A 56766-nucleotide genomic window follows, 5' to 3' on the forward strand; every position below is an offset into this window, starting at 1 on the left:
CCGGCGCTGCGCGAGAATTTTCCGCCGGCACAGCGCATCCGCCTGCCGATGCGTCCGGACAACCGCAGCCTGAACCTGTCGAACACGGTGGCGGTGGTGGTGTTCGAGGCCTGGCGCCAGAACGGTTACGCCGGCGGCGCATAGCGGCGCATGAGATACCCTGTAAACACGTAGGGCGGATTAGCGTAGCGTAATCCGCCAATGCGTGAGCCGCCGAGGGCGCATGCATGGCGGATTACGGCGTTCCGCCTAATCCGCCCTACGTGGTTTAGATTGTTCATCCGCCGCGAGTCGGCGGTTCAGCGTCGGCGCCGTCTGGCGATGTAACGGCCCAGCGCCAGCGCGCCCGTGCCGACCGCGCTGACGATCACCGTCGAGGCGGCAAACAGCGCCGGCGGGTTGCGCATGCCCAGCACGTCGGCCGTGAACGCCAGCGCCACCGCCGCCATCAGCTGCGCCGGCAGCATGAAGCGCAACTGCCGGAACGCGGCCGCGTCGCCGCGCTGCCACAGCCGCCACGCCACGTACGTCACCGGTCCCCACAGCACGCCGATGAACGCCAGCACCGCCACGGCGATCAGCAGCAGCCTCATGCCGGACGCTGCGCGCGCACCTTGGTCAGCAACTTGGTCGTCGAGCGGTCATGCTCGAAGTCGATGGCGACCGCCCGCCCGCCGTACGCCAGCACCGCCTGGCCCTCCGGAATCGCGTCCATTTGATAGTCGCCGCCCTTGGCGTAGATTTCCGGCCGCGCCTGCTTTACCACTTCCAGCGCCGTGTCCTCGTCGAAATCGACCACCAGGCTGACCGATTCCAGCGCCGCCAGCACCGCCATACGGTCGGCGCAGGTGTTGAGCGGGCGGTCGTCGCCCTTGCCCAGCCGCTTGACCGACGCGTCCGTGTTGGCGGCCACCACCAGCGACGCCCCCAGCGCGCGCGCCTGCGCCAGGTACGTGACGTGGCCGCGGTGCAGGATGTCGAACACGCCGTTGGTCAGCACCACCGGCTTGGGCAGCGCGGCCACGCGCGCGGCCAGTTGTTCACGGGTGCAAATCTTGTCTTCAAATTGGGGCATGTGGGTCTTTTCGATGTGGTTCATTTGGGTTCGTCGTCCGGCGCTTCCGCTTCGATCTGCATGCTCAGCGTGTCGGCGCCGCCGCGGGCGCCGTCGCCCGGCTCCTTGCGCTCGCCGCGCAGCTTGATCTGCAGCCGCAGGCCGTTGGCCGAGTCGGCGTTGCGGATCGCTTCGTCATAGCCGATGTAGCCCTTATTATAAAGTTCGTACAGCGCCTGGTCGAACGTGCACATGCCCAGCTCGCGCGACTTGTGCATGATTTCCTTGATCGACTGGAAATTGCCCTTGAAGATCATCTCGGCGATCGTCGGCGTGTTCAGCAAAATCTCGATGGCCGCCTTGCGTCCCTGCCCGTCCTCGGTGCGCACCAGCCGCTGCGAGACGATGGCCCGCAGGTTCGACGACAAGTCCATCAACAGCTGGTTGCGCCGCTCCTCCGGGAAGAAGTTGATGATGCGGTCCATGGTCTGGTTGGAGTTGTTCGCGTGCAAGGTGCCCAGGCACAGGTGGCCGGTCTCGGCGAACGCGATCGCGTGCTCCATGGTCTCGGTGTCGCGGATCTCGCCGATCAGGATCACGTCCGGCGCCTGGCGCAAGGTGTTCTTCAGCGCGTTGTGCCACGACAAGGTATCGACGCCGACCTCGCGGTGCGTGATCAGGCAGCCCTTGTTCTTGTGCACGTACTCGACCGGGTCCTCGACCGTGATGATGTGGCCGGCCGAATTGGCGTTGCGGTAGTCGATCATCGCCGCCAGGGTGGTCGACTTGCCGGAACCGGTGCCACCGACCACCAGCACCAGCCCGCGCTTGGTCATGATGACGTCCTTGAGCACCTCGGGCAGGTCGAGCTTTTCAAACGTCGGGATCTCCGAGGCGATGGTGCGGATCACCATCGCCACGTTCTGCTGCTGCACGAAGACGTTGACGCGGAAACGGCACACCTCCGGCAGCGCGATGGCGAAGTTGCATTCGAGCTCGGCCTCGAACTCGCGCTTTTGCTTCTCGTTCATGATCGACAAGGCCAGCGCGCGCGTGACGGCGCCGGTCAGCTTCTGCTGGCTCAGCGGCTTCATCGCGCCCTGCGATTTGATGCTCGGCGGGAAATCGGCGGAAATGAACAAGTCCGATCCGCCCGTGTGGTGCATCACTTTCAACAGCTTATGCAGGTAGGCTTGCGCCTCCTCCGGTCCGAATGTGGTGGACATACACGCCTTCTTTCTCAGGTTTTGCGCCGCCAAGGTGCATTATATCGACACCATTCCGCTACAATGGGCTTTGTAGGTGCACAATTATTGCATCTGTACATTGCCTGTGTTCAAATAGATTCATGACTCTGACCGAACTGAAATACATAGTTGCCGTTGCGCGAGCGAAACACTTCGGCCACGCCGCCGAGGCTTGCTACGTCGCGCAGCCGACGCTGTCGGTCGCCATCAAGAAACTCGAGGACGAGCTCGGCGTGGTGCTGTTCGAACGGGGCGGCGCCGAGATCTCGGTCACCCCGCTGGGCGCGCAGATCGTCGCCCAGGCCGAGCGCGTGCTGGAACAGACCGCCGCGATCAAGGAATTGGCCAAACAGAACAAGGACCCGCTGGCCGGCCCGCTGCGCCTGGGCGTGATCTACACCATCGGCCCGTATCTGCTGCCGCCGCTGGTCAAGGGCATGATAGCCAAGGTGCCGCAGATGCCGCTGATCCTGCAGGAGAACTTCACCGTGCGCCTGCTCGAGATGCTGCGCCAGGGCGAACTCGACGCGGCCATCATGGCGCTGCCGCTGCCGGACCACGGCATGGCGATGCAGGCCTTGTACGACGAACCGTTCGTGGTCGCCATGCCGGCCCAGCACCCGTGGACCAAGCGCAAGACCATCCCCGCCGACGACCTCAAAACCGAAAACATGCTGTTGCTCGGTAACGGACACTGTTTCCGCGACCAGGTACTGGAAGTATGTCCCGAGATGGCGCGCTTCTCGGCGCCGGGCAACGGCATGCAGCGCACCTTCGAAGGCTCGTCGCTCGAAACCATCCGCCACATGGTCGCCAGCGGCATCGGCCTGACCGTGTTGCCGCGCGCCTCGGTGCCGGACATGAACACCACCGAGGGCATGCTGCAGTTCCGCAACTTCGACGCGCCGCAGCCGTCGCGCCGCGTGGTCATTGTCTGGCGCAAGAGTTTCACCCGCAAGGCCGCCATCGACGCCGTCTGCGAGGTCGTCGCCGCCTGCGACCTGCCCGGCATCACCACCCTCTGCGCCGACGCATAAACCGGCCGCCGCCGCGCCATCCCGGCCGGCGTGGAAAAGATTTGCGATAATGCCGGTCTTTCCCCTCACACGACGCGATCGATGAACAAGCTGCAGCTGTACTTCCGCCTGGTCAGACTGGACAAACCCATCGGCACCCTGCTGCTGCTGTGGCCGACTTTATGCGCGCTGTGGCTGGCCTCGGGCGGCAAGCCGGACTGGAAAGTGGTGCTGATCTTCGCGCTCGGCACCCTGCTGATGCGCTCGGCCGGTTGCGCGATCAACGACTACGCCGACCAGGACATCGACAAGCACGTCAAGCGCACCGCGCAGCGCCCCATCACCAGCGGGCGCATCAGCGGCAAGGAGGCGCTGGCCATCGCCGCCCTGCTGGCGCTCGTCTCGTTCTGCCTGATCCTGCCGCTCAACGCGCTCACCAAGCAGCTGTCGGTGGCGGCCGTCGTCATCGCCGGCACCTACCCGTACTTCAAGCGCTTCTTCGCCATCCCGCAGGCGTATCTGGGCATCGCCTTCGGCTTCGGCATCCCGATGGCGTTCGCGGCGCTCCAGAACACGGTGCCGCCGGTGGCCTGGGTGCTACTGCTGGGCAACGTCTTCTGGGCGGTCGCCTACGACACCGAGTATGCGATGGTCGACCGCGACGACGACTTGAAAATCGGCATCCAGACCTCGGCCATCACCTTCGGCCGCTACGACGTCGCCGCCGTCATGCTGTGCTACGGCGCGCACCTGGCGCTGCTGCTGGCGTGCGGCCTGCAACTGGGCCTGGGCGCGTGGTTCGTCGCCGGCCTGGCGGTGGCGGCCGGCATCGCCGCGTATCACTACACGCTGATCCGCGCACGCGAGCGCGACGCGTGTTTTTACGCTTTCCGCCATAATAACTGGCTCGGTGCGGCGGTGTTCGCCGGTATCGCGGTCGACTACGCGCTGCGCTGACACGATTGAGCCAACGCAAAGGCGCCCCATACTTGGCGCCTACACTGGCTATCCCCTTTCACCACGCGACAGACAGGAGGGCATCACCATGGATCAAACTCATCAGAACGGCAATGGCGTCTCCAACGGCCAGGCGGCCAGCGGCGCGGCGCGCGAAAAGCTGATGGACGGCTTGAAGACCGCCATCGGCGAAGCGGAACACTACCTCAGCGACGCCGGCGAGCAAGTCAGCGGCACCGCCTCCGAGGTCCGCGCCCGCTTCGAAGACACGCTGCGCACCGCCAAGAGCGACCTGCGCAAGCTCGAGGACAGCGTCATCGCCCGCAGCCACGAAATCGCCCAAAGCGCCGACGTCTACGTGCGCGACAACCCGTGGAAGGCGGTCGGCCTGGGCGCGGCCGTCGGCGTCCTGGTCGGCATACTGGCCTCGCGCAGATAAGCCGCCGCGGCGGCATCCCGCTTTTTCTCCCGTTTTTTCTCTCCTTCGGCACGCCGCGCAGGCGTGCCGAACTACCAAGTCTCACCAACCTCCCCACACAACGGTAACAGCGCCCGCCGGCGCTTCGCCTGCCGCGCCGCCGATTCGCTTGCGCGCACGGCCCGCTCGCGGCCATGCCCTATTGTTGACACGCGCAAGCTAAGTCCGGCACATCAATGCCGAAAACCACCCCGACAGGAAGCACGCACCTTGCAGATGCATGACGCGGAGCATGCCTCCCGTCGCCGAGGTGCGTCTCCCCGAATGGCCCATCCATCTCTCAACCACTTGAGGCATTTATGAGTTCAACCAGCATCACCTCGTCGCCGCCCCTTTCCCGCCCCAACCATCCGGACAGCCCCCGCTGACCATCACTTCAGAAGAGAGGAAATATCATGAGTTTCTGGCACAAACTGAAGCACGCGTTCCATAACATCGGACATGCGGTCGAGCACGCCGCCAAGGATATCGTGCACGGCGTCGAAAATGTCGCCAAGGATATCGGCCATGCCGCCGAGGAGGCGGCGCACGCGGTCAACGACATCGCCCATGGCCGGCTGCGCGCGGCGTTGAACGACGTCGCCAACGTCGGCACCAGCCTGACCAAGGGCCTGACGGACATGGAGAAGGCCGCCGTCGACGCGGCGGCCGACGCCACCGTCGACCTGCACCTGTCCAAGGCGATGGACAAAATGGCGGCCAACGCCAAGCAGATGGCCAAAAAAATGGCCGACAACACGGTCAACGCGGTCGACAAAGTCGGCCACAGCCTGGCCAACAACACCGCCACCCTGGCCAGCGACGCCGGCCACCTGACCAAGGACGTGTTCACCGGGCACTTCGACGCGGCCAAGCACGACCTGTCCAAAGGCGCCAGCGACTGGGGCCACGCGGTCGGCGACCTGGGCAAGGACGCCGCCACGCTGGCCAAGACCGCCGTTGCCAATGCCGGCGAGGTCGGCAAATGCGCGACCGATTGCGCCGCCGCCGGGCTCGAGGGCATGCACATCTCCAAGTCGGTCGACCGCTTTGCCGAGAAGGCCAGCCACACGATCGACAAGGGCATCGACACCACGGTCAAGATCACCGACCAGGTGGCCGACGGCGTCGCCAAGGACCTGGCCGGCACGGTGGACGGCGCGGTCGCCATGACCAAGGACGTCGTCAGCGGCCACGGCGGCCAGGCGCTGCGGGACGGGCTGAACACCGCCGTGAGCGCCGTCTCGCTGGCGTGCGACTTGACGCCGGAAGGCCTGGCGGCCAACGCCGCCATCGCCACCATGCAGACCGCCCACATCGGCAACGCCATGGTGCAGGACGTGGTGGGCGGCTTGATCGGCGGGCCCAAGGGCCTGTTGAAACGCGCGGCGGAAACCGGCGTCGGCGTCGGCGTCAACGAGGCGCTGCAGAAGGCGACCAACGGCCATGGCGGCGAAGCGCTGATGCTGGGCGGCGCGGCGCTGGGCATGATGGGGTCGCGTCACGGCGGCCACGGCGAGACGCCGCATACCGGCGCGCCGTCGCCGGCGGGCATGCATCACCCGGACGCGGGCGCGCCGCCGCCTGGTTACGCGCATGGCCCGGAGGCCAAACCGGAGGCCAAACCCGAAGCCAAATCCGAAGCCAAACCGGAGAAGCCGGCGTCCAACTGGCATGAAGTCCTCGGTGTCGGCCCGAACGCCACCCGTGGCGAGATCAACCAGGCCTACCGCAAGCTGTCGCTGCAACACCATCCGGACAAGGGTGGCGACGTCGAGAAGCAGAAGGAAATCAACAACGCGCGCGACGCCGCCCTGGCCGATCTGGAGAAGCGCACCAAGGCAGGCAACGGTCCCGAGGTGAAACCGGAAGCGAAGCCGGAGACCAAGTCCGAAACCAAGCCGGAAGCGAAGCCGGAGACCAAGTCCGAGGCTAAGCCTGAAACGAAGCCGGAGACGAAGTCCGAAGCCAAGCCGGAGACGAAACCCGAAGCCAAGCCCGAAGCGAAGACGGTGACCAGGTTGCTAATCGAGCCTGAAGCGAAGCCAGAAGCGAAGACTGAAGCGAAGCCCGAGGCCAAGCCGGAGACCAAATCCGAGAGCAAATCCGAGACCAAGCCGGACACCGCGTCCGCGCCCCGGCCGTGGAACGAGGTACTCGGTGTCGGTCCCGACGCGACCCGCGACGAGATCAACCAGGCCTACCGCAAGCTGTCGCTGCAACACCATCCGGACAAAGGCGGCGATCCCGAGAAGCAGAAGGAGATCAACAACGCGCGCGACGCCGCCCTGGCCGACCTGGACAAGCGCGAATCGGTCAAGGATAAAGACAAGGACTCGGTGGCTGACTCGGTCGGCAACGTGGCTGGCACGGCCGGGACCCTGGCCGGCTCGGCCGAAGCCGCCGCCACGATCGCGGCGGCCCAGGCCTCGGCCGCCATCACCATGGCGGCCCAGACCGCGATGGCGGCGATCCAGAACCAGATCGCGCTGAACGAGGCCCTGTGCCACGTGCAAGAGGAGCTGGGCAAAGGCGTCAAGTCGCTGGCGCAATAACGTCGTTCCCCGCAACGCCAACGGGCCGGTTCCAGCTACATCGCTGGAACCGGCCCGTTTTTTTGCGCGCGCCGTGCGGCGGCGGGTTATCAGTTGGCCGCGCCCAGCTCGTCGCCCATCTCCTTGCCTCGCGCAGCGGCCGCCTTGACGGCCGTGACGATGGCCGCCTTGACGCCGCTTTGCTCCATGCTGGTGAGCGCCGCATACGTGGTGCCGCCCTTGGACGTGACGCGCTCGCGCAACAGCGAGACCGGCTCGCTGGAACGGGTGGCCAGCTGCGCCGCGCCGGCGAACGTCGCCAGCGCCAGCTGAGTGCCCTGCTCCGCGCTCAGGCCCAATTCGGCGGCCGCCTGCTGCATCGCCTCGATAAAGTAGAACACGTAGGCCGGACCGCTGCCCGACACCGCCGTCACCGCGTCGATCTTGGCCTCGTCGTCGAGCCACACGGTGGGGCCGACCGCGCGCAGGATATCGTCGGCGGCCTGCTTCTGCTCGGCGCTGACGCCGGCGGCGGCGACCATGCCGGTGATGCCCATGCCGATCAAGGCCGGCGTGTTCGGCATGCAGCGCACGATGGCGCCGTAGCCGCCCAGCCAGCGCGACAGGTCGGCGCTGCGGATGCCGGCCGCGACCGACACGATCAGCGTCCGCTTGGCCTGGTCCAGCAGCGGCAGCAGCTGGGCGGCAACCTCGCGCATGCTCTGCGGCTTGATCGCCAACACGATCACATCGGCCGCGCCGAGGGCGGCGTCGGCGGCGGCGGCGGTAGTCACGCCGTATTGCTGCCGCAGTTTTTCCAGCGACGCCGGATTGGGGTCGACCACGTGGATGTTGGCGCCGTCGGTCAGCTTGCCGGCCAGGCCGGCGATCAACGCGGAGGCCATGTTGCCGCCGCCAATAAATGCAATCTTCATATCAAGCCTTGTAAGTTCGTGATCCAAAAATGGCGCTGCCGACGCGCACGATGGTGGCGCCCTCGAAGATCGCCGCGCGCAGGTCGGCCGACATGCCCATCGACAGCGTATCGAGCGCCAGGCCGTCGGCGCGCAATTGTTCGTACAACAGACGCAGGCGCGCGAACGCGGCGCGCTGCTGGTCGAATTCCACGGCCGGCTCGGGGATCGCCATCAGGCCGCGCAACGTCAGATTGGGCAGCGCCGCGACCTTGTGGGCCAGCGCCGCCACCTCGTCCGGGGCGACGCCGCTCTTGCTGGCCTCGCCGCTGATATTGACTTGCAAACAGATTTGCAGCGGCGCCATGCCGGCCGGCCGCTGCTCGGACAGGCGCTGCGCGACCTTCTCGCGCTCGACGGTGTGGACCCAGTCGAAGTGCTCGGCGATGGGCCGCGTCTTGTTGCTCTGGATGGGGCCGATGAAATGCCACTCCAACGGCGCCGGCTGGTCGCGCAGCGCGGCGATCTTGTCGAGCGCCTCCTGCAAATAGTTCTCGCCGAACGCCCGCTGGCCGGCCGCGACCGCCTCGAGCACGGCTTGCGGACCGAAAGTCTTGGATACGGCCAGCAAGCGCACGGCCTGCGGCGCACGGCCGGATTCTTGAGCGGCGGCAACGATAGTCGCGGTGATTGCTTGCAAGTTTTGGGGGATCGGGGACATAATCATCGAGTAAAAGACAGCGGTAAGCGTCATCACACCAACGCCAGGCAGGGATTATAAATGGACATATCCGAACTTCTCGCATTCTCCGTCAAGAACAAGGCTTCGGATCTGCACCTGTCGGCGGGGCTGCCGCCGATGATACGGGTGCACGGCGACGTGCGGCGCATCAATCTGCCGCCGCTCGAGCACAAGGACGTGCACGGCATGATCTATGACATCATGAACGACGGCCAGCGCAAGGCGTACGAGGAGATGCTGGAGGTCGACTTCTCGTTCGCGATCCCGGGGCTGGCGCGGTTCCGCGTCAACGCCTACAACCAGGAGCGCGGCGCCTCGGCGGTGCTGCGCACGATCCCGTCGAAGATCCTCAGCCTCGAGGAGCTCAACGCGCCGAAGATCTTCGCCGAGTTCGCGCTCAAGCCGCGCGGGCTGGTGCTGGTGACGGGGCCGACGGGCTCGGGCAAATCGACGACGTTGGCGGCGATGGTCAACCACCTCAACGAAAACAAGTACGGCCACATCCTGACGATCGAGGACCCGATCGAGTTCGTGCACGAATCGAAGAAATGCCTGATCAACCAGCGCGAGGTGGGGCCGCACACGCTGTCGTTCAACAACGCGCTGCGCTCGGCGCTGCGGGAGGACCCGGACGCGATCCTGGTGGGCGAGCTGCGCGACCTGGAAACGATCCGGCTGGCGTTGTCGGCGGCCGAGACGGGCCACCTGGTGTTCGGCACCTTGCACACGTCGTCGGCGGCCAAGACGATCGACCGCATCGTCGACGTCTTCCCGGCCGACGAAAAGGAGATGGTGCGGGCGATGCTGTCGGAATCGCTGCAGGCGGTGATCTCGCAGACGCTGCTCAAGACCAAGGACGGCGCCGGGCGGGTGGCGGCGCACGAGATCATGGTGGCGACGCCGGCGATCCGCAACCTGATCCGCGAATCGAAGATCGCGCAGATGTACTCGGCGATCCAGACCGGCAGCAACGTCGGCATGCAAACCCTGGACCAGAACCTCACGGACCTGGTGCGGCGCAACGTCATCTCCGCCGCCGCCGCCCGCAGCGCCGCCAAAACCCCCGACAACTTCCCCGGCTAAAACGCCAAACTCCGGGGTCAGGTCCACCATTTCTACACGGGCTGTGCCGTAGTGGCCACTACGGCACAGCCCGTGTAGAAATGGTGGACCTGACCCCGGATTGAAAGGAATACCATGGAACGCGACCAGGCCTCCAAATTCATGTTCGATCTGCTGCGCTTGATGACCAGCAAAAAAGGCTCGGACCTGTTCATCACCGCCGGCTTTCCACCGGCGATCAAGATCGACGGCAAGATGACGCCCGTGTCGTCCCAGGTGCTGACCGCCGCCCATACCGTCGACCTGGCACGCTCCATCATGAACGATAAGCAGACCGCGTCGTTCGAGCTGACCAAGGAGGCCAACTTCGCCATCAGCCCCGGCGACCTGGGCCGCTTCCGGGTGTCGGCGTTTGTGCAGATGAGCTCGGTCGGCATGGTGCTGCGGACCATCACCAGCGACATCCCCAAACTCGACGACCTCGGCCTGCCCGAGGTGCTCAAGGACGTCGTCATGGCCAAGCGCGGCCTGGTGATCATGGTCGGCGCCACCGGTTCCGGCAAGTCCACCACCCTGGCGGCCATGGTCAACCACCGCAACGAGCACAGCTACGGCCACATCATCACCATCGAGGACCCGGTCGAGTACGTCCACCCGCACAAGAACTGCATCATGACCCAGCGCGAAGTCGGCGTCGACACCGACGATTGGGCAGTGGCGCTGAAAAACACGCTGCGCCAGGCCCCCGACGTGATCCAGATCGGCGAGATCCGCGACCGCGAGACCATGGACCACGCGATCGCCTTTGCCGAGACCGGCCACCTGTGCCTGGCCACCCTGCACGCCAACAGCGCCAACCAGGCGCTCGACCGCATCATCAATTTCTTCCCCGAGGAGCGCCGCCAGCAGTTGCTGATGGACCTGTCGCTGAACCTGAAGGGCATGATTTCCCAGCGCCTGATCCCGCGCAAGGAGGCCAAGGGCCGCGCGGTGGCGATCGAGATCATGCTCAATTCGCCGCTGATCTCGGACCTGATCTTCAAAGGCCAGGTCCACGAGATCAAGGAGCTGATGAAGAAGTCGCGCGAGCTGGGCATGCAGACCTTCGACCAGTCGCTGTTCGATCTGCACGAAGCCGATATCATCACGTACGAGGACGCGCTGCGCAACGCCGATTCCGTCAACGACCTGCGACTGGCTATCAAGCTGGAAGGCAAGGCCGCCAAGAACCGCGACCTGTCGGCCGGCACCGAACATCTCGGCATCATCTGAAAAGGACACACCCATGAGCACCATCTTCGACCTCTCCGCCGACAGCCTGGCGGGTGCCCCCGTCGACCTGCGCCAATACCAGGGCCGGGTCCTGTTGATCGTCAACACCGCCAGCAAGTGCGGCTTCACGCCCCAGTACCAGGGCCTCGAGCAGGTCTACCAACAATTCAAGGACCGGGGCGTGACCGTGCTCGGCTTCCCGTGCAACCAGTTCGGCGGGCAGGAGCCGGGACAGGCCGACGAGATCGGCGCCTTCTGCGAGAAGAACTACGGCGTCACCTTCCCGCTGTTCGCCAAGATCGACGTCAACGGCGAGCACGCCCACCCGCTGTTCGCCAAGCTGAAGAAGGACGCGCCCGGCATCCTCGGCACCGAGGCGATCAAGTGGAATTTCACCAAGTTCCTGGTCCGCAAGGACGGCACCGTCTTCAACCGCTACGCGCCGGCCACCAAGCCGGAGGAACTGGTGGCCGACATCGAAAAGCTGCTGGCCGAATAAAATCCACCAAAACTGTCCAGTACATCCCGTCAATTCCGCCTGCGTTTTCTGAAAAACGTGCCTTAGGTTAACTTTTCGGTAATAATGGCCCTTGGTCCTTTCCAATCGAATCAGTTACCTATGTCCGTGTTTGGAAAACTACTGTCACCGTGGCTGCGGATGGGAATGTATTCCCGTCTGTTCGTGCCCATTTTCATCATCATCGCGATGGTGGTGGGCGTGCGCTACACGCTGCTGTTCCAGGGCGAGACCGCCACCGCCGACGCCCGCTATCAACAGGATGCCAGCGACATCGGCATCTACCTGCACAAGGCGCTGCTGCCGGCGCTGGCCGTCCCCGACCGCGCCGCGCTCGACGGCACGCTGGCCGACGCCCTGCTGCTCAGTCCCGATCTGGTCGCCGCCCGCCTGGACTACGCCGGCGGCCATCTGGAGGCGCTGCGCCAGCCGCCGCCACGGGCGGACTTCCCGGCGTGGTTCGGCAAGCTGCACCCGCTGGTGCCGATCCGCCGCCACATCTACATCGGCACCGCCAGCCTGGTGCTGGAGTTCGATCCGGCGCTGCCGGTGGCCGCCGTCTGGGCCTCGGTCTGGAAGCAGATGGTCATCACCGCCATCAACGTCGCCGTCATCTACACGCTGCTGGGGATTATCATCTACGCCAACAAGCGCATGCTCAAGCGCCTCAACGACGCCACCCGGCGCTTCCAGGGCGGCGAGCACGATGTGCGGCTGCCGGTCGGCGGCACGCTGGAGGCGCGCATGCTGGCGGTCACCTTCAACAACATGGCGCAGCGCGTGCAGGCGCTGGTCGACAAGCTGCAACTGAGCGAGAAAGAGCTCAGCGAGCAGCTCAAACGCACGCTGGCCGCGCAAGACCAGCTGCAGGCGCAAAAGGAGCGCATCGAGGTGACGCTGGCGTCCATCGGCGACGCCGTCATCACCACCGACCTGACGGGGAAAATCGAATCGATCAACCAGGTCGCCCAGCAGCTCACCGGCTGGCCGGAGGCGCACGCGCGCGGCATGGAGCTGCACCAGGTGTTTGTGTTGGCGAATAACTTCGGCCAGCACTCGCTGCTCAAGGCGATGTCGGCGATTTACGGCGGCGGCGAGGTGGTCAAGGTCGGCAACCAGAGCCTGCGCAACCGGCACGGCCAAACCATGACCGTGGAGTACACGGCCAACGGCATCCGCGCCGCCCACGGCGAGGTGCAAGGCTCGGTGCTGGTGTTCCGCGACGTCACCGAACGCCGCCAGTTGATGCAGCAGATCTCCTGGCAAAGCAACCACGACATCCTGACCGGCCTGCCCAACCGCGCGGCGCTGGCGGCGCGCTTCGAAAACGAGGTCGCGCACGCGCGCGAGCGTGACTATCTGCTGGCCGTGTGCCTGTTCGACCTGGACCACTTCCAGCAGGTCAACGACGCGCTGGGCCACGCCATCGGCGACGAGGTGCTCAAACAGGTGGCCAGCCGCCTGCACGACTTCGCCGGCCAGCGCCACTACGTCGCGCGCCTGGGCGGCGACGAATTCGTCCTGCTGCTGCCGGAGATGCACTCGCGCGTGGCCGTCGAGGTGGCGATGGAACGGCTGATGACGGCGCTGTCGCGCGACTACCTGTGCGAGGGCAAGACGGTGGCGATGTCCGCCAGCGCCGGCATCGCCGTCTTCACCGGCAACGAGGTCAGCGCCGACAGCCTGCTGCGCCAGGCCGACCAGGCGCTGTACCAGGCCAAGATGATGGGCCGCAAACGCTTCCACTTCTTCGACGCCGACCTCGACGAGCAGGTGCGCACCCATCACAACCGCCGCACCGAGGTGCGCACGGCCTTGCGCGCCGGCGAGCTGCGGCTGTACTACCAGCCCAAGCTGGACATGCGCAAGGGCCGCATCATCGGCATGGAAGCGCTGCTGCGCTGGCAGCATCCGGTGCGCGGCGTCGTCGGGCCGGCGGAGTTCCTGCCCATCGTCGAACACAGCGACGTGATCGTCGACATCGGCGAATGGGTGCTGCGCGAAGCCCTGCGCCAGCTGCAGCAATGGCGCGTCTTCGATCCGACGTGGGTCATCAGCGTCAACATCGCCGCCCGCCATTTCCAGCGCAGCGATTTCGTCGACCGCCTCACCACGATCCTGTCGGAGTTCCCGGACGTGCCGCCGCACATGCTGGAGCTGGAGATCCTGGAGTCGTCGGCGCTCAGCGACATCAATCACGTGCGCAGCATCATGCTCGATTGCCAGGCGCTGGGCATCAGTTTCGCGCTCGACGATTTCGGCACCGGCTACTCGTCGATGTCCTACCTCAAGCGGCTGCCGGCGGACGTGTTAAAGATCGATCAAAGCTTCGTGCGCAACATGCTGGTCGACCGCGACGACCTGCATCTGGTCAGCGCGGTCATCGGCCTGGCCAGGTCGTTCGGGCTGGGCGTGATCGCCGAGGGCGTCGAGACGGTCGAACACGGCGCCATGCTGATGCGGCTGGGCTGCGATCTGGTGCAGGGCTACGGCATCGCGCGGCCGATGCCGGCGGACGAGGTGCTGGAGTGGGTGGCCGGCTTCGACATGGCGCCGACGTGGCAGGCCGCCGCCGGCTTGCCGCCGATCGTCAACCTGCACGGCCAGGAACCGGCCGGCGGCACCGCGCAAATCCCGTTGTTCGCACCGACGTAACGCGGGCGGCTCAACGGCGCTTGCGCCCCGCCAGCGCGCGATCAATCAACTCGATCCAATGCAACACCGGCGTCAGCGTCCCCGACTGCAAATGCGCCGTGCAACCGACATTGGCCGAGACGATGGTCGCCGCCCCCGTATCGGCCAGGTTGGCCAGCTTGCGGTCGCGCAGCTGCAGCGACAACTCCGGCTGCAGCAGCGAATACGTACCCGCCGAGCCACAGCACAAATGACTGTCCGCGCACAACACCACATCGACACCGACGGCGCGCAGCACCCCCTCCACCTTGCCGCGTATCTGCTGCCCGTGCTGCAGCGTGCAAGGCGGATGATAAGCCACCCGCTCCTTGATGACGGCGCCAAGGCGCGCCAGCCCCTCCTCGAACTCCGGCATGATTTCGCTCAAATCGCGTGTCAGCATCGAGATGCGCGCCGCCTTGCCGACATACTCACTGTCATGCGCCAGCAGATGCCCGTAATCCTTGACCATGGAACCGCAGCCCGACGCCGTCATGACGATCGCCTCCGCCCCACGCTCGATATACGGCCACCACGCATCGATATTGCGCCGCATATCATCCAGCGCCGCCTCATGATCGTTCAGGTGATGACGCACCGCGCCGCAGCAGCCGGCCTTGGGCGCGACGATCAGTTGCACCCCCAACGCATCGAGCACGCGCGCGGCGGCGGCGTTGATGTTGGGCGCCATGCCCGGCTGCACGCAGCCTTCCAGCACCAGCATCTTGCGCCCGCGCTCGCGCGTCGGCCAGGCGCCGGCGCGCGCCCTTTCCGGAATCTTGTCCTGCATCGCGGGCGACAGCAGCGGGCGGAAAAGCTGGCCGGCGCGTAAAGCCGCCGTGAAGACCGCCTTGCGCGGCAAGGCCTCTTTCAGCACCTTGCGCTTAAACCGCTCCATCAGCGGACGCTCGACACGCTCCTCCACCACCTTGCGGCCGATGTCGATCAGCCGCCCGTACTGGACCCCGGACGGACAGGTGGTTTCGCAGTTGCGGCACGTCAGGCAGCGGTCCAGATGCGTTTGCGTCTTGGCGGTGACCTCCGCCCCCTCCAGCACCTGCTTGATCAGATAAATCCTGCCGCGCGGCCCGTCCAGCTCATCGCCGAGCAGCTGATAGGTGGGGCAGGTCGCCGTGCAAAAGCCGCAGTGGACGCAGGAGCGCAGAATGGCGTCGGCCTCTTCGCCTTCGGGCGTGTTCTTGATGAAATCGGCGAGATTGGTTTGCATGGGATTTCTCAGTACATGCGGCCGGGATTGAAGATCCCCGCCGGATCGAAGGACCGCTTCAGCCGGTCGTGGATCTTCGCCACGGCCGGCGCCAGGGGATGGAACACGCCGACCTGCCTTTGCCCGCCACGGAACAGCGTCGCATGCCCGCCCGCCGCCGCCACCGACCGGCGGATGCCGTCCGTCTGCCCGGCGTCGCACTCGGCCACCTTGAGCCAGCGCTGGGCGCCGCCCCACTCGATCAACTGCTCGCCGCCCAGGATGATGGCACTGGCGGCCGGCGGCACCGACAGGCGCCACAAGCTGCCGCCGCCGCCAAAGTAAGCGTGCGACTGGTCGCGCAACGACGCCCAGAACGCCGGGCCGTCGTCGAGCCCCGCGCCGCCCAGCGTGCGCCGCGCCGCCGCCACCGCCGCCTCCGCGCCGGACAGCCGCAGCGACAGCGCGCCCTGGTGCCAGCAGCTCGCCGATATCGGCAACGGCTGGCCGGCCCACTCGTTCATCCGCGTCAACGCCTCGATCTCGCTCATGTCGAAGCGCAGGCTCGCCTCGCTCACCGGCACGGGCAGCACCTTGAGCGACACCTCCAGTATCAATCCCAGGGTGCCGAGCGAACCGGCCAGCAGGCGCGAGACGTCGTAGCCGGCGACGTTCTTCATCACCTGGCCGCCGAAGCGCAGCGCCTCGCCGCGTCCATCCATCAGCACCGCGCCGAGCACGAAGTCGCGCACGGCGCCGGCACTGGCGCGGCGCGGTCCGGACAGGGCGCTGGCGACCACGCCGCCGATCGTCGAGCCGGGGCCGAAATGCGGCGGCTCGAAAGCCAGCATCTGGTTGTGCTCGGCCAGCAGCGCCTCGATCTCGGCCAGCGGCGTGCCGCAGCGCGCGGTGATCACCAGCTCGGTCGGTTCGTACGACACGATGCCGGTATAGGCGCGCGTGTCGAGCGGCTCACCGTCGAACGCCTGGCCATACCAGTCCTTGGTGCCGCCGCCGCGTATGCGCAGCGGCGTGCCGGCGGCGGTGGCGGCGGCGATGCGCGCGCCGAACCGCGCGGCGATGTCGGTCAACGAGTTGGTCGATGCGTCGTTCATGTGGCTCCGTTCAAAAATGCGGCAGATGGGCGAACGGCAGCGCGCCGCCGCTGACGCGCATCTTGCCGAATTCGGCGCAGCGGTTCAGGGTCGGTATCGCCTTGTCCGGATTGAGCAAGCCGGCCGGATCGAACGCGCGCTTGACCGAGAAGAACGCCTCCAGCTCGGACGGGGCGAACTGCACGCACATCGAATCGATCTTTTCGATGCCCACGCCATGCTCGCCGGTGATGGTGCCGCCCACCGCCACGCACAGCGCCAGGATCTCGGCGCCGAAGGCCTCGGCGCGTTCGAATTCGTCGGGGACGTTGGCGTTGAAGAGGATCAGCGGATGCAGATTGCCGTCGCCGGCATGGAACACATTGGCGCAGCGCAGGCCATACTTGGTCTCCATGGCCGCGATGCCGGTCAGGACCTCGCCCAGGCGCTTGCGCGGTATCGTGCCGTCCATGCAGTAGTAGTCCGGCGAGATGCGGCCGGCCGCCGGAAAGGCGTTCTTGCGGCCGGACCAGAACTTGAGCCGCTCCGCCTCCGACTGCGACACGGCGATCGCGCTGGCGCCGGCCGTTTGCAGCACGGCGGACATGCGGGCGATCTCCTCCTCCACCTCCTCGGCGGTGCCATCGGCCTCGCACAGCAGGATCGCGGCGGCGTCGGTGTCGTAGCCCGCCCGGACGAACGGCTCGACCATGCGCGACGAGGTTTGATCCATCATTTCCAGCCCGGCCGGGATGATGCCCGCCGCGATCAGCGCGGCCACCGCCTCGCAGCCGTCCACCACCCGGCCGAACGACGCCATGATCACGCGCGCCGTCGCCGGCTTGGGAATCAGCCTGACCGTCACCTCGGTCACGATGCCGAGCATGCCCTCCGAGCCGATGAAGACCGACAGCAGATCGAGCCCCGGCGCGTCGAGCGCCTCGCCGCCCAGCTCCACCACGTCGCCGTCGATGGTCACCATGCGCACGCGCAGCACGTTGTGCACCGTCAGGCCGTACTTCAGGCAATGCACGCCGCCGGAGTTCTCCGCCACGTTGCCGCCGATGGTGCAGGCGATCTGCGACGACGGATCGGGCGCGTAGTACAAGTTGTGCCGCGCCGCCGCCTCGGAGATCGCCAGGTTGCGCACGCCCGGCTGGACCACCGCCGTGCGCGAATACGCGTCCATGCGCACGATCTGGTTCAGGCGCGCGGTCGACAGCACCACGCCATCGGCGATCGGCATCGCGCCGCCGGACAAGCCAGTGCCGGCGCCGCGCGGCACGATCGGCACATTCAATTCGCGGCACACGCCCAGCACGGCGACGATCTGCGCCTCGCTGTCGGGCAGCACGACGATCATCGGCAACTGGCGGTAGGCGGCCAAACCGTCGCATTCGTAAGGGCGGGTATCCTCGGGCGCGGACAGGATGGCGCGTGCGGGCAGCACTTTGTGCAACGCCTCGGAAACCTGGGCGCGACGGCTGGCGATATCGGCCAACACGGCAGCTTCGGGTATGGCAGTGTTCATGGGAGCGGCGCCTGAAAACACGAGTGAGTCTCGATTGTAAGCACAAACGCCCGGGCAGGCGATATCTTTGGCGGATACGGGGCGTATAATCGGCCGGCCGTCGCTATATCAACTCCTCGGGATAGTATGGAATACAATTTTGAAAAAGAGTGGCTCCTGGCACTGGAGCGGCGTTTCAACAGGCAGGCGACGGAAATCGCCGAGATCACGCTCAGCGGTCGTCCGCGCATGTTGATCTTCTACTTCGCCGACTTCCCGGCGCCGGGCATGCTGACGGCCGTGACGGCCGGCCTGTCCAACGCCAGCCACCCGGACTGGGTGCACGGCAAGCCTGAGCTGAGCTTCACGCTGAAGACCACCGATCAGGGCTGGGGCAAGAGCGCCGCCTACCTCGCGCAGGAGTTCTTCAACCAACGCTCGTTCGCTTACCAGTCGTCGTTCGCGCTGGATGTCGCCATGTCGGACGACAGCGCGATGAACGCCTGCTTCGTCTACCGTCCGCAGTTCCTGAACAAGGACCAGGTCAAATTCGAGCTGCAAGACCGCACCATCCACCTGGCCGGCCTGTTCCCGATGTACGACGAGGAAATCGCCATGTACGAAACCAAGGGGACGGAGGCCTTCTGGAACACGCCGGGCTTCCATCCCTACGACCCGACCCGCGCCAGCATCGCCGGCAAATAATTCGACACCAGGAGCCACACATGGGCAATCGACTCTCAAAAATCGCCACCCGCACCGGCGACGGCGGCACCACCGGCCTTGGCGACGGCAGCCGCACCGACAAGGACAGCGTGCGCATCCACTCTATCGGCGAGGTCGACGAACTGAACTCGCACATCGGCTTGCTGCTGTGCGAGGACATGCCGGCCGACCTGCGCGAGGAGCTGGTGACGATCCAGCACGACCTGTTCGACCTGGGCGGCGAGTTGTGCATCCCCGGCTACCAGATGATCACCGAGGCGCACGTCGAGCGGCTCGACACGCTGCTGGCCAAGTACAACGCCACCTTGCCGGCGCTGACGGAATTCATCCTGCCGGCCGGCTCGCGCGCCGCGTCGCAGGCGCACGTGTGCCGCACCGTGTGCCGCCGCGCCGAACGCGCCATCGTCACCCTGGGCAAGACGGAAACCATCCACGAGCATCCACGCCAGTACGTGAACCGCCTGTCGGACCTGATGTTCGTGCTGTCGCGGGTGTTGAACCGCTTCGGCGGCGGCAGCGACGTGCTGTGGCAGCACGAACGGCGCGGCAAACCCGCACCGCCGGGCGGGGTCTGACCCGGTCGGGTCAGACCCCATGGTGGCGGCGCCTGCGCTCCGTTCAAGGATTCCAGGACGGGGGTTGCGCATTGGCGTAGCCCGGCAGTTGCGCGATATTGGCGACCAAATGATCGAGCAGCAAGCGCGCCCGCAGCGGCTGATAGCGGCGCGACGGCGACAGCAGACGCAGCGCCTGCGGCTGGCCCTCCCACGCCGGCAGCACGCGCACCAGCGCCCCGCTGTCGAGCAAATCCTGCACCAGCCATAGCGGACACAATCCGATACCGCCGCCGGCCGCTAGGCTTTCGCGGATCGCCAGCGCGTGGTTGACGCGATAGCGCCCTCGCGTGGCCACGCTTTCAACCTTGTCGCCGCTGCGCAGCGTCAGCATGTCGCCATCGGCCAGCCAGGCGAAGCGGATGTAATCGAAGTCCGCCAGTTCCGCCGGCCGGCGTGGTTGGCCGCGGTGCCGCAGATAGGCCGGTGCCGCCACCAGATGCCTCGGCGAGACGCCGGCCAGCCGGGCCACCGCGTCCGGCGGCAGTTCGCCGCCCTGCCGCAGCGCGATATCGACACCCTCCTTGACCAGATCGACCATGCGGTCGTCGAGTATCAGCTCGATGTCGACCTGCGGATATTGTTCGAGGAAGGCGGCCAGCAAAGCGTTCAGACGAAACTGGCCGAAGGCGGCCGGCGCGTTGACCCGTATCAGCCCGGCCGGCGTATCGGTTTGGCCGCGCGCCTCGGCCACCGCCTCCTGGTATTCCGCCAGCACGCCAAGCGCGCGCTGATAGAACAGGCTTCCCTGCGGCGTCGGCTGCAGGCTGGTGGTGCTGCGCTCGAGCAGGCGCACGCCCAGTTCGCGCTCCAGCGCGGCCATTAACTTGCTGACGGTGGGCTGGGTGGTGCGCTCTTCGCGCGCGACGGCGGACAAGCTGCCCAGTTCGACGGCGCGCACGAAGCAGCGCAAGGAGCGGATGGTGTCCATGGTTCAGTCATTCGATATTTGAATGAAGTATAGTCTAATAAGCCATCTTCCCGTCACATTTGGAATGGCCTATCGTGCGGTTTTTAAAGGAGCCCACGATGAAAACACTGACCAATCTCGCACTGGCCGCCGCGCTCGCGCTGGCGCCTCCGATCCAGGCAGGCGAACCAGCGACGGCATGGACGTCGAGTTGGTACGCCAGCCCGCACGCCACCTGGGGCGCGGACTTTCCCTTGCCGACGGCCGTACCGGCGATGCTGCAGCGGCAAACCGTGCGCGAGACGGCGCGCATCAGCGTCGGCGGGCGACGCGTGCGTGTCGTCCTGTCGAACAGCTATGGCGAGCGGCCGATGGTGATCGGCGAGGCGCGCATCGCCCGTGCCGGAGACGCGGCCGGTGCCGTACGAGGTCCGGATCACGCGCTGACGTTTGGCGGCAAGCGCGCGGCCACGATACCGGCCGGCGCGCCGCTCGTCAGCGATCCTGTCGATCTGCCCGTGGGCGCGCTGGAAAAGCTGACGGTCAGCGTCTATCTGCCGCAGGCGACGCCGCTGAAGACATTCCACTGGGGTGCGCAGCAGACCGGCCATATCGCAGACGGTAACGTCACCACCGCGGCCACGTTGAAGGATGCACAGGCGCTGCATGGCCGCGCGCTGCTCAGCGCCATCTTGGTCGACGCGCCCGGCGGCAAAGGCGTCGTGGTCGCGCTGGGGGACTCTATCACCGACGGCAACGGCTCGACGCCGGACCGCGACCGGCGCTGGCCGGATTATCTGGCCGCGCGCCTGGGCGCGGACGGCGTCGGCGTGGTCAATGCCGGCATCTCCGGGGCCCGGCTGCTGGGCGACCGCATGGGTGTGAACGCGGCGGCGCGTTTCGGGCGGGATGTGTTGGGTCAGGCCGGAGTCGGGACCGTCGTGGTTCTGATGGGGATCAACGACATCGGCTGGCCGCAAAGCGCGTTCGCGCCGGACGAGCCGCCGATGCGTGCGGAGCGCATGATCGCCGTTTATCGTCAGTTGATCGCGCAGGCGCGCGTGCGCGGGGTGCGCATCGTCGGCGGGACGTTGTTGCCGTTTGAAGGGGCGCTGAACGGCACGCCGTTCGAGGGTTATTACACGCCCGCCAAAGACGCGGTGCGGCGCGAGGTCAATCAGTGGATCAGGGAGAGTGGGGAGTTCGACGCCGTGGTCGATTTCGATGCGGTGGTGCGCGATCCGTCGCGGCCAGCGCGCATGTTGCCCCGCTATGACAGTGGCGATCATTTGCATCCCGGAGACGCCGGGTATGAAGCGATGGCGAAGGTGGTGGAGGTTGGCGGATTGCCGTGATCGGCCAGAAGATAGGTCGCAGGCCGCGCACGCATTGGCGGATTACGCTGCGCTAATCCGCTCGCCCACGTTGATATGTCAACGGCCATTCAATTGGCGTGTCCCCGGAGGCACGTAGGGCGGATTAGGCGGAACGCCGTAATCCGCCAATGCATGCGCCACCGAGACGCACAAATCAACCGTTGTTGACGACCAAACGCGGCTCGTTGTCGAAGCGCTTCTTGATCGAGGCGGTGATACCGGCGCCGTCCAAACCCACGCTCGCCAGCAGCTTGACCGGATCGCCATGGTCGATGAATTTATCCGGCAAGCCAAGCATCAACACCTGCTTGACGATGCCTTCGGCCGCCAGCGCCTCGGCCACCGCCGAGCCGGCGCCGCCCATGATCGCGCCCTCTTCCACCGTCACCAGATAATCGTGATCGGCGGCCAGCTCCTTGACCAACTCCACATCCAGCGGCTTGATGAAACGCATATTGGCGACCGTCGCGTCGAGCGTCTCGCCCGCCGCCAACGACGGCGCGACCATCGACCCGAACGCCAGGATCGCAATCTTCTGCCCCTTGCGCTTGATCTCGCCCTTGCCGATCTCGATCGTCGTCAACTCCGGCTTGATCGCCGCGCCGATGCCGGCGCCGCGCGGATAGCGGATCGCCGCCGGTCCCTTGTACTGGTAGCCGGTGGTGAGCATCTGGCGGCATTCGTTTTCATCCGAGGCGGCCATGACGACCATGTTCGGAATGCAGCGCAGGTAAGCCAGATCGTAGTTGCCCGCGTGCGTGGCGCCGTCGGCGCCGACCAAACCGGCGCGGTCCAGTGCAAACGTAACGTCCAGGTTTTGCAGCGCGACGTCGTGGATCAACTGGTCGTAGGCGCGCTGCAGGAAGGTCGAATAAATCGCCACCACCGGCTTCATGTCCTCGCAGGCCAGGCCGGCGCCGAAGGTCACCGCGTGCTGCTCGGCGATGCCGACGTCGAAATAGCGGTCCGGATATTCCTGCTCGAAGCGCACCATGCCCGAGCCTTCGCGCATCGCCGGCGTGATGCCGACCAGCTTCTTGTCGGCGGCGGCCATGTCGCACAGCCAGTTGCCGAAGACGTCGGTGTAGGTCATCTTGCCGGGCGCGGCGGCCGGCTTGATGCCTTCGGCCGGATTGAACTTGCCCGGACCGTGATACAAAGTCGGCTCGGCCTCGGCCAGTTTGTAGCCTTGGCCTTTTTTGGTCACCACGTGCAGGAACTGCGGTCCCTTGAGCTGCTTGATGTTCTGCAGCGTCGGGATCAGCGAATCCAGGTCGTGGCCGTCGATCGGGCCGATGTAATTAAAACCGAATTCCTCGAACATCGTGGCCGGGACCACCATGCCCTTGGCGTGTTCCTCCAGCCGCTTGGCCAGTTCCAGCACCGGGCCGGGCAGCACCGATTTGCCGACGTTCTTGGCGGCCGCGTAGAACTGCCCCGACATCAGGCGCGCCAGGTAGCGGTTCAACGCGCCGACCGGCGGCGAGATCGACATGTCGTTGTCGTTGAGGATGACCAGCAGGTTGATGTCGTCCTGCACGCCGGCGTTGTTGAGCGCCTCGAACGCCATGCCGGCGGTCATCGAGCCGTCGCCGATGACAGCGATCGCGTGGCGGTGCTCGCCCTTGATCTTGGCCGCCTGCGCCATGCCCAGCGCCGCCGAGATCGACGTCGACGAGTGCGCCGTGCCGAAGGTGTCGTATTCGCTCTCGTCGCGCTTGGGGAAGCCGGAGATGCCGTTCAACTGGCGCAGCGTGTTCATGCGCTCGCGCCGGCCGGTGAGGATCTTGTGCGAGTACGTCTGGTGACCGACGTCCCAGACGATGCGGTCGTGCGGCGTGTTGAACACGTAGTGCAGCGCCACGGTCAGCTCCACCGTGCCCAGGTTGGACGACAGGTGGCCGCCGGTCTTGGAGACCGAGTCGAGCAGGTAGGCGCGCAGTTCGTGCGCCAGTGGCGTCAGTTGCGAGTACGCCAGTTTGCGCACGTCGGCGGGTGAATCTATATTTTGTAGCAAGTTCATTTATGCCTTCCGCTGCACGATCAAATCCGCGAGTTCGCGTAACCGCAGAGCTTTATCTCCGAACGGCGCGAGCGCTGCGTGCGCGTCGAGCCGCAATGTTTGCGCCAGCGCGCGCGACGGTTCCAGACCCAGTATCGAGACGTAGGTCGGCTTGTTGTCGGCCGCATCCTTGCCGGCGGTCTTGCCCAGCGTGGCCGAATCGGCCGTCGCGTCGAGCACGTCGTCGACCACCTGGAAGGCCAGGCCGATGGCGCGCGCGTAGGCGTCCACCGCCGCCAGTTCGGCGTCGTCGAGGTCCTTGCCGGCCAGCGCGCCGAGGATCACGGCGGCGCGCAGCAACGCGCCGGTCTTGAGCTGGTGCATGCGCTCCAGCTGTTCCAGGGTCAGGCTCACGCCCACGCTGTCCAGATCGATCGCCTGGCCGCCGCACATGCCGGCCGAGCCGGAGGCGTGCGCCAGCAGGCGCAGCATCGCCACCTGGCGCGCGGGCGGCACGCCGCCGGCCTCGGACAGCACCAGGAAGGCCTGCGACTGCAGCGCGTCGCCCACCAGCAGCGCGGTGGCCTCGTCGTAGGCCACGTGCACGGTCGGCTTGCCGCGGCGCAGCGCGTCGTCGTCCATGCACGGCATGTCGTCGTGCACCAGCGAGTAGGCGTGGATCATTTCGACGGCGGCGGCGGCGCGGCTCAAGGTGGCCGGGTCGGCGTCGAACAGCGCGCCGGCCGCGTACACCAGCAGCGGGCGCACGCGCTTGCCGCCGCCGAGCAGCGCGTAGCGCATCGCCTCGTGCAGCTTGGCCGGCACCGCCGTGGCCGGGGGCAGGAAACCGGATAAATCGTTTTCTGATCCGGCCTGCACGGTCTTCATCCAGTCGTCGAAGGCGCCGCTCATTGTTCGGCCTCGCCGCTTTCCGCGAACGGTTTGAGCATGTCGCCCTCCAGCACCTTGACCTGCGATTCGACTTTCTCGAGCTGGGCGGCGCAGAACTTGACCAGCTCCGAGCCGCGCGCGTAGGCGGCCACCGACGCTTCGAGCGGCAGTTGCCCGGCTTCCATTTGCGCGACCAAGGTCGCCAGCTCGGCCATCGCTTCTTCGAACGAGACGGGGGCGGTGGTCGGATCGGCGGTTAATTTCTTAGACATAATCACTCAGGTTTCAAGGCGAAAACACGTGCCAGCGCAGTGTAGCCCGTTATTTTAGAACAAACCACCTTCTCCGGTGGAACTATAGCGGCGGCGCCGGCGCCAGACTATGGATTTTATCGTAATCGCCCCCATATCCTTCACCTGCATGCAGTTGTTACAAGTTTTTGCACATAAAACGAGCACTGCGGTCTGTCGGGGGTGAGCGAAAGGCGGTATAATCGCCGGTTCTGTCCGAAATACCATTTTCAACGAACTTGAATTCAGGTCTTTACGGATTCTGTCTCTCTTTGGTTTGATGTACATATTAAGGGGGGTTGGGATGTCCGATCTGGGTACCCACGCCAAGCTGGCGCGTCCACACGCGCAACTGCCGGTAAACGTCTACTTCGACGAAGCGCTGTTGCAGCGTGAAATGCAGCAATTATTCCAGGCCGGTCCGCGTTATGTCGGGCACGAACTGATGGTGCCGAACGTCGGCGACTTCGCCACCCTCGTTTCCGAAAACGAGGGGCGTATGCTGGTGCGCAACGCTAACGGGCTCGAGCTGCTGTCCAACGTCTGCCGCCACCGCCAGGCGCTGATGTTCAACGGCCGTGGCAACGCCAACAACATCGTCTGCCCGCTGCACCGCTGGACCTACGACCTCAAGGGCGAGTTGATCGGCGCGCCGCACTTCCCCGAGACGCCGTGCCTGAACCTGCCCAAAACCCAGCTGCAAAGCTGGAACGGCTTGCTGTTCGAGCAAAACGGCTACAACGTCATGGACAAGCTCAAACACCTGTCGGTGACGGGCGACCTCGATTTCTCCGGCTACATGTTCGACCACGCCGAGGTGCAGGTCTGCAACTACAACTGGAAGACCTTCATCGAGGTCTACCTGGAGGACTACCACGTCGAGCCGTTCCATCCGGGCCTGGGCGGCTTTGTCAGCTGCGACGACCTGCGCTGGGAATTCGGCCGCGACTACAGCGTGCAGACCGTCGGCGTCAACAAGGGCCTGCTCAAGTCCGGCTCCGAGATCTACCAGCGCTGGCAGGAGCAGGTGCTCAAGTTCCGCGGCGGCGAACCACCGCCGTACGGCGCCATCTGGCTGACCCTGTACCCGAACATCATGGTCGAGTGGTATCCGCACGTGCTGATCGTCTCGACCCTGTGGCCGGACGGCCCGCAGCGCACCCGCAACGTGGTGGAGTTCTACTACCCCGAGGAGATCGTGCTGTTCGAGCGCGAGTTCATCGAGGCCGAACGCGCCGCCTACATGGAAACGGTGGCCGAGGACGACGAGATCGCGCTGCGCATGGACGCCGGCCGCAAGGCCCTGTTCGAACGCGGCACCACCGACGCCGGCCCCTATCAATCACCGATGGAAGACGGCATGCAGCACTTCCACGAGTGGTACCGCGCCAATATCGACATCTAACCACGGAAACCGGATGCAATCACTTTGGATGTTGTTCGCCAGCTTCATGTTCGCCGTCATGGGGGTGTGCGTGAAGCTGGCCTCCGAAGAGTTCTCGACATCCGAAATGGTCATGTACCGGGGCATCGTCGGCGTCGTCGTGCTGGGGGTGATCATCCGCGCGCAGGGCGGCAGCTTCCGCACCACGATGCCGATGGCCCACTTCTGGCGCTGCCTGATCGGCGTCATCTCGCTGTGGTTGTGGTACTACTCGATCGGCAACCTGCCGCTGGCCACGGCCATGACGCTCAACTACCTGTCACCGATCTGGATCGCCGTGTGGCTGTTCGCGATGGGCTGGTGGCACGCCAGGAACCAGGTCAAGTGGCCGCTGCTGGTGGCCGTGGCGATGAGCTTTGTCGGCGTCACCCTGCTGCTGCGGCCGGCCTTCGACAGCAACCAGCTGGTGCCGGCGCTGGTCGCGCTGTTCTCCAGCGTGCTGACGGCGATGGCGTACATGCAGGTGCGCAAGCTGGGCCTGGCGGGCGAACCGGAAAACCGCGTGGTGTTCTATTTCGCGGTGATGAACATCGTCGCCGGCGTGGCCGGCAATTACCTGTTCGCCGGCGGCAAACCGGCCGTCTGGCACCCGATCAACACCGCCCACGGCGCGTTGCTGTTGCTGGGCATCGGCGTGTGCGCCACCAGCGCGCAGATCGCCATGACGCGCGCCTACCGCCTGGGCCAGACCCTGGTCGTCGCCAATCTGCAATACACCGGCATCGTGTTCTCCAGCATCTGGGGCGTGCTGGTGTTCGGCGACGTGTTCAGCTGGCACAGCTGGGCCGGCATCGCCATCATTCTTGCGTCGGGCGTGGCCACGACGTTCTACAATACCCGTAACACCGAACGCGGTAAGGCCATCGCCAATACCGACCCGATCGCCAGCGAAGTTTAAGGAGTCCGGAACCATGTACACCACGTTGATCAGCGCCGCCGACCTGTCCCAGCATGTGAACGATGACAACTGGGTCATCCTCGATTGCCGGCACGACTTGATGAATCCGAACGCGGGCCGCGACGGCTACGCCATCGGCCACATCCAGAACGCCCAGTTCGCCCATCTCGACACCGACCTGGCGGGCGCCAAGACCGGGCCGGACGGCACGTTCCGCGGCCGCCACCCGCTGCCCGAGCGGGCCGCGCTGATCGCGACCTTGCGCGGCTGGGGCATCAACGACGACACGCAAGTAGTGGCCTACGACGCGCACGGCGGCATGTTCGCCGCGCGGCTGTGGTGGCTGCTGCGCTGGGTCGGCCATCCGGCGGTGGCGGTGCTCGACGGCGGCCTGGCCGCGTGGCAGTCGCAAGGCTTGCCCTTGGTGACGATGACGGTCGCGCGCGCCGGCGGCACGATCAGCGACAAGCCGTCGCTGGCGCACACGGTGACGGTCGACGACGTGGAATCGAACCTGGTCACGCAGACGCGGGTGGTGGTGGACGCGCGCGCGCCGGACCGCTTCCGCGGCGAGAACGAGACCATCGATCCGGTCGGCGGCCATATCCCGGGCGCCAAGAACCGCTTCTTCAAGGACAATCTGACGGCGGACGGACGGTTCAAGGACGCCGAGCAGCTGAAGCGGGAATTTTCGCCGTTGTTCGCGGCCGCGCCGCTGGCGATCATGCAGTGCGGCTCGGGCGCGACGGCCTGCCACAATTTGCTGGCGTTGGAGATCGCCGGCCTGCCCGGCGCGGCGCTGTATCCCGGCTCGTGGAGCGAGTGGTGCGCGGACCCGGCGCGGCCGGTGGCGACGGGCGGTTAAGGCCGGCGGGTATGTCGCGTCCCGCTTAGAGCTTGGGTTTTGCCATGAATGGCAATCAAATTTCTAACCTCCCCCATCACTTCCGCGTTGTCGATGCCTACATTCGACTTGAAATACTCGTCGGCTTCAATATCTGCGCGGATGCCCTCCTCCACATCGTCGAAACCGTAAAGCCAAACATCCGGCCACAAATCTTCGGCGCTCAGTTTTGCCATCACGGCCAGCCGCTCAAGCCTTGAGCGGTCTCCAGCCGAGAGTGCGGTTAGCGCTTCTAACTGTTTATTTCGGCTGGAATCCATATTTCCACTATCCGCTTAAGCCCGCTAACGCTTTCGCCTGATTCTTTTCTCGCCGGACATTTGACTCCAAATTGCGGCGAGCCTGCGCCATCACCTCTTCATGGGGTATTGTCCTGCCTGCGGCAATGTCCTCCTGCGCCTCAAGATCCGCGTCGACGCTCTCTTCAATGTCCTGGAATCCATAGAGCCACACTTCATTCCAGATTGCCTCGGCACTCACTTCGGCTCGGGCCGCCAAACGGTCCAGGCGCGCGGTCAATGACTGATAGGGTCGCCAGAACTTCTGCTTTCTTCTTTTGAGAGGAGTTCATCGATCCACTATCCGCTTAAGCCCTGCCATCACCTCTTCGTTGGAAACCGTCCGACCAGCGGCGATGTCTTCCTCGGCAGCCAGATTCGCCTCGACGCTTTCCTCCGTGTCCTCGAACCCATACAGCCACACGTCAGGCCATATCGTTTCCGGGCTGACGTCGGCACGCGCCGCCAGACGCTCCAGCCGAGCGCGGTCGGCGGCCGAGAGGGCCGCTAACGCTTCCGCCTGCTTCTTTTCTCTGGAGTTCATCCCGCCATGATACGCCCGGCGGCGTTGGGCGCAAGCGTATCAGCGCAAACGGGACGCGCCGATCAATGACCGCCGGTCAGGAACAGCACGATAGCGACGCCGGTAGCGATCAGCAGCACCTGCGGCACCGATTCGCGCAACGTGGCGCGGCGCTGCATCTGCGGCATCAGGTCGCTCACGGCGATATAGATGAAGCCCGACGAGGCGAACACCAGCACATACGGAATCAGCCCGCTGGCGCGGTCCAAGGTGTAATAGCCCAGCAGGCCGCCGGCGATCGCCAGCAAACTGCACAGCAAATTGTAGACGTACGCCCGGGTGCGCGAGAAGCCCGCATTGAGCAGCACGATGAAGTCGCCGATTTCCTGCGGGATCTCGTGGGCGATGATGGCCAGCGCCGTCACCAGGCCCAGCTCCGGATTGGCCATGAAGGCGGCGGCGATCAAAATGCCGTCGGTGAAGTTGTGCATGCCGTCGCCGACCAGGATCATCCAGCCGGCCTTGCCCGCCTCGTGCTTGTCGTGCCCGTGATGGTGGTGGTGGCCGTCGCCCTCGTGGTGGTGCGAGTGACGCATGATGGCCAGCTTTTCCAGCAGGAAGAACGCCAGCAGGCCCGCCAGCAAGGTGGCGAACAGGCTGCGCGCGCTGGCGTGCGATTCGAACGCTTCCGGCAAGGCGTGCAGCAGCGACGTCGACAGCATGATGCCGACCGACAGGCTGACCATGCGCTCGACCACCTTCGACAGCAGCGTAAACGAGAACACGGCAGCGGCTGAAATGCTGAGGACGCCGGCTAGTGTGGTCGCCAGTAAGATGGAGATGAGTAAGGGATCGATGTTATAGCCTCTAGTTCCTGGAGCCGTGCCGCCGCTGCGCAGGCCGGGGGCGTTATTTTACCGCCCGGCACGCTTTCGTGCTCATTTTTGGCTAAAAACAGTCAAACCGGCGTTATCGGCGCCTCAGGCGACGCCGTTTTGCCTGAACCACGCCAGCATCCGGCCCCAGCCGTCCTTGGCGTCCGCCTCCACGTAGCTGGGACGGTAGTCGGCGTGGAAGGCGTGGCCGGAATTGGGGTAGATGACGAAGGTCGATTTGTTCGGGCCCTTGGCCAGCATGGCCTGCATCGCCTTGATCGAATCCTCGGTGATGCCGGTGTCCTTGGCGCCGTACAGGCCCAGCACCGGCACGTTCAGGGTGGCCGCGATATCGATCGGATTGGTGGGCGTCATGGCGTTGGAAGTGCCGACCAGGCGGCCGTACCAGGCCACGCCGGCCTTGAGCGACGGATTGTGGGCCGCGTACATCCAGGTGACGCGTCCGCCCCAGCAGAAGCCGGTGATGCCGATCTTGTCGGGATTGCCGCCGTTGGCCTTGGCCCAGGCGACCACCGCGTCGAGGTCGGCCATCACTTGCGCGTCCGGGGTTTTGGCGATGATGTCGCGCTGCAGGTCGGCGATCGAGGCGGCTTTTTGCGGATCGCCCTGGCGCACGAACAGGTCCGGCGCCAGCGCCAGGTAGCCGAGCTTGGCGAAGCGGCGGGCGACGTCGGCGATGTGCTCGTGCACGCCGAAGATTTCGGAGATCACCAGCACCACCGGCAGGTTGGTCTTGCCTTCCGGCTGGGCGCGGTAGACGGGGACGGTCTGGCCGCCGACCTTGATGGTGATGGTGCCGGCGGTCAGGCCCGTGGCGTCGGTTTTGATGACGTTTTGCGCCATCACCGGCAGCGCGGCGGCGGCGAAGCCGGTGCCCAACGCCACCTTGAGGAAGTCGCGGCGGTCGACACCGTCCGACAGGCTGGTTTTCGTCAGCAAACTCTCCGCGTCCCGCTTCAAATCATCCATCGATTCCTCCTGTGACTACGTTGGTTGGTAATTTGTTGATTCATGCGCTGTTGGCGGCGCTTGGCGGATTACGGCGTGCCGCCTAATCCGCCCTACGTGTTTCCTCGTTTCTATACTATGCGTGGCGTTGTTCCACGTAGGGCTGATTAGCGCAGCGTAATCCGCCATCGACGAGCCGCCGATCGCGATTGAAGCACCTACTTAATGCGCCTCGTCCCAGTTCTTGCCGACGCCGACTTCGGCCGTCAGCGGCACCTTCAACTGCGCCACCCCGGCCATCAACTCCGGCAGCTTGCGCTTGACCAGCTCCAGCTCGGCGTCCGGCACCTCCAGCACCAGCTCGTCGTGCACCTGCATGATCATCTTCGTTTGCAGCTGGTCCTTTTCGAGCCAATCCTGCACCGCCACCATCGCCAGCTTGATCAGGTCGGCCGCCGTGCCCTGCATCGGCGCGTTGATCGCGGCGCGCTCGGCGCCCTGGCGGCGCGGACCGTTGGGCGAATTGATCTCCGGCAGCCACAGCCGGCGTCCGAACACCGTCTCCACGTAACCGCGCGCCTTGGCCTGCAGCCGCGTGTCGTCCATATACTGCTTGACGCCCGAGAAGCGCGCGAAATAACGGTCGATGTAGCTCTGCGCGGCGGCGCGCTCGATGCCCAGGTTGGCGGCCAGGCCGAACGCGCTCATGCCGTAGATCAGGCCGAAGTTGATGACCTTGGCGTAGCGGCGCTGCTCGCTCGACACCTCGTCCGGCGCCACGCCGAAGATCTCGGCGGCGGTGGCGCGGTGGATGTCGACGCCCTCGGCGAAGGCGCGCAGCATGTTCTCGTCGCCCGAGATGTGCGCCATGATGCGCAGCTCGATCTGCGAATAGTCGGCCGAGACGATATGGCTGCCCGGCGGCGCGATGAACGCCTCGCGGATGCGGCGCCCCTCCTTGGTGCGGATCGGGATGTTCTGCAGGTTCGGATCGTTCGACGCCAGACGCCCCGTCACCGCCACCGCCTGCGCGTAGTTGGTGTGCACGCGGCCGGTTTCCTTGTTGATGCCCTTGGGCAGCTTGTCGGTGTAGGTCGACTTCAGCTTCGACAGGCTGCGGTACTCCAGCAGCACCTTCGGCAGCGGATAGTCCTCGGCCAGCTTTTGCAGCACCTCCTCGTCGGTCGACGGCGCCCCGCTCGGGGTCTTTTTCACCACCGGCAGCTTGAGCTTGTCGAAGAAGATCTCGCCGATCTGCTTCGGCGAGCCGAGGTTGAACGGTTGCTCGGCCAGCTCGTGCGCCTTCGCCTCCAGCTCGGCGATGCGCGCGCCCAGCTCGGCCGACTGCAGGTCCAGCAGCGCGGCGTCGATGTGCACGCCGTTGCGCTCGATCTTTTGCAGCACCACGGCGGTCGGCAGCTCGATGTTGCGGTAGATGTAGCGCAGGCGCTCGTCGGTCTCGACCTCGCCGATCATCGCCAGGTGCAGGCGCAGCGTGATGTCGGCGTCCTCGGCCGCGTATTCGGTGGCGCGCGCGATGTCCACCTTGTCGAAGGTGATCATGCTCGCGCCCTTGCCGCAGACGTCGACGAACGGGATCGTCGTGTGGTTCAGGTGGCGCAGCGCCAAGCCGTCCATGTCGTGCGTGCGGTGCGATTCGAACACATACGATTGCAGCAAGGTGTCGTGATGGATGCCGCGCAGGCGCACGCCGTGGTTGGCGAAGATGTGGCTGTCGTACTTCAGGTTCTGGCCGACCTTGAGCTTGGTCTCGTCCTCCAGCCAGGGCTTGAGTTTGTCCAGCACGTGCTCGCGCGTCAGCTGTTGCGGCACGCCGGGGTAGGCGTGCGCGACCGGGATGTAGCACGCCACGCCCGGCTGCACCGACAGCGAGATGCCGACCAGCTGCGCCGTCATCGGCTCGAGCGACGTGGTCTCGGTGTCGACGGCGGTCAGTTCGGCGGCGCCGATCAGCGCGATCCACTGGTCGAGCTGCTCGTCGGTGAACACGGTTTCGTAGTTGACGTTGACCTTCGGCACTTCGCCAAACAGGTCGCCATTGGCCGAGACCGCGCCACCGGCGGCGACGGCGGCGGCGGCCGCCTTGCCCGGGGCGCCGATCGGCGCGGCCGGCGTCAGCGCGTTCAATTCGCGCAGCAAGGTCTTGAAGCCGTATTGGCCGAAGAAGGTGAGCAGCGTTTCCTGGTCCTCGGGGCGCGCCACCAGCGATTCGCTGATCGACATCATGTGCTCGGACAGGTCGCAGTCGGTCTTGACGGTGATCAGTTCGCGGCCCTTCGGCAGCCACTCGAGCGCCTTGCGCAGGTTTTCGCCGACGGCGCCGGTGATCTTGTCGGCGTTGGCCATCACGCCGTCGAGGCTGTCGTACTGGGTCAGCCACTTGAGCGCCGTCTTCGGGCCGCACTTGGCCACGCCGGGCACGTTGTCGACGGTGTCGCCGATCAGGGTCAGGTAATCGATGATGCGGTTCGGCGGCACGCCGAACTTGGCCAGCACGCCGGCCTCGTCCATCTTCTCGTTGGTCATCGTGTTGATCAGCATGACTTGCGGATTGACCAGTTGCGCCAGATCCTTGTCGCCGGTCGACACCACCACCTTCATGCCGGCCCTGGCCGCGTCAACGGACAGCGTGCCGATGACGTCGTCGGCCTCGACGCCGTCGACCATCAGGATCGGCCAGCCCATGGCCTTGACGGCGACATGGATCGGCTCGATCTGCAGGCGCAGGTCGTCCGGCATCGGCGCGCGCGTGGCCTTGTAGTCGGGATACATGTCGTCGCGGAAGGTCTTGCCCTTGGCGTCGAACACGCAGGCGATGTAGGCGGCCGGGTAATCGGCGCGCAGGCGGCGCAGCATGTTGACCATGCCGTGCATGGCGCCGGTCGGGTGGCCGTCCGGGCTGCGCAGGTCGGGCAGCGCGTGGAAGGCGCGGTAAAGGTAACTGGAACCGTCAACTAACAGCAGGGTATTTTGCATAGGAACTAGAGAGATGTGAGGGCGAAAGCGCGCGCTTTGCCGCGAATGCCGCATTATCGCAGGTTTTGGCCGCCGCCCGCCGCTCGCGCCCGCGTTTCAAGTATGACAATATTCAATATTTCCTGTTGGAAAATACGCACCGAATCCGGCGGAAAACGGCCGGAAATGGGCCGCCGTCCACAGCGAAGCGTGTCTGTTTGTTACAATGGATCATACATAAAAATTCCACGGCTTTTTACCTACTAAGGCGATCCATCATGACGCGCACCCTCCTCCTCTGGCCGGCCCTCCTGCTGACGCTCGGCGCCAACGCGTACGCGCAGTCGACCCCGAGCCAGGCTCCGCCCAAGCTGGAAAAAATCGAGGAGGTGGCCGACGATCCGATCACCGTGACGGCCAAGCCGGCGCCCGAGCGCCAGATCACCGAACGCCGCGACAACAGCGGCAACGTGGTGGAAGCGACCGTCAAAAGCGGTCCGAGCACGTACACCTTGCGTCCCACCCACCCGGTCGGCAGCGCGCTGCCGGGCGACGCCATGTCCGGCCCCGCGCGCGGCCCGCAGTGGACGGTGATGACGTTTGGCGGCAAGAAAAAGAAAAACCCGGAAGACGAGGCCGCCGCCGACACGGACGCGCCACCGCCGCCGCCCGCGCCGGCCGCCAAGTAAATCCGGTAGTATCACCAAAAATACAAAAGACGCGCCTGCTCCGGCAGGCATCCCGGCCCACCGCCACGGCGGCGGCCGACCCACCGAACCTCATCAAGTTTTCACATGGCAGTGTTTACCCCGGTCACCCTGGACGATATCAACCAGTGGATCACGCAATTCCCCCTCGGCAAGCCGCTGGCCCTCAAGGGCATCGCCTCCGGCATCGAGAACAGCAATTTTTTCCTGACCACGGAGCGCGGCGAGTTCGTGCTCACGATCTTTGAAAACTTATCGTTCGAGCAACTGCCGTTCTATCTGAACCTGATGCGCCACCTGGCCGACCGCGGCGTGGCCGTGCCGGCGCCGGTGGCCACCGCCACGGGCGAGCTGATCGTGCCGCTGCACGGCAAGCCGGCGTCCATCGTCACCAAGCTCGAAGGCAGCTCGCAGATGGACCCGCGCCCGGCGCACTGCGCCGAGGTGGGCGCCATGCTCGCGCGCATGCACCTGGCCGGCCGCGACTACCCGCTGCAACAGCCCAACCTGCGCGGCCTGGACTGGTGGAACGCGACCACGCCGCAAGTGCTGCCCTTCTTGTCGGACAGCAACGCGCACCTGCTCAAGGCCGAGATGCACTTCCAGGAAGCGTTCGCCGGCTGCGACACCTACCGCCGGCTGCAAAGCGGCCCCGTGCACGCCGACCTGTTCCGCAACAACGTCATGTTCGACGGCGAGCGGCTGACCGGCTTCTTCGACTTTTACTTCGCCGGCTGCGACACCTGGCTGTTCGACGTCGCCGTCACCGTCAACGACTGGTGCATCGCCCTCGACACGGGCGTGCTCGACACGGCCCGCGTGCGCGCGCTGCTCGACGCCTACCACGCGGTGCGCCCGTTCACCGACGCCGAGCAAACCGCGTGGCAGCCGATGCTGCGGGCGGCGGCGCTGCGCTTCTGGCTGTCGCGCCTGTACGACTACTACCTGCCGCGCGAAGCCGAAATGCTGACCCCGCACGATCCGACCCACTTTGAGCGCATCTTGCGCGAACGCATCGCCACGCTGGCGCCGAAGCTTTTCTGATGAATAAATTCCCCGCGCGCGCCGGTTGGCAATGGGTCAAGCAGGGCATGCAGCTGTTCCGCAAGCAGCCCGGCGGCCTGATGGCGCTGTTCTTCTGCTGCATGTTCGTCTCGCTGATCTCGATGATCGTGCCGCTGCTGGGGCAGATCGCGCCATTCATCCTCACGCCGCTGTTCTCGATCGCGCTGCTGGAGGGCTGCGCGCAGGTCGACCAGGGCAAGCGCGCGCTGCCGAATCTGTTGCTGAGCGGCTTCCGCAAGCCGGCGCGCAACGGGCTGCTGGCGATGGGCGTGCTCAACCTGCTGTTGCTGGTGATCGCGCTGGGGGTGCTGTACGCGATGGCCGGCGACGCGGTGATGCAGATGAGCACGCGTCCGCCGCAGATCGACCAGAGCCAGCTGGAAGGCTTGCTGGGCGCCGCGTTCACCTCGTCGACGATCTACACGGTGGGCTGGCTGCTGACGTGCCTGGCGGCGCCGCTGATCTACTGGCAAAAGATGAATCTGAACAAAGCGCTGTTTTTCAGCGTGGTGGCGGTGTTCCGCGGCTGGAAGGCGTTCCTGACGGCGGCGGTGACGCTGCACCTGCTGTACTTCGTCGGTTGCAAGATCGTCGTGCTAATCCTCGGCACCTCGCAGCTGGCGGTGGCGGGCATCTTCACGCTATTCCTGATCACCATCGTGCTCACGCACTGCACCTTATATACCGCCTACCGCCAAATCTTCGGCGCCCCGGAAACGGCGGCCCCGCCCAAGTCCGAGCCCCCGCAACCGTTGCTTTAACTCCGGGGTCAGGTCCACCATTTCTACACGGGCGGGACCGTGGCACCTTGGGCCGCACGCAACGGCACGCTCAACCCCGCCGTTTCACGGTCATAGGGTTGAGCTCGTGTAGAAATGGTGGACCTGACCCTGGAGTTATATGCGCTCGAGCTTGGCGATGCTGAGGTCGAGCACCTTCATGCCGCTGCTGCCGAAGTTGATCTGCGCGCGGGCGTTGGTGCCGCTGCCTTCGATGTTGACGATGACGCCTTCGCCGAATTTGCCGTGCGCGACCGATTCGCCGATGCGCCAGCCCGCGCCCGCCGACTTGTGCGCGATCTTTTGCGCGATGGCGTTGTCCGAGCCGGCCAGCGGCACCACGTCGTCCCACGGCGTTTTCTTGTTGGCGAACCAGTGCGATTGCACCTTCGGCGATAGCCATTTGAGCGATTCCTCGGGCAATTCGTCGAAGAAGCGCGATTTCATGTTGTAGCGGGTTTGCCCGTGCAGCATGCGCGTCTGCGCGAAGCACATGTACAGACGCTGCCGCGCGCGCGTGATCGCCACGTACATCAGGCGCCGCTCCTCCTCCACGCCGCCGTCCTCGCGCGAGCTGCTTTCGTGCGGGAACAAGCCCTCCTCCAGCCCGGTGATGAAGACGTTGTTGAACTCCAGCCCCTTGGCCGAGTGCACCGTCATCATCTGCACCGCTTCCTGCCCGGCCGTGGCCTGGTTGTCGCCCGCCTCCAGCGATGCGTGCGACAGGAACGCCGACAGCGGCGACATCACCGTCGCCAGCGGGGCGTCGGCGTCGAGGATTTCGAGGCCGTCCTCGTTGACCACCGGCAGGCCGGATTGTTCCTGCGAGCGCGGCCCCAGATGCGCCGGCGCGCCCTGGCCGAAGCCTTCCTCGGCGACGAATTGCGTCGCCGCGCTGACCATTTGCTCCAAGTTCTCGATGCGGTCGGCGCCTTCCTTTTCGGTCTGGTAGTGCGCCAGCAGGCCGCTGGCCTCGAGCACCACGCGCACCAGTTCCGGCAGCGCCATCTGCTGCGTTTCGAAGCGGGCGCCCTCGATCAGCTTGACGAAGCCGCCCAGCGACGAGCCGGCCTTGCCCATGACGTAGGGCACCGCCGCGTACAGCGACACCCGGTGCTGGTCGGCCGCCGCCTGCAGCGCCTCGATCGAGCGCAGGCCGATGCCGCGCGTGGGGAAGTTGACCACGCGCAGGAAGGCCGAGTCGTTGTGCGGGTTGTCCATCAGTTGCAGGTACGCGATCGCGTGCTTGACCTCGGCGCGCTGGAAGTAGCGCAGGCCGCCGTACACGTGGTACGGGATGCCGGCCGAGAACAAGGCGTGCTCGATCACCCGCGATTGCGCGTTGGAGCGGTACAGCACCGCGATCTCGCTGCGCGAGGCGCCGTCGGCGATCAGGTTCTTGGTTTCCTCGATGATCCATTGCGCCTCGGCCAGGTCGGAGCTGGCCTCGTACACGCGCACCGGCTCGCCATGGCCGGCGTCGGTGCGCAGGTTCTTGCCCAGCCGCTTGCTGTTGTTGGCGATCAGCACGTTGGCGGCGTCGAGGATGTGGCCGTGCGAGCGGTAGTTCTGCTCGAGCTTGATCAGGTTCTTGACGTGGAACTCGCGCTCGAACGCGCTCATGTTGCCAACGTTGGCGCCGCGGAAGGCGTAGATGCTCTGGTCGTCGTCGCCGACGGCGAACAAGGCGCCGCCGCCCTGCTCGCCGTGGCCGGCCAGCAGCTTGAGCCACTTGTATTGCAGATCGTTGGTGTCCTGGAACTCGTCGACCAGGATGTGCTGGAAGCGCTGCTGGTAATGCTGGCGCAGCGGCTGGTTGCGGCTGAGCAGTTCATACGTGCGCAGCAACAGCTCGGCGAAGTCGACCACGCCTTCGCGCTGGCATTGATCGTCGTACATCTGGTATAGCTCGACCTTCTTGCGCTCGTCGGCGTTGTACGGGTCGATCTTGTCGGCGCGCAAGCCCTGGTCCTTGGCGCCGTTGATGAAGTACATCACATCCTTCGGCGGGAACTTCTCGTCGTCGACGTTGTTGGCCTTGAGCAGGCGCTTGATCGCCGACAGCTGGTCCTGCGAGTCGAGGATCTGGAACGTCTGCGGCAACGCGGCGTCGCGGTGGTGGGTGCGCAGCAGGCGGTTGCACAATCCGTGGAAGGTGCCGATCCACATGCCGCGTGTATTGATCGGCAACATCGCCGACAAACGCGTCGTCATTTCCTTGGCGGCCTTGTTGGTGAAGGTCACGGCCAGGATGCCGGACGGCGACACCTGCCCGGTCTGGATCAGCCAGGCGATGCGGGTCGTCAGTACGCGGGTTTTGCCGGAGCCGGCGCCCGCCAGAATCAGGGCGCTTTGGGCCGGCAAGGTCACGGCGGCGAGCTGTTCGTCGTTGAGATTGTGAAGAAGATTTTGCATCCAGTGATTATACGGCAAGCAGCAAAATCACTGGATAAAACTCCAGTCAAAGCGGAGCCCGCTCCGCTAGGCCGACGGCGCCGGCGTGGCCGCGCCGCTCCTCACCGCGTCCCGGACCAGCGCCTTCATCGCGCGCTCGGCCTCGCGGCTGGCCTGGGCCTGCTGGCGGCCCAGCTCGCCCATGCGCGCGCCCAGTTCCGCCATCGGCCTGCTCGCTTCGGCCATTTTCCGCTCCAGCTCGCGCATCGGCGCCCGGGCCGCCTGCAGCTTGGCGGTCTGCGCCGCGATGTCACGTTGGAATTGCGCCATTTGCTTGCTCAGCGGCACCATCTCGGCACGTAATTTTTCCTGTTGCTCGTGGAAGCTGCGGATTTTTGCCTGGTCCGGGTCGCGCTCCACCTCGCGCGCGAGCTGCTCCATGCGGCGGCCGATGGACTCCTGTTGCCGCGCGACTTGCTCCATGGCGCGATGGTGGAGTTCCATGTCGCGCTCGGTCCCGCGCGCCGTCTCGCGCGCCTCGGCCTCCAGCTTGGCGCTGATGCCGTCCATCACCTTGCTGTGCTGATCCATTTTCTGGCCCTGCTCGTCCATTTGGGCACCGATGCGGTTGGCGGGCTCCCACACCTGCTGGACCTTGGCGATGAACGCCGGGTCCTGGATCAGGTAGGCCTTGTCGCCGTCGCGGAACCAAACGAAGTCGCCCCTGACGGAGCGGCGCAGGGCTTCGACCCTGGCCAGGTCCTTACGGTTGGCCGACACCGTCATGCGCTCATCGCCGCCGCGGACGATGGCGTAGGCGCTGCCGTCGCGTTCCCAGGTGGATGCCGCGGAAACCGGCGCCGGCGGCATGGCCGGGGTCGCGGGAATGGCCGGCACGGCCGGCGCCGGAGCCGCTGCGGCCACCGCCGCGGCTGGCGCAACTGGCGCAACTGCTGCAACCGGAGCGGCCGCTGCCGGCGGCGCGGGCGGCGCGGACGCCGCAGGCAGCGCGGGCAAGGCCGGCGGCGCGGCGGCCGCCACCGGCGCGGGCGGCGCTGGCGGCTGCGTTGCCGCCTGCACATAAAACACGGCGCTGGCCGCGCACAGGCCGATCAGCGGCACCGCCATCTTCCAGCTGACCGGTTCAACATCGGGACGCAGCAGGCGTTTGATACGAGACATGAGATTTCCTCCGTGAGCCGCGTGGGCTAGTTGTGTGGTATCGAACTGGAATTGATCCAGCTCGGACAAGGCCTTGGCCAGCACCTGCGGTTGACCGAGCATGCTCACTGCAAGGTCATCGGCGATTTGTTCTCGCTCTACACGGATACGGCGCGACAAGGCCCAAACACTAGGGTGATAGAACAGCACGATTTCCACCGCGCTTTGAATCAGGTTGATCAGGTAGTCGCGCCGCTTGATATGCGCCAGCTCGTGCGCCAGCAGCGCCTCGAGCAGGTTGGGCGCCATGCCGGTCACCAGCGCGGCCGGCACCAGCACGATCGGGCGCCAGCAGCCGGCGGTGATCGGGCTGTCGAGCAGGTCGGCCACGCCCAGCCGCACGTGCTGCGGAATCCCGAAGCGGCGCGCCATCTCGGACAATCGCCGTTGCCAGTAGTGATTGACGGTGTAGTGGTCGCCGCGGGTGCGCTCGGCCACCCATTGCAGGCCGACGGCCAGCCGCAGCGCCATCAGCGCGGCGCCGCCCAGCCACAGGCCGACGATCCACGGCAATTGCCCGCGCAGCGCGGCTTCCAAGGCGGCCATGGTGCCGTCGCCGACCAGGTTGGCGGCGGGCGCGGCGCCGGCGCCGGCCGACAAAACGGGTATTAACAAGGCGGCGCCAAGGCCGGCGCCGGAAAAAGAGGAGGTCTCGGCGGCATTGACCTGCGCGATGACGCCGGCCAGCGGCAACGCCGCGCACAGCAGCAGGCCGGCGCAGGCGACCGCGTAACGGGTCTGCGGACGCGCCTTGCGCAGCAACAGCAGCGCCAGCGACACGCCCCAGCCGATCAGCAGCCCCTGCCAGATGAAATGCAGCAGCGCCCAGCCGATGGCCGGCACCAGGGCGGACCAGGCGCTAACCATGGCCGCCCGCCCGCCGCGAATTTACAGCTACGCCAAACTTGTCCATGCCGCACTCCCAGTCGATGGATGTAGAATAAATTATCTAGAACGCCGTGTCTAGAACTTTTTTTCTACATCCATTGCGGGCGGCCCGCAGCGCCTAGTAGATCACCACCGAGCGGATCGATTCGCCACTCTTCATCAGGTCGAAGCCCTCGTTGATGCGCTCGAGCGGCAGGCGGTGGGTGATCAGGTCGTCGATATTGAGCTTGCCCTCCATATACCAGTCGACGATCTTGGGCACGTCGGTGCGGCCGCGCGCGCCGCCGAAGGCCGAGCCCTTCCACACCCGGCCCGTGACCAGCTGGAACGGCCGGGTGGAGATTTCCTGCCCCGCCGCCGCCACGCCGATGATGATCGACTGGCCCCAGCCCTTGTGGCAGCACTCGAGCGACTGGCGCATCGTGGTGGTGTTGCCGATGCACTCGAAGCTGTAGTCGGCGCCGCCGTCGGTCAGCTGGACGATCGTGTCGACGACGTTTTCCACCTCGGTCGGATTGATGAAGTGGGTCATGCCGAACTTGCGCGCCATCTCCTGGCGCGCCGGGTTGATGTCGACGCCGATGATCTTGTCGGCGCCGACCATCCTGGCCGCCTGGATCACGTTCAGGCCGATGCCGCCCAGGCCGAACACGACGACGTTGGCGCCCGCCTCCACCTTGGCGGTGAACAGCACGGCGCCCACGCCGGTGGTCACGCCGCAACCGATGTAGCAGACCTTGTCGAACGGCGCGTCCTCGCGGATCTTGGCCAGCGCGATTTCCGGCACCACGATGTAGTTGGAGAAGGTCGACGTGCCCATGTAGTGGTAGATCGGCTTGCCGTCGATGGAGAAGCGGCTGGTGGCGTCCGGCATCAGGCCGCGCCCCTGGGTCGAGCGGATCGACTGGCACAGGTTGGTCTTTTGCGACAGGCAGAATTTGCACTGGCGGCATTCCGGCGTGTACAGCGGGATGACGTGGTCGTCCTTCTTGAGCGATTTGACGCCGGGGCCGACGTCGACGACGATGCCGGCGCCTTCGTGGCCGAGGATGGCGGGGAAGATGCCCTCCGGATCGGCGCCGGACAAGGTGTAGTAGTCGGTGTGGCAAATGCCGGTGGCCTTGATCTCGACCAGCACTTCGCCCTCGCGCGGTCCGCCCAGCTCGACTTCCTCGATCGTCAGCGGCTGGCCCGCTTGCCATGCAATGGCGGCTTTGGTTTTCATTGTTCGTCCTCTGGCTGTTGTACGGGGGACCGGAACGGCGTACCGTTCCGGTGATCCGTCATCATAGCAAGCCGGGGGACAAACGGCGATAGCGCCGCCTATTGGGGCTCGGCCGGCATCGCCGGGCCGACCGCCAGCAGGTCCGACACCGTGCGCCACAGCTGGCGCGGCGAGGTCCACGGCTTGGGCAGGAAGCCGCCGCCGGCCACGTGGCGTTCCGGGTGGCGCGCCGAGTACAGCAGCACGCGCGCGTCCGGCTGGTGCTGGCGCAGGCCGTGCAGCAGCGCGCCGCCGTCGCCGTCGGGCAGGTCCGGATCGAGCACCACCAGCGCGAACTGCTCGCGGCGCAGCAGCTCGCTGGCGGCGGCCAGCGTCGCCACGTGGGTCACCTGGGTTTCCGGCACCAGCAGCGTGGCCAGCACCAGCGCGGCGTCGGCGTCGGCGTCGATGTGCAGCACGCGCGGCGCGGCCGCGTAGATGGAAAAGCCGATCGCGGCGCCGCCCTCCTGGTCGCTGAACGGCCGCAAGGTGTCATTGGAAAAATCGTTGGTCATCATGTCTCCGCACAAGCTGAAAATCAATGCCAAGCCCGTAGCGGTGGTGGTGCGGCTAACGGGGAGCAAGGTCGGCGGAGTTGGGCCGAGGAAGTTGGGACGGCCGCGGGGAAATGGCGGCCGGCGCGGCGGCAGGCGAAGATCAGGCCCTGCGGCGCGGGGTGGTGTTGCTAGTGGGTAGTGTACAACAAAAATTCCATGCGGAAACAAAAAAGGCGGGAAATACCCGCCTTGCGCAGAAAACCGAGCGGCGCTGTCTACTTTTTCAGACGTTGGTTAAAGGCCGCGTGCAGGCCGTTTAACGTTTCCTCGGCCGCCAGCAGCTGGTCGGCCACCTCGTTGACCTTGCGGCGGTTGGAGCGGGCGTGGTCGCGCAGCACCTCGAAGGCGGTGTTGCGGTCGGTCTGGAATTTGCACATCAGCAGGCCGACGGCCAGGCTGGTCTCGCGCCCGGCCGCCAGCGCGGCGTTCAAGTTGAGCTCGGTGCGGCGCAGCTGGCGGATCTCGTCGGCGCGCGCCAGGCCGGCGGCGAACGCCGGCATCAGGTGCTTCTCGTCGACCGGCTTGACCAGGAAGCCGACCGCGCCGTACGAGGCGGCCTGCTTGCCGGCGTCGGCGTCGCCGCGCCCGGACAGGAACATGAACGGCACCGAACTGGTCGCGTGCAGCTGCTTGGCCAGCTCCAGGCCGGTCATGCCGGGCATGTGGATGTCGAGCAGCGCCAGGTCCGGTTCGCGCTGGGCGATCACGTTCAAGGCTTGCTCGGCCGAAGACGCCTTCAGGATGTCGTAGCCGGCGTTGCCGAGTACTTCACCGAGAAAGTCGAGCAGCAGTTGGTCGTCGTCGACGATAAGGATCAGACGCTTGGGGCTAGGAGAAACTGGCATGTGACGGCAACCTTGGGCTATTGCTAACGGCCCAATTATAAAGCGGAAAGACCGGTCCGCCCGAATGATTTGCTGTTGTTGTGTACGACAAACAGCTGGGCGAATTGGCCGACCGCTTCGCCAACGCTTGCAGCTTGATAGACGCTGCTGATGGCCGCGACCATGTCGGCGCCGCGCGCCACCAGCGGCGCCGCGTTGGCCGGCGTCATGCCGCCGATGACGACGGTGGGAACGCGGATCGCCGCGCGCGCCTGGTCGAGGATCTCCGGCCGCGTCGTGACCGCGTATTGCTTGACGCGCGACGGATAGAAGCCGCCGAAGGCTACGTAGCTGGCGCCGTCGCGCTGCGCCGCCAGCGCGCGCGGCATGTCGCCGTAGCACGAGGCGCCGATGATCTTGTCGGCGCCGAGCCGGGCGCGCACCTGGGCGACGTCGGCGTCGGTGCCGCCCAGGTGCACGCCGTCGGCGCCGGTCTCCAGGCACAGGTCGACGAAGTCGTTGACGATGAACGGCACGCCGTAGCGCCGGCACAGCGCCAGCAGCGCCGTCGCCTGCGCGTGGCGCAGCTCGGGGCCGGCCTCCTTGTGGCGGTATTGCAGCAGCGCGACCAGGTTGCCGCCGGCGTTGCCCGCGTTGCCGTGCGCGGCGCCGGCGGCCAGCGCCTGTTCGCTCGCCTCCAGCAGCCGCGTGGTGTCGTCCCAGTTGGGGGTGACCAGATAAAGTCCTTGCATGATGTTCTCCTGATGGGGGATGGGGCTAGCGCAGCGGGATGCGCTGGCCGGGAGCGATGCTGTAGGCGTCGCGCAGCGCGACGTGGCAGTAGTGCTGCGCCAGTTCGAGCGCGACGCCGGTCGGCATGCCAAGCGCCAGCTGGCCGGCGACGGCCGACGCCAGCGTGCAGCCGCTGCCGTGGAATTCGCCGTCCAGGCGCGGCCAGCGCCATTGCCGCGCGTCCGGCGCGCCGTCCTGCGCCGCGTCGCCGGCGCCGGGACCGAACCAGCGATTGACGACGTCGTTCGTCGTGGCCTCGCCGTCATCGTGGCCGCCGGTGATCAGCACGTGGCGGCAGCCTCGCGCGCGCAAGGCCTGCGCCAACGCGCGCGGGTCGGTCGCGTCCGACGGCGCGGCCAGCGCGCGCGCCTCCGGCCCGTTCGGCGTCAGCACCGTCACCAGCGGCAGCAGCGGCGCCAGCGCGGCCACCGCGTCGCCGCGCGAGAGCGTGTCGCCATGGCCGCTGGCCAGCACCGGGTCGAGCACCACCGGCAGCTCCGGTTGCCGTTCGCGCAGCTCGCCGATCACCCGGGCGATCGCCAGCGCGTTGGCGGCGCTGCCGGGAATGCCGATCTTGACCGCGCCGACGGCGATCTTGCGCGTCAGCGCGCGCGCCTGGCGCAGCACCAGCTCCGGCGCGACCGGTTGCACCTCGTAGGCGCGGTCGTTGTCCTGCACCGTCAGCGCGGTGACCACGCACAGCGCGTGTGCGCCCTGCCCGGCCACCGCCTGCAGGTCGGCGCCGATGCCGGCGCCGCCGGACGGGTCCATCCCGGCGAACACCAGCACGCAGCGCCGCGCGGCCGGCGCCGGCGCGGCGGCGCTTGTGCCGGCGCTGATGCCGACGCTCATGCCGGCGTCCGGGCGCGACGTCATGCCAGCCGGCCCGCCATCGGCGACGACGGCGAGGCGGCGAACTTGCGCGCGATGCGCCCGGCCAGGAAGGCCTCGCGCCCGGCCTGCACGCCCAGCTTCATGGCGCGCGCCATGCGCACCGGGTCCTGCGCGCCGGCGATGGCGGTGTTCATCAACACGCCGTCGCAGCCCAGCTCCATGGCGATGGCGGCGTCGGACGCGGTGCCGACGCCGGCGTCGACCAGCACCGGCACCTTGGCCTGCTCGATGATCAGCGACAGGTTCCACGGATTGAGGATGCCCATGCCGGAGCCGATCAGCGACGCCAGCGGCATCACCGCCACGCAGCCGATCTCCTCGAGGATCTTGGCCTGGATCGGATCGTCGCTGCAGTAGACCATGACGTCGAAGCCGTCCTTGACCAGCTGCTCGGCGGCGATCAAGGTCTCCGGCATGTGCGGGAACAGCGTCTTCTCGTCGCCCAGCACCTCCAGCTTGACCAGCTTGTGGCCGCCCAGCAGCTCGCGCGCCATCTGCAAGGTGTAGACCGCGTCCTTGGCGTTGTAGCAGCCGGCGGTGTTGGGCAGGATGGTGTACTGCGACGGCGGCAGCACGTCGAGCAGGCTGGGCGCCTTCGGGTCCTGGCCGATGTTGACGCGGCGGATCGCCACGGTGATGATTTCCGCCTCGGCGGCGTCGGTCGCCTCGCGGGTCTGCTGCAGGTCCTTGTACTTGCCGCTGCCGACCAGCAGGCGCGATTGATACTGTTTGCCCGCGATGGTCAGCAGGTCTTGGGATGGTGTGTTCATGTTGTCGTCCTTTGAGTTACAACCCGGCGCGCCTTCGCCTCGACGCCGGCGCCACCGCTTAGGGGTCGTACCCGGTGGGTCCGGAGAGGGGCTTCGCCCCGCCGGCCCAGCGGCCCGGCCCCCGCATGGGGGTGCGGGTTTGCTTAAATTAACCGCCGCCGATGGCGCGCACGATATCGACCTTGTCGTGCGGCCGCAGCACGCGCTCCGGCCACTGCTGGCGCGGCACCACCGAGCGGTTGACCGCCAGCGCCAGCGCCTGCCCGCCCAGGGACAGCGCCTCGACCAGCTGGTCCAGCGTCTGCCGCGGCGGCACCTGGTGCGGCGCGCCGTTCAGTTCTATCGAAATAACCGCGTTCGTCATGCCGGCCTCACAGTTTCCGATACAGTTCGGCGCCGTTCTTGATGAACTCCACCGCCTTGACCTGCATGCCCTGCTCGATCGCCACGCCGTCGCTCATGCCGTTGGCGGCCGCGAACTCGCGCACCTCCTGCGTGATTTTCATCGAGCAGAAATGCGGGCCGCACATCGAACAGAAATGCGCCACCTTGGCCGAATCCTTGGGCAGGGTCTCGTCGTGGAACTCGCGCGCCTTGTCCGGATCGAGGCCCAGGTTGAACTGGTCGTCCCAGCGGAATTCGAAGCGCGCCTTCGACAGCGCGTTGTCGCGGATCTGCGCCCCCGGATGGCCCTTGGCCAGGTCGGCGGCGTGGGCGGCGATCTTGTACGTGATGATGCCGTCCTTGACGTCGTTCTTGTCCGGCAGGCCCAGATGCTCCTTGGGCGTGACATAGCACAGCATCGCGGTGCCGTACCAGCCGATCTGCGCGGCGCCGATGCCGGAGGTGATGTGGTCGTAGCCGGGCGCGATGTCGGTCGTCAAAGGCCCCAGCGTGTAGAACGGCGCCTCGTGGCACTGCTCCAGCTGCAGGTCCATGTTCTCCTTGATCAGCTGCATCGGCACGTGGCCCGGGCCCTCGATCATCACCTGCACGTCGTGCTTCCAGGCGATTTGCGTGAGCTCGCCCAGGGTTTTCAGCTCGCCCAGCTGGGCCTCGTCGTTGGCGTCATAAATGGACCCAGGCCGCAATCCATCCCCCAGCGAGAACGACACGTCGTAGGCCTTCATGATGTCGCAGATCTCTTCGAAGTGCGTGTACAGGAACGATTCCTTGTGGTGCGCCAGGCACCACTTGGCCATGATCGAGCCGCCGCGCGAGACGATGCCGGTCAGGCGCTTGGCCGTCATCGGCACGTAGCGCAGCAGCACGCCGGCGTGGATGGTGAAGTAGTCGACGCCCTGCTCGGCCTGTTCGATCAGCGTGTCGCGGAAGATCTCCCAGGTCAGGTCCTCGGCCTTGCCATTGACCTTTTCCAGCGCCTGGTAGATCGGCACGGTGCCGATCGGGACCGGGCTGTTGCGGATGATCCATTCGCGCGTCTCGTGGATGTGCTTGCCGGTCGACAGGTCCATGACGTTGTCGCCGCCCCAGCGGATCGCCCACGTCATCTTTTCGACCTCCTCGCCGATCGACGAGGTCACGGCCGAATTGCCGATGTTGGCGTTGATCTTGACCAGGAAATTGCGGCCGATGATCATCGGCTCGATCTCCGGGTGGTTGATGTTGGCCGGGATGATGGCGCGGCCGCGGGCGATCTCCTCGCGCACGAATTCGGGCGTAATGTAATCACCTGCGGCCGGGATGCTGGCGCCGAACGATTGCCCCGGATGCTGGCGGCCCATCAGGTCGGCCAGGCGCTGGCCCATCGGGCCGGACGTCTTCAGGTTCTCCAGGTACTCCTTGCGGCGCAGGTTTTCGCGGATCGCCACGAACTCCATCTCCGGCGTGACGATGCCCTGGCGCGCGTAGTGCATCTGCGTGACGTTGGCGCCGGCGCGCGCGCGGCGCGGCTGGCGGTGCAGGTTGAAGCGCAGCTCGGCCAGCGCCGGATCGGCCAGGCGCGCCTTGCCGTAGTCGGAGGTCGGGCCGTCCAGTTCCTCGGTGTCGCCGCGCTCCAGGATCCACGGCAGGCGCGGCGTGGCCGCCAGGCCGGAACGGATGTCGATCACGGCGTCGGGATCGGTGTACGGGCCGGAGGTGTCGTAGACGTAGACCGGCGGATTGGCCTCGAAGCCGAACGACGCGGGCGTGTCGGCCTGGGTGATTTCGCGCATCGGCACGCGGATGTCGGGGCGGCTGCCTTCGACGTAGATCTTGCGGGAATTCGGTAAAGGTTGGATCGCTGCCTCGTCCACGGTGGCGGTGGCGGACAGGAATTTGGGATTGGCGTTCATTTGGCTCCTTCGTTAGCTACAGGAGCCAGCAAAGGAGGTTGGACGGCACCGCGCCCGGAAATCGATGGATGGCGGCGTTGTCCTAAGCTTCCCTTCGCTGGCATTATCCAGATCAGGTTCGGAGGGTATTTCTCACCCGCGCATCGCATTACGATTTGCAGGACCCCTAGCGTGTGCCGCCTTGCGGCAGCCGGATGATTATACTCCGGCCGCCGGATTTGCACTAACAATTATGCCAACATGGCCGCCCGGTCAAGCTTCTAAATATTGCACTGAATAAATGTAACGAATCTTTACTATGTTCGTCACCTAACAAAGAAAGTTGCCATTTGGAAGCCAGAATAACGTTCAGCGGTGGAGACCGCGTTCAATAATAATCACAAGGAGACGCACATCATGAACAAGCGACACATTCCTTTCTACCTGGCCGCGACGGCGGCCCTGGCCGCTGCCGCACTGAGCGCCTGCGGCGGTGGCGGTGGCGGGAGCGGCGCCAACCCGCCGAACCAGACCCTGGGCACGCTGGGCGTGTCGCTGACCGACGCCCCGGCCTGCGGCTTTGACGCCGTCAACGTTACCGTCAGCAAGGTGCGCGTGCATCAGAGCGCCAGCGCCGCCGACACCGACAGCGGCTGGACCGACATCACGCTCAACCCGGCACGCAAGATCAACCTGTTGGCGCTGAACAACGGCACCCTGGACAGCCTGGGGCAGACCCCTCTGGCCGCCGGCCACTACACGCAGTTGCGGCTGGTGCTTGACCCGAATACCGGCACCGGCCTGGCCAACTCCGTGGTGCCGACCGGCACAACCAGCGAGCAAACCCTGGATACCCCGAGCGCGGTGCAAAGCGGCATCAAGCTGATCAACGAGTTCGACGTCGCCGCCGGCCAGCGCGTCGACCTGGTGCTGGACTTCGACGCCTGCAAATCCGTGCTCACCAAAGGCAACGGCAAATACGCGCTCAAGCCGGTGATCAAGGTCGTCCCCACCGCGCTGAACGGCATCGGCGGCTTCGTCAGCACGGCGCTGCTGGCCAACCATGTGATGGTGTCGGCGCAGCAAAACGGCGTCATCGTCAGCGCCACCGCGCCCAACCCGACCACCGGCGAATTCGCGCTGACGCGCTTGTCGCCGGGTAATTACGATGTGGTGGTGACGGCCGACGCCAGCGCCGCCGCCGTGGTCGGGGCCGTACCGGTCGCCAGCACCTCGGCCATCGTGCCCATCAGCACGGCCGCCGCGCCGATCACGCTGGCCGCATCCACCACCGGCAGCATCAGCGGCGCGGTCACGCTGGCGCCGCCCAGCAGCACCGAGGGCGCCTATGTCGCGGCCACCCAGAGCCTGGTCACCGGGTCGGCCGTCACCATCAAGTACCAGGGCGCCGACCTGGCCAGCGGCGCCTACACGCTGACCGGACTGCCGACCGCCGCACCACGCTACGCGGTGTACAGCGCCGCCTTGCCGCTGCAGTTCAACACGGCCGCCGCGGTGCTGCCGGGCGCCGGCAAATACACGGTCCAGGCATCGGCAACCGGCTACACCACGGTCAGCGCGCCGCCGATCGACATCTCGGCGGCGAACCAGGCCAACGTCAATTTCACGCTCAAGCCCTAATCGCCTGCAACCCACCAAAAGGACGCCGCGGCGTCCTTTTTTCTGTCATGGACAGAAATACCACGTCGGCGGCCGCCCGGCGTTGGCTATCGCCGCAACCCGCACCGCCGGCCGCGCGTGGCTAAAATCCGACGCCGGGCGCCTTCCGCGCCGCGCCGCCCGCCGTGGTGGAGTTCGCCTGATGTATAGTCGATTTATGCCATATTGCAACTTTCAGCGTGCCACCGCCCACCCTCCCGCCAGCGCCCGTCCGGTGCCCCCCAGGCGGGCGGCGGCTTGGGGCGCCCTGGCGGCGCCGCTGCGGGCCATGTTGCGGGCCCTGTTGCGGGCCCTGGTGTGCGCGCCGTTGCTGCTGTGGCTGCTCGTGGCCGCGCGCCCGGCCGCCGCCGCCGAGCCCGACCGCTGGGCCGCGCTGACCCACACCGCGTTCAAGCACCACACCGCGCTCGACCTCGGCGGCGGCCTGTGCTTCGCCCAGGACCGGGCCGGCTTCGTCTGGATCGGCACCCAGTCCGGGCTGGTGCGCTGGGACGGCAACCGGGCGCGCAAGTTCGTCGCCGACCCGATGCGCGACGACGCCCTGCCCGACAACTACATCATGAGCATGCTCGTCGACGCCCGCGGCCGGCTGTGGGCGGGCACCAGCTCCGGCGGGCTGGTGCGCTACGACGCCGCGCGCGAGAATTTCGTCCGCTACCCGGCCGGTCCCGGCGGGCTGGGCAACGCCCAGGTGACGGCGCTGGCCGACGACGGCGCCGGCGGCCTGTGGGTCGGCACCGGCGGTGGCCTCGACCATATGGACGCCAACGGCGTGGTCGCGCGCGGCGCCGCCGCCCCGCTCGACGCCGCGGCGCTGCCGGCCGGCGCGGTGGGGGCGCTGCTGCGCGAGGGCGGCGGCACCCTGTGGATCGGCACGCGCGAGGGCCTGTTCAAGCTGGCGCGCGGCGCGCGCGTGCCGGCGCCGGTGCCGCTTGCGGGCCTCAACGGCGGCGCCACCACCGTCAGCGCGCTGCTGCACGACAGCTCGGGCCGGCTCTGGATCGGCACCCGCACCCATGGCGCCTTCGTCATCGAGCCGGGCGCGGCCGGCGCGGCCGCCGTGCACGAGAGCGGCCCGGCGCCCACGCTCGACAAGGAGCGCGTGACCTCGATCGTCGAGGCCGGGCTGGGCGAGGTCTGGCTGGGCACCGACGGCGCCAACGGCGGCATCGTGGCGATCGACCCGCTGCTGGGTACCTCGCGCCGCATCCGCCACCAGCCCGACACCCCCGACAGCCTGTACGAGAACGACATCCTGGCGCTGTTCCGCGAGCGCAGCGGCATCGTCTTCGCCGCCGCCATGGGCGCGCTGAGCCAGCACGATCCGCTGCCGCGCGCGGTGACGACGATCCGCGCCGCCGGCGGCAGCGCCGCCAACAAGCTCAGCGTGCCGAGCCTGCTGGCCCACCCGGACGGGCGCCTGTGGCTGGGCGTGGTCGGCGGCGGCGTCGACATCGTCGACCCGCAGCTGGGCGCCGTGGCCCACCTGACGCCGACCGCCAACACGCCCGGCACGCTGCCGACCGGCCGGGTGCTGGCGATGACGGCCGGCCCGGGCGGCACGGTCTACCTGGGCACCGAACAGGGCCTGTACCGCGCCGACGCCGACGGCGGCAACGTGCGCCGGCTGGCCGTGCCGCAGCGCCGCCCCGACGCCGCCGTCTGGGCGCTGGCGCGCGTCGACGAGGTGCTGTGGTTCGGCGGCATGGACGGCGTGTGGGCCGTGTCGGACGCCGGCGCCGCCCTGGCGCTGCTGCGCCACGAACAGCACAGCCTGGGCGACGCCCGGGTCACGGCGCTGCTGCCGGTCGACGGCGCGATCTGGGTCGGCACCCGCGCCGGCCTGGCGCGGCTGGGCTACGGCGGCGGCCTGGAACGGGTGCCGGCGGTGCCGGCCGAGGCCGACCGCATGCCGCCCGGCTACGTGTCGTCGCTGCTGCTGGACCGGCGCGGGCGCCTGTGGCTGTCGCAGTTCGGCACCGGCATCGTCCTGCTCGAGCGCACCGACGCCGACGGCCGGCGACGCTTCCGCCGGTTGGGCACGGCGCAGGGGCTGCCCGACAGCGGCGTCAACGTGCTGCTCGAGGACGCCGCCGGCGCGATCTGGGCCAGCACCGACGCCGGGCTGGCGCGGGTCGACCCGGCCACCCTGGCGATCAGCGCGCTGGGGCCGGCCGACGGCGTCCACGTGCCCACGTACTGGACCGCCGCGGGCGTCAAGACCGGCGCCGACGAGCTGGTGTTCGGCGGCCTGTCGGGGGTCACCGTGCTGCGGCCCGAGCGGCTCACCGCGTGGCGCTACCTGCCGCCGGTGGTGGCCACGCGCATCCTGCTGAACGACCGCGAGATCCCGGTCGGCCGCTACAACGACGGCGCCGGCGCCAGGGCGGCGCCGATCGCGGTGACGCCGGAGGGCCGCGGCCGCGGCTTTTCGCTCGAGTTCGCCGCGCTGGACTATTCCGCGCCCGAGCTCAACCGCTACGCCTACCGCCTGGCCGGCTTCGACCACGACTGGATCGCCGCCGACGCCACCGCGCGCCGGGCCGGCTACACCAACCTGCCGCCGGGCGAGTACACGCTGCAGCTGCGCGGCTCGAACCGCAACGGCGACTGGTCGGCGCCGCTCGAGGTGCCGGTGCGGGTGCTGCCGGCGTGGCACCAGCGCCCGGCCGCGCGCGCGGCCGGCGCGGCGCTGGCGCTGGCGTTGCTGGCGGCGCTGGTGCAGGCGCGCACGGCGCTGCTGCGGCGCCGCCAGCGCGAGCTGCTGGCCATGGTCGACGCCCGCACCGCCGAGCTGCGCGCGACCCAGGCCCAGCTCGAACAACTGGCCTACGCCGACCCGCTGACGGGGCTGGCGAACCGGCGCCTGTTCAACGACGAGCTGCGCCACCTGGCGGCGCAGGCGGCGCGCGGCGGGCAAGGCTTCACCCTGCTGCTGATCGACCTCGACCGCTTCAAGCAGATCAACGACACGCTCGGCCACGACGCCGGCGACGCCTTGCTGGTGGCCACGGCGGCGCGCCTGCGGGCGGCCGTGCGCGAGACGGACCGGCCGTTCCGGCTGGGCGGCGACGAGTTCGCCGTGCTGCTGGGCAACACCACCGAGCGCGCCACGCTCGAACCGGTGTGCCAGCGCATCCTCGAGTACCTGGCCCAACCGTTGCCGCACGGCCAGGCGACGATGCGCGTCAGCGCCAGCGTCGGCGCCGCCGTGCACGATGCGCGCGACACCCACGAGCAGCTCTACAAACGGGCCGACGTGGCGCTGTACCAGGCCAAGGCCGCCGGCCGCGACACCTGGCACCTGGCCGCGGCCGACGCGGCGCGCGAGCGCCACGCCGGCTAGCGCGCCAGCCGTTTGGCGCCGCCGCAATAATGCGCGGCAAGGTCCGCGTCATCTATAATGGCTGCTTTCGCCAACGCGTTTACTACACTACACCAGCCAAATCATGGAATTAGCCAAGTCTTTCGAGCCCGCCGACATTGAACAATTCTGGCGCACCGAGTGGGAGCGGCGCGGTTACTACGCCGCCACCCTCGACGCCGGCAAGCCGTCCTTCAGCATCCAGCTGCCGCCGCCGAACGTGACCGGCACCCTGCACATGGGCCATGCCTTCAACCAGACCATCATGGACGGGCTGACCCGCTACCACCGCATGCTGGGCCACAACACCGCCTGGATCCCCGGCACCGACCACGCCGGCATCGCCACGCAGATCGTCGTCGAGCGCCAGCTCGACGCGCAGAAGATCTCGCGCCACGACCTGGGCCGCGAAAAATTCGTCGAGAAGGTCTGGGAGTGGAAAGAGAAATCCGGCTCCACCATCACCGGCCAGATGCGCCGCCTGGGCGCCTCGCCGGACTGGCAGCGCGAATACTTCACGATGGACGAGACGCGCTCGAAAGTCGTCACCGACGTCTTCGTGCGCCTGCACGAGCAGGGCCTGATCTACCGCGGCAAGCGCCTGGTCAACTGGGACCCGGTGCTGGGCACGGCCGTCTCCGACCTCGAGGTGGTGTCCGAGGAGGAAGACGGCTCGATGTGGTACATCAAGTACCCGCTGGCCGACGGCAGCGGTTCGCTGACGGTGGCCACCACCCGTCCCGAAACCATGCTGGGCGACGTCGCCGTGGCGGTCGACCCGACCGACGAGCGCTACCAGGCGCTGGTGGGCAAGATGCTGGTGCTGCCGCTGGTCGGCCGCGAAATCCCGATCATCGCCGACGAATACGTCGACAAGGCCTTCGGCACCGGCTGCGTCAAGATCACGCCGGCGCACGATTTGAACGACTACGCGGTCGGCCAGCGCCACCAGTTGCCGATGCTGTCGATCATGACCTTGGAAGCGAAGATCAACGACGCGGCGCCGCAAGCGTATCGCGGCATGGACCGCTTCGTCGCGCGCAAGCAGATCGTCGCCGACCTCGACGCGCAAGGCCTGCTGGAGCAGGTCAAGCCGCACAAGCTGATGGTGCCGCGCGGCGACCGCACCGGCGTCATCATCGAACCGATGCTGACCGACCAGTGGTTCGTCGCCATGAGCAAGCCGGCGCCGGAAGGCACCTTCTTCCCGGGCCAATCGATCGCCGAGGTCGCGCTGCAGAAGGTCGCCAGCGGCGACATCAAGTTCGTGCCCGAGAACTGGAGCAACACCTACAACCAGTGGCTCAACAACATCCAGGACTGGTGCATCTCGCGCCAGCTGTGGTGGGGCCACCAGATCCCGGCCTGGTACGACGAGGCCGGCAACATCTTCGTCGCCAAGACCGAGGCCGAGGCGCAGGCCAAGCAGCAGGCGGCCGGCAGCACGGGACCGCTGCGCCGCGACAACGACGTGCTCGACACGTGGTTCTCGTCCGCGCTGGTGCCGTTCTCGACCCTGGGCTGGCCGGAGGACACCCCGGACATCAAGGCCTTCCTGCCGTCGTCGGTGCTGGTGACCGGCTTCGACATCATCTTCTTCTGGGTCGCGCGGATGGTGATGTTCACCCTGCACTTCACCGGCAAGGTGCCGTTCGAGACCGTCTACGTGCACGGCCTGGTGCGCGACTCGCAGGGCCAGAAGATGTCCAAGTCCAAGGGCAACACGCTCGACCCGATCGACCTGATCGACGGCATCGGCATCGACGCGCTGGTGGAAAAACGCACCACCGGGCTGATGAACCCGAAGGCGGCCGAAAAGATCGCCAAGGCCACGCGCAAGGAATTCCCTGAAGGCATCGCCGCCTACGGCACGGACGCGGTGCGCTTCACGATGGCCTCGTACGCCTCGCTGGGCCGCAACATCAACTTCGACCTGGGCCGCGCCGAGGGCTACCGCAACTTCTGCAACAAGCTGTGGAACGCCACCCGCTTCGTGCTGATGAACACGGAAGAGAAGGATTGCAGCGCCAGCCCGGCCGACCTGTCGAACGCCGACAAGTGGATCATCTCGCTGCTGCAAAAGGCCGAGCTGGACGTGGCCAAGGGCTTCGCCGACTACCGCTTCGACAACATCGCCTCGACGATCTACAAGTTCGTCTGGGACGAGTACTGCGACTGGTATCTGGAAGTGGCCAAGGTGCAGGTGCAAAGCGGCACCGAGGGCCAGCAGCGCGCCACCCGCCACACCTTGCTGCGCGTGCTCGAAGTGGTGCTGCGCCTGGCGCACCCGGTGATCCCGTTCGTCACCGAGGCGCTGTGGCAGGCGGTCGCGCCGCTGGCCGGCAAAGCGGCGGGTGAAGCCAATCAATCGATCATGACGCAGCCGTACCCGATCGCCAACACCGCCAACATCGACGAGGCGGCCGAGGCGTGGATGCAGCAGCTCAAGACGCTGACCGACGCCACCCGCAACCTGCGCGGCGAAATGCAGCTGGCGCCGTCGCTGCGGGTGCCGCTGATCATCGAAGCGGGCAATGCGGCCGACAAGGCGGCCATGGAAGGCTACGCGCCGTACATCCAGTCGCTGGGCAAGCTGGCGGAAGTGCAGATCGTCGACGCGCTGCCGGAATCGCCGGCGGCCGTGGCGATCGTCGGCACGACCAAGCTGATGCTGAAGGTGGAGATCGACGTCAAGGCCGAGCGTGAGCGGCTGTCGAAGGAGATCGCGCGCGTCGAGGGCGAGATCGCCAAGGCCAACGGCAAGCTGTCGAACGAAAGCTTCGTCGCCCGCGCGCCGGCCGAGGTGGTCGCGCAGGAGAAGGAACGCGTGGCCAACTTCTCGGCGACCCTGGACAAGATGCGCGAGCAGTTCGCCAAGCTGCCCGCCGCCTAAAAGCAACTCCGGGGTCAGGTCCACCATTTCTACACGACCTGGACCGTAGAAAGGGTTTATCGCCCTCTACGGTTCAGCCTGTGTAGAATTGGTGGACCTGACCCCGGAGTTTATTGCCCCAGTAGAGCGGCGTAACGGTCGATATCGACGTTGCCGCCGCTGATGATCACCCCCACCCGCTTGCCCTGCAACGTATCCTTCATCGCCCGCGCGGCGGCCAGCCCCAGGCAACCGGTCGGCTCCACCACGATCTTCATGCGCGCCGCGAAAAAGCGCATCTCGGCGCGCAGCTGCGCGTCGCTCACCGTCAAAATATCGTCCACATCGCGCTGGATGATCGGGAACGTCAGCTGGCCCAGGTGCTGCGTCTGTGCGCCGTCGGCGATCGTCTTGGGCGTGTCGATGTGCACGATGGCGCCGCCGCGGAACGATTGCTGGCCGTCGTTGCCGGCCTCCGGCTCGACGC

The 56766-nt window shown here is 66.6% G+C and carries 50 protein-coding genes and 1 riboswitch (2 of these 51 running past the window's edge); of the genes, 21 read left to right on the top strand and 29 right to left on the bottom strand.

The window, feature by feature from the left end; all coding sequences use genetic code 11:
- A protein-coding gene (trmL, locus tag JOD97_RS25955) for a tRNA (uridine(34)/cytosine(34)/5-carboxymethylaminomethyluridine(34)-2'-O)-methyltransferase TrmL (protein WP_209724997.1) crosses the window boundary here: on the top strand, positions 1 to 144 show its final stretch. 327 nt of this gene lie to the left of the window's left edge; 144 of the gene's 471 nt are visible here — the last part of the coding sequence; the start codon falls outside the window, past its left edge; the stop codon is at positions 142 to 144.
- Between the two features lie 155 nt (positions 145 to 299).
- Here the strand turns inward: trmL and JOD97_RS25960 are convergent, their stop codons facing one another.
- The 3 genes from JOD97_RS25960 to JOD97_RS25970 are packed head-to-tail and all read right to left on the bottom strand — an operon-like array spanning position 300 to position 2280.
- Entirely contained in the window at positions 300 to 593 is a 294-nt protein-coding gene (locus tag JOD97_RS25960) for a hypothetical protein (RefSeq protein ID WP_209724999.1), read from the bottom strand.
- Positions 590 to 1075 carry a D-glycero-beta-D-manno-heptose 1-phosphate adenylyltransferase gene (gene rfaE2, locus JOD97_RS25965; RefSeq protein WP_209725378.1) on the bottom strand — a complete coding sequence of 162 codons (486 nt, stop codon included), beginning with the start codon at positions 1073 to 1075 and terminating at the stop codon, positions 590 to 592. The genes JOD97_RS25960 and rfaE2 overlap by 4 nt, the downstream gene beginning before the upstream one ends.
- A 20-nt stretch (positions 1076 to 1095) precedes the next feature.
- Positions 1096 to 2280 (bottom strand): PilT/PilU family type 4a pilus ATPase, encoded by a 1185-nt coding sequence (locus JOD97_RS25970; protein ID WP_209725001.1) that lies wholly within the window; start codon positions 2278 to 2280, stop codon positions 1096 to 1098.
- 122 nt (positions 2281 to 2402) lie between these two features.
- Between JOD97_RS25970 and JOD97_RS25975 the strand changes: the two genes are divergently transcribed.
- The 4 genes from JOD97_RS25975 (at position 2403) to JOD97_RS25990 (ending at position 7286) form a co-directional block, all read left to right on the top strand.
- Entirely contained in the window at positions 2403 to 3338 is a 936-nt protein-coding gene (locus JOD97_RS25975; protein WP_209725003.1) for a hydrogen peroxide-inducible genes activator, read from the top strand.
- Positions 3339 to 3419: 81 nt separating this feature from the next.
- Positions 3420 to 4274, top strand: coding sequence for a 4-hydroxybenzoate octaprenyltransferase (ubiA, locus tag JOD97_RS25980; protein ID WP_209725005.1), 855 nt, complete (start codon positions 3420 to 3422; stop codon positions 4272 to 4274).
- 88 nt (positions 4275 to 4362) lie between these two features.
- Complete coding sequence (locus JOD97_RS25985) at positions 4363 to 4713, top strand: YqjD family protein (protein WP_209725007.1); 351 nt, start codon at positions 4363 to 4365, stop codon at positions 4711 to 4713.
- 434 nt (positions 4714 to 5147) lie between these two features.
- Positions 5148 to 7286 (top strand): DnaJ domain-containing protein, encoded by a 2139-nt coding sequence (locus JOD97_RS25990; protein ID WP_209725009.1) that lies wholly within the window; start codon positions 5148 to 5150, stop codon positions 7284 to 7286.
- 89 nt (positions 7287 to 7375) lie between these two features.
- On the opposite strand, the gene proC is transcribed toward JOD97_RS25990, so the two are convergent.
- Together proC and JOD97_RS26000 are read right to left on the bottom strand one after the other, a co-directional pair.
- A complete protein-coding gene (gene proC / locus JOD97_RS25995) occupies positions 7376 to 8200 on the bottom strand; it encodes a pyrroline-5-carboxylate reductase (RefSeq protein ID WP_209725011.1) in 825 nt (274 codons plus the stop codon).
- A gap of 1 nt (position 8201) precedes the next feature.
- Positions 8202 to 8900, bottom strand: a complete 699-nt coding sequence (locus tag JOD97_RS26000) for a YggS family pyridoxal phosphate-dependent enzyme (protein WP_209725013.1) — start codon at positions 8898 to 8900, stop codon at positions 8202 to 8204.
- Between the two features lie 60 nt (positions 8901 to 8960).
- Between JOD97_RS26000 and JOD97_RS26005 the strand changes: the two genes are divergently transcribed.
- From JOD97_RS26005 to JOD97_RS26020, 4 genes are all read left to right on the top strand, one after another.
- Entirely contained in the window at positions 8961 to 10004 is a 1044-nt protein-coding gene (locus JOD97_RS26005; RefSeq protein WP_209725022.1) for a type IV pilus twitching motility protein PilT, read from the top strand.
- A gap of 114 nt (positions 10005 to 10118) precedes the next feature.
- Positions 10119 to 11255, top strand: coding sequence for a PilT/PilU family type 4a pilus ATPase (locus JOD97_RS26010; protein ID WP_209725024.1), 1137 nt, complete (start codon positions 10119 to 10121; stop codon positions 11253 to 11255).
- A 13-nt stretch (positions 11256 to 11268) separates the two neighbouring features.
- Positions 11269 to 11754: a glutathione peroxidase gene (locus JOD97_RS26015; protein WP_209725026.1), complete on the top strand. Its 486-nt coding sequence runs from the start codon at positions 11269 to 11271 to the stop codon at positions 11752 to 11754.
- A gap of 159 nt (positions 11755 to 11913) precedes the next feature.
- Complete coding sequence (locus JOD97_RS26020; RefSeq protein WP_209725029.1) at positions 11914 to 14427, top strand: EAL domain-containing protein; 2514 nt, start codon at positions 11914 to 11916, stop codon at positions 14425 to 14427.
- Between the two features lie 10 nt (positions 14428 to 14437).
- On the opposite strand, the gene glcF is transcribed toward JOD97_RS26020, so the two are convergent.
- From glcF to JOD97_RS26035, 3 genes are read right to left on the bottom strand one after another with little or no spacing between them, the layout of a single operon-like run.
- Positions 14438 to 15673: a glycolate oxidase subunit GlcF gene (gene glcF, locus JOD97_RS26025; protein WP_209725031.1), complete on the bottom strand. Its 1236-nt coding sequence runs from the start codon at positions 15671 to 15673 to the stop codon at positions 14438 to 14440.
- 8 nt (positions 15674 to 15681) lie between these two features.
- Positions 15682 to 16767, bottom strand: a complete 1086-nt coding sequence (gene glcE, locus JOD97_RS26030) for a glycolate oxidase subunit GlcE (RefSeq protein WP_209725033.1) — start codon at positions 16765 to 16767, stop codon at positions 15682 to 15684.
- 10 nt (positions 16768 to 16777) lie between these two features.
- Positions 16778 to 18277, bottom strand: coding sequence for an FAD-linked oxidase C-terminal domain-containing protein (locus JOD97_RS26035; RefSeq protein ID WP_209725035.1), 1500 nt, complete (start codon positions 18275 to 18277; stop codon positions 16778 to 16780).
- Between the two features lie 126 nt (positions 18278 to 18403).
- Here JOD97_RS26035 and JOD97_RS26040 point away from each other — a divergent pair, with 126 nt between their 5' ends.
- Positions 18404 to 18961: a suppressor of fused domain protein gene (locus JOD97_RS26040; RefSeq protein WP_209725037.1), complete on the top strand. Its 558-nt coding sequence runs from the start codon at positions 18404 to 18406 to the stop codon at positions 18959 to 18961.
- A 20-nt stretch (positions 18962 to 18981) separates the two neighbouring features.
- Positions 18982 to 19557: a cob(I)yrinic acid a,c-diamide adenosyltransferase gene (locus JOD97_RS26045; RefSeq protein WP_209725040.1), complete on the top strand. Its 576-nt coding sequence runs from the start codon at positions 18982 to 18984 to the stop codon at positions 19555 to 19557.
- A gap of 43 nt (positions 19558 to 19600) precedes the next feature.
- Here JOD97_RS26045 and JOD97_RS26050 read toward each other — a convergent pair whose 3' ends face one another.
- Complete coding sequence (locus JOD97_RS26050; RefSeq protein ID WP_209725042.1) at positions 19601 to 20527, bottom strand: LysR family transcriptional regulator; 927 nt, start codon at positions 20525 to 20527, stop codon at positions 19601 to 19603.
- 98 nt (positions 20528 to 20625) lie between these two features.
- Between JOD97_RS26050 and JOD97_RS26055 the strand changes: the two genes are divergently transcribed.
- A complete protein-coding gene (locus JOD97_RS26055) occupies positions 20626 to 21861 on the top strand; it encodes an SGNH/GDSL hydrolase family protein (RefSeq protein ID WP_209725044.1) in 1236 nt (411 codons plus the stop codon).
- A gap of 175 nt (positions 21862 to 22036) precedes the next feature.
- On the opposite strand, the gene dxs is transcribed toward JOD97_RS26055, so the two are convergent.
- The 3 genes from dxs to JOD97_RS26070 are packed head-to-tail and all read right to left on the bottom strand — an operon-like array spanning position 22037 to position 25047.
- Complete coding sequence (gene dxs / locus JOD97_RS26060; protein ID WP_209725046.1) at positions 22037 to 23905, bottom strand: 1-deoxy-D-xylulose-5-phosphate synthase; 1869 nt, start codon at positions 23903 to 23905, stop codon at positions 22037 to 22039.
- On the bottom strand, positions 23906 to 24796 hold the full coding sequence (locus tag JOD97_RS26065) for a polyprenyl synthetase family protein (protein ID WP_209725048.1): 891 nt from the start codon (positions 24794 to 24796) through the stop codon (positions 23906 to 23908).
- The gene (locus JOD97_RS26070; protein ID WP_209725050.1) at positions 24793 to 25047 is read right to left on the bottom strand and encodes an exodeoxyribonuclease VII small subunit; all 255 of its coding nucleotides are present in this window, start codon (positions 25045 to 25047) and stop codon (positions 24793 to 24795) included. The genes JOD97_RS26065 and JOD97_RS26070 overlap by 4 nt, the downstream gene beginning before the upstream one ends.
- 322 nt (positions 25048 to 25369) lie before the next feature.
- Here JOD97_RS26070 and JOD97_RS26075 point away from each other — a divergent pair, with 322 nt between their 5' ends.
- From JOD97_RS26075 to JOD97_RS26085, 3 genes are read left to right on the top strand one after another with little or no spacing between them, the layout of a single operon-like run.
- Positions 25370 to 26470, top strand: a complete 1101-nt coding sequence (locus tag JOD97_RS26075; protein ID WP_209725052.1) for an aromatic ring-hydroxylating dioxygenase subunit alpha — start codon at positions 25370 to 25372, stop codon at positions 26468 to 26470.
- Positions 26471 to 26483: 13 nt separating this feature from the next.
- Positions 26484 to 27407 (top strand): DMT family transporter, encoded by a 924-nt coding sequence (locus tag JOD97_RS26080; RefSeq protein WP_209725054.1) that lies wholly within the window; start codon positions 26484 to 26486, stop codon positions 27405 to 27407.
- 13 nt (positions 27408 to 27420) lie between these two features.
- Entirely contained in the window at positions 27421 to 28272 is an 852-nt protein-coding gene (locus JOD97_RS26085) for a sulfurtransferase (RefSeq protein WP_209725056.1), read from the top strand.
- Here the strand turns inward: JOD97_RS26085 and JOD97_RS26090 are convergent.
- The 6 genes from JOD97_RS26090 to polA all read right to left on the bottom strand — a co-directional run bounded on the left by JOD97_RS26090 (position 28269) and on the right by polA (position 33953).
- A complete protein-coding gene (locus tag JOD97_RS26090; protein WP_209725058.1) occupies positions 28269 to 28571 on the bottom strand; it encodes a hypothetical protein in 303 nt (100 codons plus the stop codon). The genes JOD97_RS26085 and JOD97_RS26090 overlap by 4 nt on opposite strands.
- A 7-nt stretch (positions 28572 to 28578) precedes the next feature.
- Positions 28579 to 28830 (bottom strand): hypothetical protein, encoded by a 252-nt coding sequence (locus JOD97_RS26095; RefSeq protein ID WP_209725061.1) that lies wholly within the window; start codon positions 28828 to 28830, stop codon positions 28579 to 28581.
- A gap of 48 nt (positions 28831 to 28878) precedes the next feature.
- A complete protein-coding gene (locus JOD97_RS26100; RefSeq protein ID WP_209725063.1) occupies positions 28879 to 29133 on the bottom strand; it encodes a hypothetical protein in 255 nt (84 codons plus the stop codon).
- A gap of 62 nt (positions 29134 to 29195) precedes the next feature.
- Positions 29196 to 29948 carry a ZIP family metal transporter gene (locus tag JOD97_RS26105; RefSeq protein WP_209725380.1) on the bottom strand — a complete coding sequence of 251 codons (753 nt, stop codon included), beginning with the start codon at positions 29946 to 29948 and terminating at the stop codon, positions 29196 to 29198.
- 144 nt (positions 29949 to 30092) lie between these two features.
- A complete protein-coding gene (locus tag JOD97_RS26110; RefSeq protein ID WP_209725064.1) occupies positions 30093 to 30977 on the bottom strand; it encodes a dienelactone hydrolase family protein in 885 nt (294 codons plus the stop codon).
- Between the two features lie 201 nt (positions 30978 to 31178).
- Complete coding sequence (gene polA, locus JOD97_RS26115) at positions 31179 to 33953, bottom strand: DNA polymerase I (RefSeq protein WP_209725066.1); 2775 nt, start codon at positions 33951 to 33953, stop codon at positions 31179 to 31181.
- Positions 33954 to 34210: 257 nt separating this feature from the next.
- On the opposite strand from polA, the gene JOD97_RS26120 reads away from it, so the two are divergent.
- The 3 genes from JOD97_RS26120 (at position 34211) to JOD97_RS26130 (ending at position 36465) form a co-directional block, all read left to right on the top strand.
- On the top strand, positions 34211 to 34621 hold the full coding sequence (locus JOD97_RS26120; protein WP_209725068.1) for a hypothetical protein: 411 nt from the start codon (positions 34211 to 34213) through the stop codon (positions 34619 to 34621).
- A 105-nt stretch (positions 34622 to 34726) separates the two neighbouring features.
- A complete protein-coding gene (locus JOD97_RS26125) occupies positions 34727 to 35683 on the top strand; it encodes a homoserine kinase (protein WP_209725070.1) in 957 nt (318 codons plus the stop codon).
- Positions 35683 to 36465 carry a BPSS1780 family membrane protein gene (locus JOD97_RS26130; RefSeq protein ID WP_209725072.1) on the top strand — a complete coding sequence of 261 codons (783 nt, stop codon included), beginning with the start codon at positions 35683 to 35685 and terminating at the stop codon, positions 36463 to 36465. The genes JOD97_RS26125 and JOD97_RS26130 overlap by 1 nt, the downstream gene beginning before the upstream one ends.
- A 135-nt stretch (positions 36466 to 36600) precedes the next feature.
- Here the strand turns inward: JOD97_RS26130 and JOD97_RS26135 are convergent, their stop codons facing one another.
- The 10 genes from JOD97_RS26135 to thiC form a co-directional block, all read right to left on the bottom strand.
- Positions 36601 to 38898, bottom strand: a complete 2298-nt coding sequence (locus JOD97_RS26135) for a UvrD-helicase domain-containing protein (protein ID WP_209725074.1) — start codon at positions 38896 to 38898, stop codon at positions 36601 to 36603.
- Between the two features lie 66 nt (positions 38899 to 38964).
- Positions 38965 to 40965 carry a M56 family metallopeptidase gene (locus tag JOD97_RS26140; RefSeq protein ID WP_209725076.1) on the bottom strand — a complete coding sequence of 667 codons (2001 nt, stop codon included), beginning with the start codon at positions 40963 to 40965 and terminating at the stop codon, positions 38965 to 38967.
- A 139-nt stretch (positions 40966 to 41104) separates the two neighbouring features.
- On the bottom strand, positions 41105 to 42211 hold the full coding sequence (locus JOD97_RS26145) for an S-(hydroxymethyl)glutathione dehydrogenase/class III alcohol dehydrogenase (RefSeq protein WP_209725078.1): 1107 nt from the start codon (positions 42209 to 42211) through the stop codon (positions 41105 to 41107).
- A 98-nt stretch (positions 42212 to 42309) separates the two neighbouring features.
- Entirely contained in the window at positions 42310 to 42765 is a 456-nt protein-coding gene (locus tag JOD97_RS26150; RefSeq protein WP_209725080.1) for a response regulator, read from the bottom strand.
- Positions 42766 to 43022: 257 nt separating this feature from the next.
- Complete coding sequence (locus JOD97_RS26155; protein WP_209725082.1) at positions 43023 to 43652, bottom strand: ANTAR domain-containing response regulator; 630 nt, start codon at positions 43650 to 43652, stop codon at positions 43023 to 43025.
- A gap of 35 nt (positions 43653 to 43687) precedes the next feature.
- Positions 43688 to 44383, bottom strand: coding sequence for a thiamine phosphate synthase (gene thiE, locus JOD97_RS26160; RefSeq protein ID WP_209725084.1), 696 nt, complete (start codon positions 44381 to 44383; stop codon positions 43688 to 43690).
- A 25-nt stretch (positions 44384 to 44408) separates the two neighbouring features.
- Positions 44409 to 45275 (bottom strand): hydroxymethylpyrimidine/phosphomethylpyrimidine kinase, encoded by an 867-nt coding sequence (locus JOD97_RS26165; protein WP_209725382.1) that lies wholly within the window; start codon positions 45273 to 45275, stop codon positions 44409 to 44411.
- A 20-nt stretch (positions 45276 to 45295) separates the two neighbouring features.
- Complete coding sequence (locus JOD97_RS26170; RefSeq protein WP_209725087.1) at positions 45296 to 46087, bottom strand: thiazole synthase; 792 nt, start codon at positions 46085 to 46087, stop codon at positions 45296 to 45298.
- A 148-nt stretch (positions 46088 to 46235) separates the two neighbouring features.
- Entirely contained in the window at positions 46236 to 46451 is a 216-nt protein-coding gene (gene thiS, locus JOD97_RS26175; protein WP_209725088.1) for a sulfur carrier protein ThiS, read from the bottom strand.
- 7 nt (positions 46452 to 46458) lie between these two features.
- Complete coding sequence (gene thiC, locus JOD97_RS26180) at positions 46459 to 48384, bottom strand: phosphomethylpyrimidine synthase ThiC (RefSeq protein WP_209725090.1); 1926 nt, start codon at positions 48382 to 48384, stop codon at positions 46459 to 46461.
- A 72-nt stretch (positions 48385 to 48456) separates the two neighbouring features.
- Positions 48457 to 48562, bottom strand: a riboswitch (TPP riboswitch).
- Positions 48563 to 48780: 218 nt separating this feature from the next.
- On the opposite strand from thiC, the gene JOD97_RS26185 reads away from it, so the two are divergent.
- The 3 genes from JOD97_RS26185 to JOD97_RS26195 all read left to right on the top strand — a co-directional run bounded on the left by JOD97_RS26185 (position 48781) and on the right by JOD97_RS26195 (position 56300).
- A complete protein-coding gene (locus JOD97_RS26185) occupies positions 48781 to 50004 on the top strand; it encodes a DUF4382 domain-containing protein (protein ID WP_209725093.1) in 1224 nt (407 codons plus the stop codon).
- Between the two features lie 181 nt (positions 50005 to 50185).
- Positions 50186 to 53389 (top strand): ligand-binding sensor domain-containing diguanylate cyclase, encoded by a 3204-nt coding sequence (locus JOD97_RS26190; protein WP_209725104.1) that lies wholly within the window; start codon positions 50186 to 50188, stop codon positions 53387 to 53389.
- Between the two features lie 103 nt (positions 53390 to 53492).
- The gene (locus JOD97_RS26195; protein WP_209725113.1) at positions 53493 to 56300 is read left to right on the top strand and encodes a valine--tRNA ligase; all 2808 of its coding nucleotides are present in this window, start codon (positions 53493 to 53495) and stop codon (positions 56298 to 56300) included.
- A gap of 110 nt (positions 56301 to 56410) precedes the next feature.
- On the opposite strand, the gene JOD97_RS26200 is transcribed toward JOD97_RS26195, so the two are convergent.
- Positions 56411 to 56766, bottom strand: partial view of a threo-3-hydroxy-L-aspartate ammonia-lyase gene (locus JOD97_RS26200; protein ID WP_209725115.1) — the final stretch only. 610 nt of this gene lie beyond the right edge of the window; 356 of the gene's 966 nt are visible here — the last part of the coding sequence; the start codon falls outside the window, past its right edge — the gene reads right to left on this strand; the stop codon is at positions 56411 to 56413.

The organism is Duganella sp. 1411, assembly GCF_017833525.1.
Classification (GTDB): domain Bacteria; phylum Pseudomonadota; class Gammaproteobacteria; order Burkholderiales; family Burkholderiaceae_D; genus Rugamonas.

Coding starts and splice junctions, on each gene's coding strand:
- JOD97_RS25960 (WP_209724999.1), bottom strand. CDS start 593: ATGAGGCTGCTGCTGATCGCCGTGGCGGTGCTGGCGTTCATCGGCGTG.
- rfaE2 (WP_209725378.1), bottom strand. CDS start 1,075: ATGCCCCAATTTGAAGACAAGATTTGCACCCGTGAACAACTGGCCGCG.
- JOD97_RS25970 (WP_209725001.1), bottom strand. CDS start 2,280: ATGTCCACCACATTCGGACCGGAGGAGGCGCAAGCCTACCTGCATAAG.
- JOD97_RS25975 (WP_209725003.1), top strand. CDS start 2,403: ATGACTCTGACCGAACTGAAATACATAGTTGCCGTTGCGCGAGCGAAA.
- ubiA (WP_209725005.1), top strand. CDS start 3,420: ATGAACAAGCTGCAGCTGTACTTCCGCCTGGTCAGACTGGACAAACCC.
- JOD97_RS25985 (WP_209725007.1), top strand. CDS start 4,363: ATGGATCAAACTCATCAGAACGGCAATGGCGTCTCCAACGGCCAGGCG.
- JOD97_RS25990 (WP_209725009.1), top strand. CDS start 5,148: ATGAGTTTCTGGCACAAACTGAAGCACGCGTTCCATAACATCGGACAT.
- proC (WP_209725011.1), bottom strand. CDS start 8,200: ATGAAGATTGCATTTATTGGCGGCGGCAACATGGCCTCCGCGTTGATC.
- JOD97_RS26000 (WP_209725013.1), bottom strand. CDS start 8,900: ATGTCCCCGATCCCCCAAAACTTGCAAGCAATCACCGCGACTATCGTT.
- JOD97_RS26005 (WP_209725022.1), top strand. CDS start 8,961: ATGGACATATCCGAACTTCTCGCATTCTCCGTCAAGAACAAGGCTTCG.
- JOD97_RS26010 (WP_209725024.1), top strand. CDS start 10,119: ATGGAACGCGACCAGGCCTCCAAATTCATGTTCGATCTGCTGCGCTTG.
- JOD97_RS26015 (WP_209725026.1), top strand. CDS start 11,269: ATGAGCACCATCTTCGACCTCTCCGCCGACAGCCTGGCGGGTGCCCCC.
- JOD97_RS26020 (WP_209725029.1), top strand. CDS start 11,914: ATGGGAATGTATTCCCGTCTGTTCGTGCCCATTTTCATCATCATCGCG.
- glcF (WP_209725031.1), bottom strand. CDS start 15,673: ATGCAAACCAATCTCGCCGATTTCATCAAGAACACGCCCGAAGGCGAA.
- glcE (WP_209725033.1), bottom strand. CDS start 16,767: ATGAACGACGCATCGACCAACTCGTTGACCGACATCGCCGCGCGGTTC.
- JOD97_RS26035 (WP_209725035.1), bottom strand. CDS start 18,277: ATGAACACTGCCATACCCGAAGCTGCCGTGTTGGCCGATATCGCCAGC.
- JOD97_RS26040 (WP_209725037.1), top strand. CDS start 18,404: ATGGAATACAATTTTGAAAAAGAGTGGCTCCTGGCACTGGAGCGGCGT.
- JOD97_RS26045 (WP_209725040.1), top strand. CDS start 18,982: ATGGGCAATCGACTCTCAAAAATCGCCACCCGCACCGGCGACGGCGGC.
- JOD97_RS26050 (WP_209725042.1), bottom strand. CDS start 20,527: ATGGACACCATCCGCTCCTTGCGCTGCTTCGTGCGCGCCGTCGAACTG.
- JOD97_RS26055 (WP_209725044.1), top strand. CDS start 20,626: ATGAAAACACTGACCAATCTCGCACTGGCCGCCGCGCTCGCGCTGGCG.
- dxs (WP_209725046.1), bottom strand. CDS start 23,905: ATGAACTTGCTACAAAATATAGATTCACCCGCCGACGTGCGCAAACTG.
- JOD97_RS26065 (WP_209725048.1), bottom strand. CDS start 24,796: ATGAGCGGCGCCTTCGACGACTGGATGAAGACCGTGCAGGCCGGATCA.
- JOD97_RS26070 (WP_209725050.1), bottom strand. CDS start 25,047: ATGTCTAAGAAATTAACCGCCGATCCGACCACCGCCCCCGTCTCGTTC.
- JOD97_RS26075 (WP_209725052.1), top strand. CDS start 25,370: ATGTCCGATCTGGGTACCCACGCCAAGCTGGCGCGTCCACACGCGCAA.
- JOD97_RS26080 (WP_209725054.1), top strand. CDS start 26,484: ATGCAATCACTTTGGATGTTGTTCGCCAGCTTCATGTTCGCCGTCATG.
- JOD97_RS26085 (WP_209725056.1), top strand. CDS start 27,421: ATGTACACCACGTTGATCAGCGCCGCCGACCTGTCCCAGCATGTGAAC.
- JOD97_RS26090 (WP_209725058.1), bottom strand. CDS start 28,571: ATGGATTCCAGCCGAAATAAACAGTTAGAAGCGCTAACCGCACTCTCG.
- JOD97_RS26100 (WP_209725063.1), bottom strand. CDS start 29,133: ATGAACTCCAGAGAAAAGAAGCAGGCGGAAGCGTTAGCGGCCCTCTCG.
- JOD97_RS26110 (WP_209725064.1), bottom strand. CDS start 30,977: ATGGATGATTTGAAGCGGGACGCGGAGAGTTTGCTGACGAAAACCAGC.
- polA (WP_209725066.1), bottom strand. CDS start 33,953: ATGCAAAATACCCTGCTGTTAGTTGACGGTTCCAGTTACCTTTACCGC.
- JOD97_RS26120 (WP_209725068.1), top strand. CDS start 34,211: ATGACGCGCACCCTCCTCCTCTGGCCGGCCCTCCTGCTGACGCTCGGC.
- JOD97_RS26125 (WP_209725070.1), top strand. CDS start 34,727: ATGGCAGTGTTTACCCCGGTCACCCTGGACGATATCAACCAGTGGATC.
- JOD97_RS26130 (WP_209725072.1), top strand. CDS start 35,683: ATGAATAAATTCCCCGCGCGCGCCGGTTGGCAATGGGTCAAGCAGGGC.
- JOD97_RS26135 (WP_209725074.1), bottom strand. CDS start 38,898: ATGCAAAATCTTCTTCACAATCTCAACGACGAACAGCTCGCCGCCGTG.
- JOD97_RS26140 (WP_209725076.1), bottom strand. CDS start 40,965: ATGGTTAGCGCCTGGTCCGCCCTGGTGCCGGCCATCGGCTGGGCGCTG.
- JOD97_RS26145 (WP_209725078.1), bottom strand. CDS start 42,211: ATGAAAACCAAAGCCGCCATTGCATGGCAAGCGGGCCAGCCGCTGACG.
- JOD97_RS26150 (WP_209725080.1), bottom strand. CDS start 42,765: ATGACCAACGATTTTTCCAATGACACCTTGCGGCCGTTCAGCGACCAG.
- JOD97_RS26155 (WP_209725082.1), bottom strand. CDS start 43,652: ATGCCAGTTTCTCCTAGCCCCAAGCGTCTGATCCTTATCGTCGACGAC.
- thiE (WP_209725084.1), bottom strand. CDS start 44,383: ATGCAAGGACTTTATCTGGTCACCCCCAACTGGGACGACACCACGCGG.
- JOD97_RS26165 (WP_209725382.1), bottom strand. CDS start 45,275: ATGAGCGTCGGCATCAGCGCCGGCACAAGCGCCGCCGCGCCGGCGCCG.
- JOD97_RS26170 (WP_209725087.1), bottom strand. CDS start 46,087: ATGAACACACCATCCCAAGACCTGCTGACCATCGCGGGCAAACAGTAT.
- thiS (WP_209725088.1), bottom strand. CDS start 46,451: ATGACGAACGCGGTTATTTCGATAGAACTGAACGGCGCGCCGCACCAG.
- thiC (WP_209725090.1), bottom strand. CDS start 48,384: ATGAACGCCAATCCCAAATTCCTGTCCGCCACCGCCACCGTGGACGAG.
- JOD97_RS26185 (WP_209725093.1), top strand. CDS start 48,781: ATGAACAAGCGACACATTCCTTTCTACCTGGCCGCGACGGCGGCCCTG.
- JOD97_RS26190 (WP_209725104.1), top strand. CDS start 50,186: ATGTATAGTCGATTTATGCCATATTGCAACTTTCAGCGTGCCACCGCC.
- JOD97_RS26195 (WP_209725113.1), top strand. CDS start 53,493: ATGGAATTAGCCAAGTCTTTCGAGCCCGCCGACATTGAACAATTCTGG.